This is a genomic window from Streptomyces sp. JHA26 (genome assembly GCF_002005565.1).
In the GTDB taxonomy this organism is placed as follows: domain Bacteria; phylum Actinomycetota; class Actinomycetes; order Streptomycetales; family Streptomycetaceae; genus Streptomyces.
The window spans coordinates 1-57671 of record NZ_BDJC01000017.1 but is presented as its reverse complement, the minus strand read 5'-3'; the positions used below and the strand labels follow the sequence as shown (position 1 = coordinate 57671).

General features: G+C 72.2%; 47 protein-coding genes and 1 tRNA gene. 16 read left to right on the top strand and 32 right to left on the bottom strand.

Features of this window, described 5'->3' with window-relative positions; all coding sequences use genetic code 11:
- Positions 1-116: 116 nt before the first annotated feature.
- From hflX to miaA, 6 genes are all read right to left on the bottom strand, one after another.
- Complete coding sequence (gene hflX, locus JHAT_RS13420; RefSeq protein ID WP_077798363.1) at positions 117-1610, bottom strand: GTPase HflX; 1494 nt, start codon at positions 1608-1610, stop codon at positions 117-119.
- A 149-nt stretch (positions 1611-1759) separates the two neighbouring features.
- On the bottom strand, positions 1760-3283 hold the full coding sequence (locus tag JHAT_RS13415) for a M1 family metallopeptidase (protein ID WP_077798362.1): 1524 nt from the start codon (positions 3281-3283) through the stop codon (positions 1760-1762).
- A gap of 112 nt (positions 3284-3395) precedes the next feature.
- Positions 3396-5579 carry a bifunctional (p)ppGpp synthetase/guanosine-3',5'-bis(diphosphate) 3'-pyrophosphohydrolase gene (locus JHAT_RS13410; RefSeq protein WP_077798402.1) on the bottom strand — a complete coding sequence of 728 codons (2184 nt, stop codon included), beginning with the start codon at positions 5577-5579 and terminating at the stop codon, positions 3396-3398.
- Between the two features lie 216 nt (positions 5580-5795).
- Positions 5796-6665, bottom strand: coding sequence for a diaminopimelate epimerase (dapF, locus tag JHAT_RS13405; protein ID WP_077798361.1), 870 nt, complete (start codon positions 6663-6665; stop codon positions 5796-5798).
- A gap of 129 nt (positions 6666-6794) precedes the next feature.
- The gene (locus tag JHAT_RS13400; protein ID WP_171990881.1) at positions 6795-7295 is read right to left on the bottom strand and encodes a hypothetical protein; all 501 of its coding nucleotides are present in this window, start codon (positions 7293-7295) and stop codon (positions 6795-6797) included.
- Positions 7296-7403: 108 nt separating this feature from the next.
- Complete coding sequence (gene miaA, locus JHAT_RS13395; RefSeq protein WP_077798359.1) at positions 7404-8342, bottom strand: tRNA (adenosine(37)-N6)-dimethylallyltransferase MiaA; 939 nt, start codon at positions 8340-8342, stop codon at positions 7404-7406.
- Positions 8343-8698: 356 nt separating this feature from the next.
- Between miaA and JHAT_RS13390 the strand changes: the two genes are divergently transcribed.
- Positions 8699-9022, top strand: a complete 324-nt coding sequence (locus tag JHAT_RS13390) for an antitoxin (RefSeq protein ID WP_077798358.1) — start codon at positions 8699-8701, stop codon at positions 9020-9022.
- A gap of 187 nt (positions 9023-9209) precedes the next feature.
- On the opposite strand, the gene JHAT_RS13385 is transcribed toward JHAT_RS13390, so the two are convergent.
- From JHAT_RS13385 to JHAT_RS13370, 4 genes are all read right to left on the bottom strand, one after another.
- On the bottom strand, positions 9210-9935 hold the full coding sequence (locus tag JHAT_RS13385; RefSeq protein ID WP_077798357.1) for a class III extradiol dioxygenase subunit B-like domain-containing protein: 726 nt from the start codon (positions 9933-9935) through the stop codon (positions 9210-9212).
- Positions 9936-9985: 50 nt separating this feature from the next.
- Positions 9986-11503: a tRNA (N6-isopentenyl adenosine(37)-C2)-methylthiotransferase MiaB gene (gene miaB, locus JHAT_RS13380; protein WP_077798356.1), complete on the bottom strand. Its 1518-nt coding sequence runs from the start codon at positions 11501-11503 to the stop codon at positions 9986-9988.
- A 77-nt stretch (positions 11504-11580) separates the two neighbouring features.
- Positions 11581-12240 (bottom strand): response regulator transcription factor, encoded by a 660-nt coding sequence (locus JHAT_RS13375; protein ID WP_077798355.1) that lies wholly within the window; start codon positions 12238-12240, stop codon positions 11581-11583.
- Positions 12240-13328, bottom strand: coding sequence for a HAMP domain-containing sensor histidine kinase (locus JHAT_RS13370; RefSeq protein ID WP_253195485.1), 1089 nt, complete (start codon positions 13326-13328; stop codon positions 12240-12242). Before JHAT_RS13370 ends, JHAT_RS13375 begins: the two co-directional genes overlap by 1 nt.
- 209 nt (positions 13329-13537) lie before the next feature.
- Between JHAT_RS13370 and JHAT_RS13365 the strand changes: the two genes are divergently transcribed.
- Both JHAT_RS13365 and JHAT_RS13360 read left to right on the top strand, forming a co-directional pair.
- Positions 13538-14023: a cation:proton antiporter regulatory subunit gene (locus JHAT_RS13365; protein ID WP_077798353.1), complete on the top strand. Its 486-nt coding sequence runs from the start codon at positions 13538-13540 to the stop codon at positions 14021-14023.
- 4 nt (positions 14024-14027) lie between these two features.
- The gene (locus JHAT_RS13360) at positions 14028-15254 is read left to right on the top strand and encodes a cation:proton antiporter (RefSeq protein WP_077798352.1); all 1227 of its coding nucleotides are present in this window, start codon (positions 14028-14030) and stop codon (positions 15252-15254) included.
- Positions 15255-15267: 13 nt separating this feature from the next.
- Here the strand turns inward: JHAT_RS13360 and JHAT_RS13355 are convergent, their stop codons facing one another.
- Positions 15268-15681 (bottom strand): MazG nucleotide pyrophosphohydrolase domain-containing protein, encoded by a 414-nt coding sequence (locus tag JHAT_RS13355; RefSeq protein WP_077798351.1) that lies wholly within the window; start codon positions 15679-15681, stop codon positions 15268-15270.
- A 107-nt stretch (positions 15682-15788) separates the two neighbouring features.
- Here JHAT_RS13355 and JHAT_RS13350 point away from each other — a divergent pair, with 107 nt between their 5' ends.
- Entirely contained in the window at positions 15789-16784 is a 996-nt protein-coding gene (locus JHAT_RS13350; protein ID WP_077798350.1) for a TAXI family TRAP transporter solute-binding subunit, read from the top strand.
- Positions 16785-16794: 10 nt separating this feature from the next.
- Here JHAT_RS13350 and JHAT_RS13345 read toward each other — a convergent pair whose 3' ends face one another.
- The gene (locus tag JHAT_RS13345; protein ID WP_077798349.1) at positions 16795-18210 is read right to left on the bottom strand and encodes a HAMP domain-containing sensor histidine kinase; all 1416 of its coding nucleotides are present in this window, start codon (positions 18208-18210) and stop codon (positions 16795-16797) included.
- A 9-nt stretch (positions 18211-18219) separates the two neighbouring features.
- Positions 18220-18906 (bottom strand): response regulator transcription factor, encoded by a 687-nt coding sequence (locus JHAT_RS13340; protein WP_077798348.1) that lies wholly within the window; start codon positions 18904-18906, stop codon positions 18220-18222.
- Between the two features lie 316 nt (positions 18907-19222).
- On the opposite strand from JHAT_RS13340, the gene JHAT_RS13335 reads away from it, so the two are divergent.
- The 8 genes from JHAT_RS13335 (at position 19223) to JHAT_RS13305 (ending at position 25685) form a co-directional block, all read left to right on the top strand.
- Complete coding sequence (locus tag JHAT_RS13335) at positions 19223-19999, top strand: amino acid ABC transporter ATP-binding protein (RefSeq protein WP_077798347.1); 777 nt, start codon at positions 19223-19225, stop codon at positions 19997-19999.
- A 156-nt stretch (positions 20000-20155) separates the two neighbouring features.
- A complete protein-coding gene (locus JHAT_RS13330; protein WP_077798346.1) occupies positions 20156-20986 on the top strand; it encodes a glutamate ABC transporter substrate-binding protein in 831 nt (276 codons plus the stop codon).
- An 84-nt stretch (positions 20987-21070) separates the two neighbouring features.
- A complete protein-coding gene (locus JHAT_RS13325; protein ID WP_077798345.1) occupies positions 21071-21736 on the top strand; it encodes an amino acid ABC transporter permease in 666 nt (221 codons plus the stop codon).
- Positions 21733-22632 carry an amino acid ABC transporter permease gene (locus JHAT_RS13320; RefSeq protein WP_077798344.1) on the top strand — a complete coding sequence of 300 codons (900 nt, stop codon included), beginning with the start codon at positions 21733-21735 and terminating at the stop codon, positions 22630-22632. The genes JHAT_RS13325 and JHAT_RS13320 overlap by 4 nt, the downstream gene beginning before the upstream one ends.
- Before the next feature lie 175 nt (positions 22633-22807).
- Positions 22808-24427: an FAD-dependent monooxygenase gene (locus JHAT_RS13315; RefSeq protein WP_077798343.1), complete on the top strand. Its 1620-nt coding sequence runs from the start codon at positions 22808-22810 to the stop codon at positions 24425-24427.
- Between the two features lie 146 nt (positions 24428-24573).
- Positions 24574-24660: a putative leader peptide gene (locus JHAT_RS35950; RefSeq protein WP_311605579.1), complete on the top strand. Its 87-nt coding sequence runs from the start codon at positions 24574-24576 to the stop codon at positions 24658-24660.
- A 36-nt stretch (positions 24661-24696) separates the two neighbouring features.
- Positions 24697-25296, top strand: coding sequence for a cysteine dioxygenase (locus tag JHAT_RS13310; protein WP_375603561.1), 600 nt, complete (start codon positions 24697-24699; stop codon positions 25294-25296).
- The gene (locus tag JHAT_RS13305) at positions 25293-25685 is read left to right on the top strand and encodes a rhodanese-like domain-containing protein (protein ID WP_077798341.1); all 393 of its coding nucleotides are present in this window, start codon (positions 25293-25295) and stop codon (positions 25683-25685) included. The genes JHAT_RS13310 and JHAT_RS13305 overlap by 4 nt, the downstream gene beginning before the upstream one ends.
- A 43-nt stretch (positions 25686-25728) precedes the next feature.
- Here JHAT_RS13305 and recX read toward each other — a convergent pair whose 3' ends face one another.
- Positions 25729-26538 carry a recombination regulator RecX gene (gene recX / locus JHAT_RS13300; RefSeq protein ID WP_077798340.1) on the bottom strand — a complete coding sequence of 270 codons (810 nt, stop codon included), beginning with the start codon at positions 26536-26538 and terminating at the stop codon, positions 25729-25731.
- A gap of 3 nt (positions 26539-26541) precedes the next feature.
- The gene (recA, locus tag JHAT_RS13295; protein WP_077798339.1) at positions 26542-27669 is read right to left on the bottom strand and encodes a recombinase RecA; all 1128 of its coding nucleotides are present in this window, start codon (positions 27667-27669) and stop codon (positions 26542-26544) included.
- A 397-nt stretch (positions 27670-28066) separates the two neighbouring features.
- On the opposite strand from recA, the gene JHAT_RS13290 reads away from it, so the two are divergent.
- Entirely contained in the window at positions 28067-28891 is an 825-nt protein-coding gene (locus JHAT_RS13290) for a hypothetical protein (RefSeq protein WP_253195484.1), read from the top strand.
- Between the two features lie 20 nt (positions 28892-28911).
- Here the strand turns inward: JHAT_RS13290 and JHAT_RS13285 are convergent, their stop codons facing one another.
- From JHAT_RS13285 to JHAT_RS13260, 5 genes are all read right to left on the bottom strand, one after another.
- Positions 28912-30183, bottom strand: coding sequence for an AI-2E family transporter (locus tag JHAT_RS13285; protein ID WP_171990880.1), 1272 nt, complete (start codon positions 30181-30183; stop codon positions 28912-28914).
- A 60-nt stretch (positions 30184-30243) separates the two neighbouring features.
- Complete coding sequence (locus tag JHAT_RS13280; RefSeq protein WP_077798337.1) at positions 30244-30438, bottom strand: DUF3046 domain-containing protein; 195 nt, start codon at positions 30436-30438, stop codon at positions 30244-30246.
- A 356-nt stretch (positions 30439-30794) separates the two neighbouring features.
- Entirely contained in the window at positions 30795-31103 is a 309-nt protein-coding gene (locus tag JHAT_RS13270) for an AzlD domain-containing protein (protein ID WP_077798336.1), read from the bottom strand.
- Positions 31100-31879 (bottom strand): AzlC family ABC transporter permease, encoded by a 780-nt coding sequence (locus tag JHAT_RS13265; RefSeq protein ID WP_077798335.1) that lies wholly within the window; start codon positions 31877-31879, stop codon positions 31100-31102. The genes JHAT_RS13270 and JHAT_RS13265 overlap by 4 nt, the downstream gene beginning before the upstream one ends.
- The gene (locus tag JHAT_RS13260; RefSeq protein ID WP_077798334.1) at positions 31876-32742 is read right to left on the bottom strand and encodes an AraC family transcriptional regulator; all 867 of its coding nucleotides are present in this window, start codon (positions 32740-32742) and stop codon (positions 31876-31878) included. Before JHAT_RS13260 ends, JHAT_RS13265 begins: the two co-directional genes overlap by 4 nt.
- 108 nt (positions 32743-32850) lie before the next feature.
- Here JHAT_RS13260 and JHAT_RS13255 point away from each other — a divergent pair, with 108 nt between their 5' ends.
- A complete protein-coding gene (locus tag JHAT_RS13255) occupies positions 32851-37755 on the top strand; it encodes an ATP-dependent helicase (RefSeq protein ID WP_077798333.1) in 4905 nt (1634 codons plus the stop codon).
- An 18-nt stretch (positions 37756-37773) separates the two neighbouring features.
- Positions 37774-38628 (top strand): Fpg/Nei family DNA glycosylase, encoded by an 855-nt coding sequence (locus tag JHAT_RS13250; RefSeq protein WP_077798332.1) that lies wholly within the window; start codon positions 37774-37776, stop codon positions 38626-38628.
- 69 nt (positions 38629-38697) lie between these two features.
- Here JHAT_RS13250 and JHAT_RS35250 read toward each other — a convergent pair whose 3' ends face one another.
- The 10 genes from JHAT_RS35250 to JHAT_RS13200 form a co-directional block, all read right to left on the bottom strand.
- Positions 38698-39027: a hypothetical protein gene (locus tag JHAT_RS35250; RefSeq protein WP_077798331.1), complete on the bottom strand. Its 330-nt coding sequence runs from the start codon at positions 39025-39027 to the stop codon at positions 38698-38700.
- Complete coding sequence (locus JHAT_RS13240) at positions 39024-39494, bottom strand: Dps family protein (RefSeq protein ID WP_077798400.1); 471 nt, start codon at positions 39492-39494, stop codon at positions 39024-39026. The genes JHAT_RS35250 and JHAT_RS13240 overlap by 4 nt, the downstream gene beginning before the upstream one ends.
- A 182-nt stretch (positions 39495-39676) precedes the next feature.
- The gene (locus tag JHAT_RS13235) at positions 39677-40057 is read right to left on the bottom strand and encodes a helix-turn-helix domain-containing protein (protein WP_077798330.1); all 381 of its coding nucleotides are present in this window, start codon (positions 40055-40057) and stop codon (positions 39677-39679) included.
- Positions 40058-40166: 109 nt separating this feature from the next.
- Positions 40167-40712 (bottom strand): CinA family protein, encoded by a 546-nt coding sequence (locus JHAT_RS13230; protein ID WP_077798329.1) that lies wholly within the window; start codon positions 40710-40712, stop codon positions 40167-40169.
- Entirely contained in the window at positions 40709-41482 is a 774-nt protein-coding gene (pgsA, locus tag JHAT_RS13225; RefSeq protein ID WP_077798328.1) for a CDP-diacylglycerol--glycerol-3-phosphate 3-phosphatidyltransferase, read from the bottom strand. The genes JHAT_RS13230 and pgsA overlap by 4 nt, the downstream gene beginning before the upstream one ends.
- On the bottom strand, positions 41479-42948 hold the full coding sequence (gene rimO / locus JHAT_RS13220) for a 30S ribosomal protein S12 methylthiotransferase RimO (protein WP_077798327.1): 1470 nt from the start codon (positions 42946-42948) through the stop codon (positions 41479-41481). The genes pgsA and rimO overlap by 4 nt, the downstream gene beginning before the upstream one ends.
- Positions 42949-43040: 92 nt before the next feature.
- A complete protein-coding gene (locus JHAT_RS13215; RefSeq protein WP_077798326.1) occupies positions 43041-43892 on the bottom strand; it encodes a helix-turn-helix domain-containing protein in 852 nt (283 codons plus the stop codon).
- A gap of 262 nt (positions 43893-44154) precedes the next feature.
- The gene (locus JHAT_RS13210; protein WP_171990879.1) at positions 44155-46899 is read right to left on the bottom strand and encodes a DNA translocase FtsK; all 2745 of its coding nucleotides are present in this window, start codon (positions 46897-46899) and stop codon (positions 44155-44157) included.
- A 141-nt stretch (positions 46900-47040) separates the two neighbouring features.
- Positions 47041-47715: a two-component system response regulator gene (locus JHAT_RS13205; protein ID WP_077798325.1), complete on the bottom strand. Its 675-nt coding sequence runs from the start codon at positions 47713-47715 to the stop codon at positions 47041-47043.
- Positions 47716-48051: 336 nt separating this feature from the next.
- Positions 48052-53523, bottom strand: a complete 5472-nt coding sequence (locus JHAT_RS13200) for a HAMP domain-containing protein (protein ID WP_077798324.1) — start codon at positions 53521-53523, stop codon at positions 48052-48054.
- 391 nt (positions 53524-53914) lie between these two features.
- Here JHAT_RS13200 and JHAT_RS13190 point away from each other — a divergent pair, with 391 nt between their 5' ends.
- On the top strand, positions 53915-56680 hold the full coding sequence (locus JHAT_RS13190; RefSeq protein WP_077798323.1) for a SpoIIE family protein phosphatase: 2766 nt from the start codon (positions 53915-53917) through the stop codon (positions 56678-56680).
- 62 nt (positions 56681-56742) lie between these two features.
- Here the strand turns inward: JHAT_RS13190 and JHAT_RS13185 are convergent.
- A tRNA-Thr gene (locus tag JHAT_RS13185) sits at positions 56743-56815 on the bottom strand.
- A gap of 78 nt (positions 56816-56893) precedes the next feature.
- Positions 56894-57556, bottom strand: a complete 663-nt coding sequence (locus JHAT_RS13180) for a DegT/DnrJ/EryC1/StrS family aminotransferase (protein ID WP_077798322.1) — start codon at positions 57554-57556, stop codon at positions 56894-56896.
- Between the last annotated feature and the right edge of the window lie 115 nt (positions 57557-57671).

Here is a 57671-nt window from a genome sequence, read left to right as displayed (position 1 = left end):
GGAGGCCGAGGCGATGCACCAGGACATGAGCAGGACCTACGGCGGTCGGTGATCCGCACGGGCCGAGGGCCCGCCCCCTGCGTCGGCAGGGGGCGGGCCCTCGGTCGTCATGCTCCTCAGGCGAGCGGCGCCGGAGCGAACGGCGTGAGTTCCGCCGCCAGCTCCTCGTGCACCCGGACCTTGATCAGGGTGCCCTCCGGAGTGTGCTCCTCGGAGATCACCTCGCCCTCGTCGTGGGCGCGGGCCACCAGCTTGCCGTGGGTGTACGGCACGAGCGCCTCGATCTCGACCGAGGGACGCGGCAGCTCGTTGTCGATCAGCGCGAGCAGCTCGTCGATGTTGCGGCCGGTGCGGGCAGAGACCGCGATGGACCGCTTCTCGACGCGCATCAGCCGCTGGAGCGTCAGCGGGTCGGCCAGGTCGGCCTTGTTGATCACGACGATCTCGGGCACGTCGGTGGCGCCGACGTCCCTGATCACCTCGCGCACGGCGGCCAGCTGCTCCTCCGGGGCCGGGTGCGAACCGTCCACCACGTGCAGGATCAGGTCGGAGTCGCCGACCTCCTCCATCGTGGAGCGGAACGCCTCGACCAGGTGGTGCGGCAGGTGCCGGACGAAGCCGACGGTGTCCGCCAGGGTGTACAGGCGGCCGCTCGGGGTCTCGGCGCGGCGCACGGTCGGGTCGAGGGTGGCGAACAGGGCGTTCTCCACCAGCACGCCCGCGCCGGTGAGGCGGTTGAGCAGCGAGGACTTGCCGGCGTTGGTGTAGCCCGCGATGGCCACGGACGGCACCTTGTTGCGCCGGCGCTCCTGGCGCTTGATCTCGCGGCCGGTCTTCATCTCCGCGATCTCCCGGCGCATCTTCGCCATCTTCTCGCGGATCCGGCGCCGGTCCGTCTCGATCTTGGTCTCACCAGGGCCGCGGGTGGCGAGGCCGCCGCCCTTGCCGCCACCCATCTGCCGGGACAGCGACTGACCCCAGCCGCGCAGCCGCGGCAGCATGTACTGCATCTGGGCGAGCGCGACCTGCGCCTTGCCCTCCCGGGACTTCGCGTGCTGGGCGAAGATGTCCAGGATCAGGGCGGTGCGGTCGATGACCTTGACCTTGACGACGTCCTCGAGGTGGATCAGCTGGCCCGGGCTGAGCTCACCGTCGCAGATGACGGTGTCGGCGCCCGTCTCGAGGACGACGTCGCGCAGCTCCTGGGCCTTGCCGGAGCCGATGTAGGTGGCCGCGTCGGGCTTGTCGCGGCGCTGGATCACGCCGTCGAGCACGAGCGCGCCGGCGGTCTCCGCGAGGGCGGCGAGCTCCGCGAGGGAGTTCTCCGCGTCCTGCACGGTGCCCGTGGTCCAGACGCCGACGAGGACGACCCGCTCCAGACGGAGCTGGCGGTACTCGACCTCGGTGACGTCCTCGAGCTCGGTGGACAGGCCCGCCACCCGGCGCAGAGCCGCGCGGTCGGAGCGGTCGAACTGCTCGCCGTCCCACTCCGAGTCGATCTCGTGGCTCCAGGCGACGTCCTCTTCCATCAGGGCATCGGCCCGGAGGCCCTCGGGGTAGGTCTGCGCGAGACGCTTGGTGTCCTGGGAGGGGGAAGAAGAGGAGGTCATTGGATCCTTACGTAGTCGGGAGAGGTGTCGCGCGGCACTGATACCCGCGACACCGGACACAACGCGCGGGCCGCCGGAGACATTCCCGTGCCCGTGCCGCGCCGTCCCGATGATGGTCGCACGGCACGGGTCGTCTCGTCACCGGCTTATTACCCGCGGGCCTTGCCGGGGTCGGCCATCGGGGCTTTGTCGGCCTCCGTCGGCTTCCAGTCCGGGTGGCCGGGCATCGGCGGGGTCTTCGCCCCGTACAGCCAGCCCTGGAAGAAGTCGCCCAGGTCACGGCCCGCGACCTGGGAGGCGAGCCGGACGAAGTCCGCGGTCGTCGCCGTGCGGTCCCGGTACCGGGCGGTCCATTCCCGTTCGAGGCGGTCGAAGGCCGGGGCGCCGATCTCCTGGCGCAGGGCGTAGAGCACGAGCGCTGCCCCGTCGTAGACGTTGGCCCGGAAGATGCCGATCTTGTCGCCCTTCTCCGGCGGCCTGGGCGCGGCCGGGGGCCCGCCCGCCGTGCGCCAGCGGTCGGACGCGCCGTAGGCGGCCTTCATCCTCGCCTCCATGGGCCTGTCCGCCTTCTCCTCGGCGTACAGGGCCTCGTACCAGGTGGCGTGGCCCTCGTTGAGCCAGAGGTCGGACCAGGAGTGCGGGCCGACGCTGTCGCCGAACCACTGGTGGGACAGTTCGTGCACCATGATCGACTCTACGTACCACCGGGGGTAGGCGGGGTCGTCGAACAGCTCCCGCTCGAAGAGGGACAGCGTCTGCGTCTCGAGTTCGAAGCCGGTGGTGGCGTCGGCCATGAGCACGCCGTAGGTCTCGAAGGGGTAGGGCCCGACCTTGCTCTCCATCCAGGCGATCTGGCCGGGGGTCTTCTTCAGCCACGGTTCGAGTGCCGCGCGGTGCTTCGTCGGCACGACGTCGCGTACGGGCAGTCCGTGCGGGCCGGTGCGGTGCAGCACGGTGGAGCGGCCGATGGAGACCTGGGCCAGCTCGGTCGCCATGGGGTGTGCGGTCCGGTACGTCCAGGTGGCCGACCCGCCGGCCCGGTCCACGGCCGTCGGCAGTCCGTTCGCGACCACGGTGAGCCCGTCGGGGGCGGTGACCCGGATGGTGAAGCGCGCTTTGTCGGAGGGGTGGTCGTTGCAGGGGAACACCAGGTGGGCGACGTCGGCCTGGTTGGCCATGGCCAGCCCGTCGGCGGTGCGCACCCAGCCGCCCGGCCGGTCCTCGGGAGACACGGGGTCGCTGCTGTGCCGCACGGTGATCCGCGTCCGCTCGCCCTCGTCGAGCGGCTCCACGGGCGTGACCACGAGGTCCTCGCCGGCCGTGGTGAAGTCGGCGGGCTCGCCGTCGACCTCGACCGACGCGACCTTCCCGTGGGCGAAGTCGAGGTTGATCCGGTCCAGATCCGCCGTCGTGCGGGCGTCGATGGTGGTGGCGGCCTGCAGCGGCTTGCCGTTGTTCCCGGAGTAGGTGAAGGACAGGTCGTACGCGGTCACGTCGTACCCGGGATTGCCCAGGTAGGGGAAGAGCCGGTCGCCGACGCCCAGCGGGGTCGGCGGTGCGCTCGCGGCGACCAGGCATACGGAGACGGCCGAGGCGAGCAGCGCCGCGGCCCTGAGCCGGCGGCGGGTTCGCGTGCGGGGGCGGGAAGCCGGGGGGTGGGGGGTGTGCAGCATCCCCCACGGCTATCAGCGCGCGCGTGCGCCGCGGTGACGGCGCGCGCCCGGAGCACCCGAACGGGTAACGCCCTGCCCGGTCCGCTCCCGGCGGGCCCGGCGCCGCTCCGGCTCAGGCGCTCGCCGGCTGCGGCTGTGCCCTGCTCACGTCGTAGACGCCGGCCACGTCGCGCATCGCGCGCATGAGGGCGGGCAGCCTGGCCGCGTCGGGCAGCAGCACGGTGTAGGTGTGACGGACCCGCTGCCGGTCGGGGGGTTCGACGGTCGCCGAGACGATCTCGGCGCCTTCGAGGGCCATGGCCTCGGTGAGGTCGGCCAGGAGGTGCGGACGACCGAACGATTCGGCGAGCAGCGTGACCCGGCACCCGGTGGACTCGCCCCAGCGCACCCCGATCTCCGGACGCCCCCCGCTCTTCATGCGCGTCACCACGGCGCACTCCGCGCGGTGCACGGTCACCACTCCCCCGCGCACGGCGAAACCGGTGATCTCGTCGGGCGGTACGGGGGTGCAGCAGCGGGCCAGCCGCACGGTCGCGCCGGGCCGGTCGACGAGCACGTCGGCGGGCGCGGGGCGGGTCGCCGGTCCGGCGGCGGCCGGGCGCGGGGCGGGGGCGTCCGCGCCCGGTGCCGGCTCGGCGGGCCGCTCGTAACTCGCGTCCTCGGTGCCGGCGGGCGCCGATGCCGGACGGGCCGCGAGCCGGCGCTGGATGGCGATCCGGGCGGTGGGCGTGCGGGCGTGCTCCAGCCACTCCCGGGAGGGCTCGGACGCGGGGTCCTGCCCCATCAGGAGCTGCACGGTGTCGCCGTCCCGGAGCACCGTGCTCATCGTCGCCAGGCGGCCGTTGACGTAGGCGCCCATGGCCGCGTGCGCGTCCTCGCCGTACTGGGCGTACGCGGCGTCCACGCAGGTCGCGCCCTCGGGCAGGCCGAGGGTGCCGCCGTCGGGACGGAAGACGGTGATCTCCCGGTCCTGGGCGAGGTCCTCGCGCAGGGTGGACCAGAAGGTGTCGGGGTCGGGAGCGCCCCGCTGCCAGTCGAGCAGCCGGGAGAGCCAGCCGGGCCGGGTGGGGTCGACGCGCTCGCCGTCGCCCGTGCCCTGCTCCTCCGCCGGAGTGGCGTAGGGGTTGCCGAGCGCGACGACTCCGGCCTCGGCGACCTTGTGCATCTGATGGGTGCGGATGAGGACCTCGACGACCTGTCCGTCCTGCGCGCGGGCCACGGCGGTGTGCAGCGACTGGTACAGGTTGAACTTGGGTACGGCGATGAAGTCCTTGAACTCCGAGACGACGGGCGCCATGCAGGTGTGCAGTTCACCGAGGACGGCGTAGCAGTCGGCGTCCTCCTGGACGAGGACCAGCAGGCGGCCGAAGTCGACGCCGGAGAGGGGGCCGCGCTTGCGGGAGACGCGGTGCACGGAGACGAAGTGCCGGGGGCGGATGAGCACCTCGGCGGTGATGTCGGCCTCGCGGAGCACCTTGCGCACCTCGTCGGCGACGGCGGCGAGCGGGTCGTCGGCGCGTGCCGCGTTCTCGGCGATCAGCTCGCGCGTGCGCGCGTGCTCCTCGGGGTGCAGCACCGCGAAGACGAGGTCCTCCAGCTCGGACTTGAGCGCCTGGACGCCGAGCCGCTCGGCGAGCGGGATGAGGACGTCCCGCGTGACCTTGGCGATGCGCTCCTGTTTCTCCCGGCGCATGACGCCGAGGGTGCGCATGTTGTGGAGCCGGTCGGCGAGTTTGATCGACATCACGCGGACGTCGTTGCCGGTGGCGACGAGCATCTTGCGGAAGGTCTCGGGCTCGGCGGCGGCGCCGTAGTCGACCTTCTCCAGTTTGGTGACGCCGTCGACGAGGTAGCGGACCTCGGCGCCGAACTCCTCGCCGACCTGGTCCAGCGTCACGTCGGTGTCCTCGACGGTGTCGTGGAGGAGCGAGGCGGTCAGGGTCGTCGTCTCCGCGCCGAGTTCGGCGAGGATCAGGGTCACGGCGAGCGGGTGGGTGATGTACGGCTCGCCGCTCTTGCGCATCTGGCCGCGGTGGGAGGACTCGGCCAGCAGGTAGGCGCGGCGCAGGGGGTCGAGGTCGGCGTCGGGATGGTGGGCCCGGTGGGCCTCGACGACGTGGCCGATCGCGTCGGGCAGCCGGTCGCGCGCGGTGGTGCCGAGGAGCGCGGCACGGCCCAGACGGCGCAGGTCGATCCGGGGGCGTGCCTTCCTGCGCTGCGCCGCCGGGCCGGCGGCGCCGGCGGTCGGTGGCGTCACGGGGCCTGGGCTCGCGGGATTCACGGCCTCCGCATTCATGGGCACCTCCGGCTGCACGGACCGGCGGACGGGGCGCCCCAGGGCGGACACGGCTCAGGGGATGGCATCGATCCCCCGTCCGGGCCGGTGCTTGATGCTATCGAGCCCATCACGTACGGCTGACCGCCTCTCGCCGAGCGTGAAACGGATCACCCATTCGAGCGAAGGCCCGGGGGTTTACGTTTTCGCACTGAGTGTCATGGTCCGGGCTGTGGTTCAGGTCAGGACCTCCTCCAGCCAGGTCGCGTCGATCTCGCCCTCGGCCACGATCACCGCGGGGCCGGTCATCTCGATCCCGCCGTCGGGCCGCTCGGTGATCACCAGGGTGCCGCCGGGCACGTCGACGGTGTACGTCACCGGGGTGCCGGTGACCGCCGGGTCGGCGCCGTCCCTGCGGGCGGCGGCGACGGCGACGGCGCACGCGCCGGTGCCGCACGACCGGGTCTCCCCGGAGCCGCGCTCGTGCACGCGCATCGCCACGTGACGGGGTCCGCGGTCGACGACGAACTCGACGTTCACCCCGTCCGGGTAGGCCGAGGCCGGCCGGTGGGACGGCGGGTCGTACAGGTCGCCCGCGTGCTCCAGGTCGGCGACGAAGGCCACGGCGTGCGGGTTGCCCATGTTCACGTTCCGCGCGGGCCAGCTGCGCCCGCCGACGCTCACCTCGACGTCGCCCTCGGGCAGCAGCGCCCGGCCCATGCCCACCGTGACGTCTCCGTCCTTGGACAGGTGGACCCGCTTCACGCCCCCGCGGGTGGCGACGGCGAGGTCGCCCGCGGTGACGTGGCCGGCGTGCTGGAGGTAGCGCGCGAAGACCCGCACGCCGTTGCCGCACATCTCGGCGACGGAGCCGTCACCGTTGCGGTAGTCCATGAACCACTCGGCCTCGGCCGCCATGTCCTCGGCATCGGGGTGCGCCGCGGACCGCACCACGTGCAGCAGTCCGTCGCCGCCGATGCCCGCGCGGCGGTCGCACAGGGCGGCGACGGCGGCGGGCGGCAGGTCGACGGCGTTCTCGGGGTCCGGGACGATCACGAAGTCGTTCTCGGTGCCGTGACCCTTGAGGAAGGCGATCCGCGTGCTCATTCCTCGATCGTACGGCTTACCCGTGACACGGCGACGAGCGCTCCGGTCCTCGGGACGACAGGGCCCCGCCCGGGGGCGTCCGGCGGCACCGGCGCAGGTCCGCGCCGCGGCCCCGCGGGGTCCGCGGCGTCAGCCGCGCAGGCGGGCCACCCGCCACACGGCCAGGACGACGACGGCGGCGACGGCGAGGACGTACGCGAGGACCACCCGCCAGTCGGCACGGCGTCCCGAACCGCGCTGCGGCAGGCCCGGCCAGGTGTGGCCGACCCGGCGGGCGGCCATCATGCCCCAGCCGGCCGCGCAGGAGCAGATCAGCAGGCCCAGCATCGCGATCACGGCGCCGCTGTCACCGAAGTCGAAGGCGAGCGGGAAGGCGAACATCAGGGAGCCGAGCGAGGCCAGGCACACGATGGGCGCGAGCTGCCAGATCCGCAGCCGTCGCTGCGGACGCAGCTCCACCTCGACCTCGTCCCCGTACATCTCGCCGGGCTCGGGGCCGTCGGCGGCCACACCGCCCGGCGTCTCGTCGGGGCCGTCGGGGCTCAGGCCGGCTCCGTCCGGCTCCGTCCCGCCGTGGTCGGCGGTGCCGTGCTCGGTGCTCGGTGCGGTGTCACGAGGGCCGGCCTCCATCGCCACGCGCCCTCCCCACTTAGGACTCACTCGGTCGATCGAAGCTCGATGATGGCACGGTGCCGGAGGCCGCGATGACGGCCGGGGCGTCCCGATGCCATCACGTGATCAGGCTGTAACCGGTCGTTCGACCAACGACAGCGCAAGCCGCGGAAGTTCCGTGCGGTCCGCCACAGCCCCACTCAACCAGTGCACCCGCGGATCGCGCCTGAACCACGAATCCTGACGGCGCGCGAAGCGCTTGGTGGCACGGACGGTCTCGGCCCGCGCCTCCTCCAGCGTGCACTCTCCGGCGAGCGCCGCGAGCACCTGCTGGTAGCCCAGCGCGCGCGACGCCGTACGCCCCTCGCGCAACCCCTGCGCCTCCAGCGCCCGCACCTCGTCCACCAGCCCGGCCTCCCACATCCGGTCGACCCGGCGGGCGATGCGCTCGTCCAGTTCGGGACGGGCCACGTCGACGCCGATCTGCACGGTGTCGTAGACCGAGTCGTGGCCGGGGAGGTTGGCGGTGAACGGCTTGCCGGTGATCTCGATCACTTCCAGGGCCCGCACGATCCGGCGTCCGTTGCTCGGCAGGATCGCCCGTGCGGCACCGGGGTCGGCGGCGGCCAGCCGTGCGTGCAGCGCCCCCGAGCCGCGGAGCGCGAGCTCCTCCTCCAGCCGGGCCCTGACCTCGGGGTCGGTGCCGGGGAAGTCCAGGTTGTCGACGGCACCGCGGACGTACAGTCCCGAGCCGCCGACCAGGATCGGCCAGCGTCCCTCGGCGAGCAGCGCGTCGATCCGCTCCCGGGCGAGGCGCTGGTACTCGGCGACCGAGGCCGTGACGGTCACGTCCCAGACGTCGAGCAGGTGGTGCGGGACACCGCTGCGCTCCTCGGACGTCAGCTTGGCGGTGCCGATGTCCATGCCCCGGTAGAGCTGCATGGAGTCGGCGTTGACGACCTCGCCTCCGAGCCGCTGGGCCAGGAAGACGCCCAGATCGGACTTTCCGGCCGCGGTGGGACCGACGACGGCGATGACGCGGGGGGCGGGGGGTGCGCTGCTCACCGCCCCAGTGTCCCAAACCCCGCACCCTGCCCTCGAACGAGTTGCACGGCGGTACGAACGGGGCTCGTCGCCCGTCGCGGGGGCTCGCCCCCCGGCCCACCGGGGCGCCGGCCGCGAGCGTGCGAGGGACCGCACCGGATGCCGCGTGATGTCACCCGCGCGAGTACCGTATGGAGGTGATATAGGCGTTCTGTACGGTTTTTTCGGAGGGTGAGGCCCACGGAGGAGGCGCCGGCCGCCGGGCCGCCGGCTCCGGGAGCGCCGGGGTCCCCGGGCGGCGGTCCGCGGGCGACGCCGTCGACGACGAGGCCGGCAGGGGCGCCCGCATCCGACCGCTCCCCGAGGGAGGGCGAACCATGGGTCTGCTGGACAACGTGAAGGCCAGGCTGGGACCGGCGAAGGACAAGGTGTCCGACCTCGCGCAGCAGCACGGGGACAAGATCGACCGCGGTCTCGACAAGGTGGCGAGGACCGTCGACGAGAGGACCAAGGGCAAGTACAGCGACCGGATCCGGACGGGTACGGGCAAGGCCAAGGGCGCCGTGGACCGCCTCGCCCACAAGGACCACGTCGAGGGCACCCCGGGCACCCCGCCCGGAGGCACGCCGCCCGGGGGGACGCCGCCCGGGGGCACGCCTCCGGGCGGGCCACCACCGGCGGGACCACCGCCGACCTCCTGATCCGCCCGCGCGCCCCGGCGCGAACGGGCGGACCGCCGGGACGCCGACGGGCACACCGGCGGGCGGCCGTGGAGCGGACCGGCTCCGCGGCCGCCCGCCGTCCCGTTCCCGGTACACGCGGCGTCCCGTTCCCGGCGCACGCGGCGTGCCGCCGCCGGTCCGCCCGGTCCGGTCCGCCGCCGGCGCCCTACGACCAGGCGGCCGCCACGTAGCCCACCCCGTACGGCGCGTCCTCGTACAGCAGCGCACCGGTGAGGGCCGTGCCCCCGGCCGCGCCCGCCAGGACCTGCCAGGGGGCCCGCCCGGACACCTTCAGCTCACGGGCCAGTCCGGGGTCCAGTGCCGCGAGGGCGGCCACGTCCGCCGCCCCCAGGGCACGTCCGGCCTCCGCGTCGAAGGGCGCCGCCCGCTCGTCCAGGTACCCGGGGGCCTTGAGCGTGCGGCACGCGCTGGCGTCGCCCAGCACCAGCAGCGCCACCCGCGGTGCCCGCGCGGCGACGTCCCGGCCGAGGGCGGCGCACCGCTCGGGCGGGAGGTGCTCGCCGACACCGAGCCCCTCGACGGGGGCGACGGCCCACCCGGTCCGCCACAGCAGCCAGGCGCCCACGGCGAGGCCGTACGGCAGCTCGGTCCCGGGCTGCGGTTCCCCGCCAGGGGCCTCGTCCGTGCCGAGGCACACGTCGAGCTCCACGCCGAAGCCGCGGAACGAACCGCGCGTGCCCGCCGGGTAGGCCCGGGGCCCGGTGTCCGGTGCGGGGCCGACGACCACGAGCCGGTCGGGCCGGGCGGCGGCGAGCACGCCCAGCGCGTCCGTGCACGCGGCGCGCGCGGCGTCCAGCTCGGGTGCGGCACCCGCGGCGACCTCCGGCACGAGGAGCGGCGGGCAGGGGCAGACTGCGGCGGCGACAAGCATGATCGGCAGCGTAACCCCGCGCGCCCGCGGGGAGGCGCCGCGCCCTGCGGTCAGTCGCAGCCGCAGCCGCTCGCCACGGCGGGCTGGGGCTCGGGCACGCCGATCTTCGGCAGGCCCAGCATGACGCCGGCGGGCTTGGCCCGCTCGGCGGCGTTGCGCTTCTCCCAGGCGTCGCCCGCGCGCGTACGGCGCACGTCGAGCACCGCGCCCTCGGCGAGGAGGTGGTGCGGGGCGGCGTAGGTGATCTCGACGGTCACCACGTCGCCGGGGCGGACCTCCTGCTCGGGCTTGGTGAAGTGCACGAGGCGGTTGTCGGGGGCGCGGCCGGAGAGGCGGTGGGTGGTGCCGTCCTTGCGGCCCTCGCCCTCGGCGACCATCAGCTCGACGGTGCGGCCGACCTGCTTCTTGTTCTCCTCCCAGGAGATCTCCTCCTGGAGGGCGACGAGCCGCTCGTACCGCTCCTGCACGACGGTCTTGGGGATCTGGCCGTCCATCTCGGCGGCCGGGGTGCCGGGCCGCTTGGAGTACTGGAAGGTGAAGGCCTGGGCGAACCGGGCCTCGCGCACCACGTGCAGCGTCTGCTGGAAGTCCTCCTCGGTCTCGCCGGGGAAGCCCACGATGATGTCGGTGGTGATCGCCGCGTGCGGGATGGCGGCCCGCACCTTCTCGATGATCCCCAGGAAGCGCTCCTGCCGGTAGGAGCGGCGCATCGCCTTCAGGACCGGGTCCGAGCCGGACTGCAGCGGCATGTGCAGCTGCGGCATCACGTTCGGCGTCTCGGCCATGGCGGCGATGACGTCGTCGGTGAAGTCGCGCGGGTGGGGGGAGGTGAAGCGGACGCGCTCCAGGCCCTCGATGTTCCCGCAGGCGCGCAGCAGCTTGCTGAAGGCCTCGCGGTCGCCGATGTCGGAGCCGTAGGCGTTCACGTTCTGCCCGAGCAGGGTGATCTCGGAGACGCCCTCGGCGACCAGGGCCTCGACCTCGGCGAGGATGTCGCCGGGGCGACGGTCCTTCTCCTTGCCGCGCAGCGCCGGGACGATACAGAAGGTGCAGGTGTTGTTGCAGCCGACGGAGATGGAGACCCACGCCGCGTACGCGCTCTCGCGCCGGGTGGGCAGCGTGGACGGGAACGCCTCCAGGGACTCGGCGATCTCGACCTGCGCCTCCTCCTGCACGCGGGCGCGCTCCAGCAGGACGGGCAGCTTGCCGATGTTGTGGGTGCCGAAGACGACGTCGACCCAGGGGGCGCGCTTGACGATGGTGTCGCGGTCCTTCTGCGCCAGGCAGCCGCCGACCGCGATCTGCATCCCGGGCCGGCTCGCCTTCTTCGGGGCGAGGTGGCCGAGGTTGCCGTACAGCTTGTTGTCGGCGTTCTCCCGCACGGCGCAGGTGTTGAAGACGACGACGTCCGCGTCGCCGTCGGAACCCTCGGGGGCGCGGACGTAGCCCGCGTCCTCCAGCAGCCCGGACAATCGCTCGGAGTCGTGGACGTTCATCTGGCACCCGTAGGTGCGTACTTCGTAGGTGCGCGTGCCGCCCGCTGACTGGCTCCGGTCGATGCTGCTCATGGCACTAAGGGTAGGCGGTCCGCGGCGGTGTCCCGGGCCGCCTGTGGACAACCGGGGTCTCGGCGGGCCGGGGCCGGTCAGGGCTCGATGAGGCCCGCGCGGATCGCGTACCGGGTGAGTTCCAGCCGGTCGCGGACGCCCAGCTTCTGCAGGAGGTTGGCGCGGTGGCGTTCGACGGTCTTGGCGCTGATGAACAGCAGCTCGCCGATCTCCTTGGAGGTGTGGCCCTCGGCGACGAGCTTGAGGATCTCCTCCTCGCGTTCGGTGATGGGCCGCTCGGGCAGGCCGCCGCCCCTGTGCAGGCGGTCCAGGTAGGAGCGGACGAGGGCCCGCTCCGCGCCCGGGTAGATGAACGGCTCGTCGCGCACGGCCGCCCGGCACGCCTCCACCAGGTCGCGGTCGGCGACGGACTTGAGGACGTATCCGCAGGCCCCGGCCTTGAGGGCCTCGAAGAAGTACTGCTCGTTGTCGTACATGGTCAGGATGAGGATGCGCAGCCGTGGCAGGCGGCGGGAGAGTTCACGGGCCGCCTGGAGACCGGTCATGCGGGGCATGGCGACGTCCAGGACGGCGAGGTCGACCTCGGTGGCCCGGGCCGCGGCGACGGCCTCGGCGCCGTCCCCGGCCTCGGCGACGACCGTCAGGTCCGGTTCGCCGTCCAGGATGAGGCGCACTCCGCGGCGGACGAGGGTGTGGTCGTCGGCGAGCAGGACGCGGATCGGGGGCCGTGCGGGCATCAGGTGCGGTCTCCGGTGCGGTCTGTGACGGGGGGAGCGGTCGGGTCCGTGATCCGGCCTGCGGCGGGGGGAGCGGTCGGTCCCGTGATCCGGTCCGCGGTCGATTCGGCGGCTCGGGCCGTGGCCGGGTCCGCGGCGGCGTCCCCGTACCGGGTCGGGGCGGGGACGCGCAGGCGTACGCCGGTGCCCCGGCCGGGGGCGGTTTCGAGGTGGATCTCGGCTCCGATCAGCAGGGCCCGTTCGCGCATCCCGCGGATCCCGGCGCCCTCGGGGGTGTCGCCGAGGCCGGTGCCGTTGTCGCGGACGAGCAGTTCGACGCCGCCGGGCAGGGGGCGCAGGGTGAGGTCGGCGCGGTCGGCGGCGGCGTGACGGGCGGTGTTGGTCAGGCCCTCCTGGGCGACCCGGTAGATCACCAGTTCCGCCTCCGGGGAGAGCCGGGGCAGGTCGCCGGGAACGTGGGGGGTGACGGTGAGCCCGTGCTGCGTGAACTCGGCGGCCAGTGCGCGCAGGGCGCTGGCGAGGCCGAGCTCCTCCAGGACGCCCGGGCGCAGCCGGCGCGCGATGCGGCGGATCTCGTCCAGACCGGCGCGGGTGGCCTCCTGGGCGAGGGACACCTCCTCGCGCAGCTCACCGGGCACCCGGTCGGCGACGCGTTTGAGCTGGAGCAGGACGGCGGTGAGCGTCTGGCCGACCTCGTCGTGCAGCTCGCGGGCGATGCGGTGGCGCTCGCGTTCCTGGGCGTGCAGCGCGCGGCCGGCGCCGGCGGCGCGCTCGGCCTGAAGCCGGTCGAGCATCGTGTTGTACGTCGCGATCAGCTCGGCGGCCTCGGCGGGGCCGGCGACCTCCGGGCGGGTGCCGGGCACCAGCAGATCGGCGGTGCTCATGGCGCGGCCCAGCCGCTGCAGCGGGGTGAGTCCTATGCGCAGGACGACCGCGTTGCCGGCCAGCAGGGCGGTGAGGCCGACCAACAGGACGAGCGCCTCGTGCGGCAGGACGGGCGTCGAGACGGTGACCGGTCCCAGCAGCAGCGCGGTGGCCACGACCAGGCCCGCGGCGTTGAGCGAGAAGATCCGCCAGAACAGCGACACGGTCCGCTTCCCGCCCCTTTCGGCCCTCGTCCGCCACACGGCCGGGACCAGCCTCACCGACCACGACCGGCTCCGTATATCCGTCATGACACCCATACCGCCACCGTACGTGCGGGTGACAGCATGACGGGGCCGCGAGCACGTCACGGACGTGCGGAAACGCGCAGCCGGACAAGCAATGCATGCAGGACGAAAGAGGGGAAGACCTGATGTCCGCTCCACGCCTGAGGGCGACGCCGCTACCGGGCATCGGGGTCCAGTACGACCTGGTGACCCGGGAACACCGCCACCTGTCGGTGGTGGCGCACCGTGACGGCGCCCGCACGGTGAACGTGTACCGGGCCGACGATCCCGATTCCTGCGCCCATTCGCTCCGGCTCACCGGGCAGGAGGCCGACGCGCTGATCGACACGTTGAAGCCGGCCCACCACAGCGCGAGCCTGCTGTACACGACCGACCTGGGGCTGGTCGCCGAGCGGATCGAGGTGTCCGCGACGTCCCGCTGGAACGGGCGGGTGCTGGGCGAGACGCGGATGCGCACCGACACGGGCGCGTCGGTCGTGGCGGTGCTGCGCCGGGCCGAGGCGATCCCGTCGCCTGCACCGGACTTCCGGCTGTCCGGCGGTGACATCCTGATCGTCATCGGCACCCGTGAGGGCGTCGACTCCGCCGCGGCGATACTCGGGCGGGAGTGAGCCTGTGCACTCCGCGGTTCTGCTGATCGAGTTCGGTTCCATCATCCTGGGGCTCGGGCTGCTCGGCCGGTTCGCCGGCCGCTACCGCCTCTCCCCCATCCCCTTGTACCTGCTGGCCGGCCTGGCCTTCGGCGAGGGCGGACTGCTGCCGCTGGGCGCGAGCGAGGAGTTCGTCGCGACGGGCGCCGAGATCGGCGTCATCCTGCTGCTGCTGATGCTCGGCCTGGAGTACACGGCCGGTGACCTGGTCACCAACCTGAAGTCGCACTATCCCGCCGGTCTGGTCGACTGCGCGTTCAACGCGGTACCGGGTGCGGTGGCCGCGCTGCTGCTGGGCTGGGGCCCGGTGGCCGCCGTCGTCCTGGCCGGCGTCACCTGGATCTCGTCGTCCGGTGTCATCGCGAAGGTCCTCGGCGACCTGGGCCGGGTCGGCAACCGGGAGACCCCGGTCATCCTGAGCGTGCTGGTCCTGGAGGACCTGGCGATGGCGGTGTACCTGCCGATCGTCACCGCGCTGGTGGCCGGTGCCGGGCTGATGACCGGCAGCATCACGCTGGCGGTCGCGCTGGCCGCCGCCGGGCTGGTCCTGTTCGTGGCGGTCCGCTACGGCCGACTGATCTCCCGGTTCGTCTCCAGCGACGACCCGGAGAAGCTGCTGCTGGTGGTGCTCGGCCTGACCATCCTGGTCGCGGGCGTCGCCCAGCAGCTCCAGGTGTCGGCCGCGGTCGGGGCGTTCCTGGTGGGCATCGCGCTGTCCGGGGAGGTCGCGGAGGGTGCGCACACGCTGCTGAGTCCGCTGCGGGACCTGTTCGCCGCGGTCTTCTTCGTCTTCTTCGGCCTGCACACCGACCCGGCCAGCATCCCTCCGGTGCTGCTGCCCGCGCTGGCGCTGGCCCTGCTCACCGCCGTGACGAAGATCGCCACCGGGTACTGGGCGGCGCGGCGCGCCGGGATCTCCGTCAAGGGCCGCTGGCGCACGGGCGGTGCGTTGGTGGCGCGCGGCGAGTTCTCCATCGTCATCGCCGGACTGGCGGTGTCGGCCGGCATCGAACCGTCCCTGGGTCCGCTGGCCACGGCCTACGTGCTCATCCTGGTCGTCCTCGGCCCCCTCACCGCCCGCTTCACCGAGCCGCTGGCGCTGCGCCTGTTCCGTCGCCGCGCCAACCCGGACCGACCCGCGGACGTGCCCGACGAGGCGCCTCGGTCCGCGGAGGCGTCGGTGGGCGACTGAACCGGGCCGGGGGTCAGGCGTCCGGCGCCCCGGGCTCCCACCCCTGCCGGCGCAGGACGCCCGCCACGTCCGGGGCCTCGTAGTGGTCGCCCTTGAGCACCTTGCCGTCGGCTCTGCGGCTCACCCGGCCGTCGGGGCCCAGCTTGGTCATGTTGGAGCGGTGGACCTCGGCGATCACCGCGTCGAGGTCGATGCCGTGGACGAGGGCCGTGCCGTAGGCGACGTAGACCACGTCGGCCAGTTCGTGCGCGAGCCGGTCGAGCGGACCGGTCACCGACACCTCGGCGACCTCCGCGGCCTCCTCGGCGAGCAGTGCGCCCCGCTGGGCGGCCAGGGCGGGCGCGACCTCGGTCGGGGTGCTGCGGGCGTCCAGTCCGAAGGCCAGGTGGAAGGCGCGGACCAGGTCGGCGGGCGAGGAGCTGCTCATGCCGACGACTGTAGCGAGCGCCACTGACACCGCCCGTGCGCCCGCGCGGCCCCGCCGGGTGTGCCCGGCCCTGGTCAGCGCCGGGGCGGGCTGGCAGGATCGCACGCATGTCCTCGATGTTCTCCCGTGCCGGCGGGCGCCGTGCCCTCATCGGCGCGGGCGCCGGTGTCGTCGTCCTGGGGCTGCTGCTGTGGTGGCTGCTGCCCCTGGGCGAGAGGCCGCCGAGCGGGACGATCACGTTCAGCACGGGCACGCGCGCCGGGGTCTACCAGAAGTACGGCGAGCTGCTGCGCACCGAGCTGCGCAAGGACATGCCGGGCCTGAAGGTGCGGCTGATGACCAGCGCGGGATCGCAGGAGAACGTCGAGCGGGTGGCGTCCGGGGAGGCCGACTTCACCATCGCCGCGGCCGACGCGGTGGAGACGTACAAGATCGCCGACCGTACCGGCGCCGGCCGGCTGCGCGGTGTCACCCGGCTCTACGACGACTACGTGCAGCTCGTCGTCCCGACCGACTCGGACATCCGGTCCGTCGCCGACCTGCGGGGCAAGCGGGTGGCCGTCGGGCTGCCGAACTCCGGCGTGCGGCTGATCGCCACCCGGCTGCTGCGGGCCGCCGGCATCGATCCGGAGCGTGACATCACGCCCCGGTCCGACGGCATCGACACCGGGCCCGGACGGCTGGGCCACGAGATCGACGCGTTCTTCTGGTCGGGCGGTCTGCCGACGGACGGCCTCAAGGAGATAGCCGAGACCGCCGCCTTCCGGTTCGTGCCGATAGGGGAGGACCTCGTCACCAAGCTGCACGAGTCCGGCGGCGCGACCCGCTACTACCGCACCACCAACATCCCGGAGTCGGCGTACCCCGCCGTCCAGAACGGTGCCGTGGTGCCGACGATGGCGGTGTCCAACCTGCTGATCACGCGCGCGGACATGGATCCGCGGCTCACCGAATGGCTGACCAGGGCGGTCCTGGACAGCCGCGACGGCATCGGGGCGCACGTGCACTCCGCCCAGCTGGTGGACCTGCGGACGGCGATCTACACCGATCCGCTGGAGCTGCACGAGGGCGCCCGGCGGTACTACCGGTCGGTGAAGCCCTAGCAGTGCTTCGTCAGGCCCCTTTGCGGGCTGCCGTTCTCGGCACCGTGACCGTCACGGTCAGTCCGTGCGGTTCGTGGTGGCCGAAGGAGATCGTGCCGTCGCCCGCCGCGAGCAGGGCCCGGCAGATGGACAGGCCGAGGCCCGAACCCTTGATGTTCTGGTGCCGTCCGCTGCGCCAGAAGCGGTCGCCGACCCGGGAGAGCTCCTCGTCGGTCAGGCCGGGCCCGTTGTCGGTGACGACGACGGTGACGGCGTCGCCGGTGGAGGAGACCGTGACGCGGACCCCCTCGCCGGGCGGCGTGAACTTCACCGCGTTGTCGATGACCGCGTCCAGGGCGCTGGAGAGTGCCACCGGGTCGGCCCAGCCCGTGGTCGGCGGGCAGTCACCGTCCAGCCGTACGCCCTTGGCCTCGGCGGTCGGTGTCCAGGCGGCCAGCCGCTCGGCGGCCAGCGCGCCGACGTCGGTGACCTCGAGGTCGGCCCCGGTGTGCTCGGCCAGCGCCAGGCCGAGCAGGTCGTCCAGGACCCGGGCGAGGCGCTTGCCCTCGGCCTGGACGGAGGCGATCTCCTCGTTGCCCTCGGGTAGTTCGAGCGCGAGCAGTTCGATGCGCAGCAGCAGCGCGGACAGGGGGTTGCGCAGCTGGTGCGAGGCGTCGGCGACGAAGGCGCGCTGCTGCTCCAGCACGTCCTCGACGTGGTCCGCCATCTCGTTGAACGACCGGGCCAGGCGCCTGAGTTCCGGTGGCCCTCCGGACGGCGCCACCCGGGACTTCAGCCGCCCGGTGGCGATGTCGTGGGTGGTGGCGTCGAGGACCCGTACCGGCTTGAGCACCCAGCCGGTCAGCCGGAGCGCGGCGCCCACGGCGAGCAGCATGGCGGCGATCTCGCCGGCTCCGATGACGAGCCAGCCGCGCAGGGTCCGGGAACGCATCGCGTCGGTCGGCGAGTCGGTGACGACGACCGCGACGACGTCTCCGTCCCGGATGACCGGCGAGGCGACCACGAGCCGGCCGTCCTCCCACGGCCACACCTGTTGCGGATCGTGGCTGCGGCGGCTGAGCAACGCCTCGCCGAAGGCGTCGCGCACCTCGCCGGTCCGCGGGAGGAACCAGGTCGTCGGCGCGTTGGCCATGGGGATCTGGTTGCGGTAGAAGACACCCGCCCGGATGTCGTAGACCTCGTGGTAGCTGGTGAGTTCGGTCTGCAGGGTCTCCAGGCGCTCGTCCGTCGTGGTCGGGCGGGAGCCGCCCGGCGGGGACTCGGTGACGAACTGGGCGAGCGCGGCGAAGCGCGCCGTGTCGTCGATGCGGTCGACGACGACCCGCTGCTGTTCCGCGCGGGCGACGCTGACGGCGAGCGGCACACCGAGGGCGAGCAGCACGGCCGCCATCAGGACGATGAGCAGCGGGAGCAGGCGTGTGCGCACCCGGCCCCGCTACGCGGTGGGGGCGACGAGGCGGTAGCCGACGCCGCGCACGGTCTCGATGAGCGCGGGCATGCGCAGCTTGGCGCGCAGGGAGGCGACGTGCACCTCCAGGGTGCGCCCGGTCCCCTCCCAGCTGGTGCGCCACACCTCGCTGATGATCTGCTCCCGGCGGAAGACCACACCGGGACGCTGCGCGAGCAGGGCGAGGAGGTCGAACTCCTTGCGGGTGAGCTGGACGGCCGCGCCGTCGACGCTGACCCGGCGCGTCGGCAGTTCGATGAGCACGGCTCCGAGGCGCACCGCGCTCTCGGCGGTGCCCGGGGTGTCCTCGTGGGCGGTGCGCCTGCTGACGGCGTGGATCCGGGCGAGCAGTTCCCCGGTGTCGTACGGCTTGACCACGTAGTCGTCGGCGCCGAGGTTGAGGCCGTGGATGCGGGAGCGGACGTCGGAGCGGGCGGTGACCATGATCACCGGGGTGCTGGTGCGCTTGCGGATCTTGCCGCAGACCTCGTAACCGTCCTGGTCGGGCAGGCCGAGGTCGAGCAGGACGACGCCGAAGCAGTCGCCCTCGGGCACGAGCGCCTGGAGCGCCTCCTCGCCGTTGCGCGCGTGGGTGACGTCGAAGCCGTGCCGGGCAAGGACCGCGGACAGGGCGGCGGCGACGTGGTTGTCGTCCTCGACGAGCAGCAGTCTCATCCGGGCCTCCTTCGGTTCATCGGCCGTACGATCGGGATGCATACAACAGGACGGGTACGACAGGATGGGTGCGCGGCGCAGGGCACGCGCGCGCGTGCCCTGTGAAGTGACGCCGATGGAGGAGGACGGCGTCAAGAGGGTTCCGGTTGCGGCCGCTCGAAGTTATACGGCCGATATGCGCCCTGCTCGCCCGAGCTACGACGTGTGTCCGATTGCTATCGGATCGTGATGCTCAGATTCCCCTCAGATGTGGAGACGCAGCTCGTCAGGCGTTACTACTGTCCTCCCAAAACGAGGAGGACGGAGCCCGAAAGCGATGACCGAAGTATCGGTGGCCAAGGAAGACGTGGCCGCGACCGGCGAACTGGTCGTGCTGAGGAATGTCAACAAGCACTTCGGCGCGTTGCACGTGCTCCAGGACATCGACCTGACGATCACCCGCGGCGAGGTCGTCGTGGTCATCGGGCCCTCCGGGTCCGGCAAGTCCACACTGTGCCGCACCATCAACCGCCTGGAGACCATCGACTCCGGCACGATCTCGATCGACGGCAAGCCGCTGCCCGCCGAGGGCAGGGAACTGGCCCGGCTGCGCGCCGACGTCGGCATGGTCTTCCAGTCCTTCAACCTGTTCGCGCACAAGACCGTGCTCGAGAACGTGACCCTGGGCCAGGTCAAGGTCCGCAAGGTCGACGCCAAGAAGGCCGAGGAGAAGGCCCGGGCCCTGCTCGACCGGGTCGGCGTGGGCGCCCAGGCGGACAAGTACCCGGCCCAGCTCTCCGGCGGTCAGCAGCAGCGTGTCGCCATCGCGCGGGCCTTGGCCATGGACCCGAAGGTCATGCTCTTCGACGAGCCGACGTCGGCTCTCGACCCGGAGATGATCAACGAGGTCCTGGAGGTCATGAGGCAGCTCGCCCAGGACGGCATGACCATGATCGTGGTCACGCACGAGATGGGCTTCGCCCGGTCCGCCGCCAACCGCGTGGTGTTCATGGCGGACGGCCGCATCGTCGAAGAGGCCGCGCCGGAGCAGTTCTTCAGCAATCCGCGCAGCGATCGCGCCAAGGACTTCCTGTCGAAGATCCTCCATCACTGACGCTCCCGGCAGGGCGCCGACGAACCGCACCGCCCGTCGCTTCGTCACCCGTCCCGTCGCCCGGCCTTTCGTCATCCGGCCCTGATGGCCCGCATCTGATCGTTTGATCCGCTGATCGTCCGATCGCAGTTCGATCACAGCCAAAGGATGTTCCCCATGAAGCTCCGCAAGGTCACCGCCGCCTCGGCCACCGTCCTCGCCCTCGCCCTGACCGCCACCGCCTGTGGCGGCGACGGCGACGGCGACGGCTCCGGTGGTGGCAAGAAGATCACCATCGGCATCAAGTTCGACCAGCCGGGCCTCGGCCAGAAGACCCCGGACGGCTACCGGGGCTTCGACGTGGACGTCGCCACCTACGTCGCCAAGAAGCTCGGCTACACCGAGGACCAGATCGAGTGGAAGGAGTCGAAGAGCGCCGACCGCGAGACCATGCTGCAGCGCGGTGACGTCGACTTCATCGCCGCCACCTACTCGATCACCCCGGAGCGCCAGGAGAAGGTCGACTTCGCCGGCCCCTACCTGCTCGCCCACCAGGACGTGCTGCTCCGCGCCGACGACGACAAGATCAAGTCGCCGGAGGACCTCAACAACGCCAAGCTGTGCTCGGTCACCGGCTCGACCTCGGCCCAGAACGTCAAGAAGAAGCTGGCTCCCAAGGCCCAGCTGCAGAACCTCCCGACGTACTCCGCCTGCCTGAACGGCCTTCAGACCGGCACCCTCGACGCGCTGACCACGGACGACTCGATCCTCGCCGGTTACGCCTCGCAGTCGCAGTTCAAGGGCAAGTTCAAGCTCGGCGGCTTCAAGATGACCAACGAGAACTACGGCATCGGCGTCAAGAAGGGCAGCGACCTCAAGGACAAGATCAACAAGGCCCTCGAGGAGATGGTCGCCGACAAGTCCTGGCAGAAGGCCGTGGACACCAACCTCGGCCCGGCCAACTACAAGAACGAGCCCGCGCCGAAGATCGGCGACATCAAGAGCTGAGGCAGCGCCTGACAGGGTGCGCCGTCCGCCGGAAGGGGCGGCGCACCGGGGCGGGCTTCCCTACACGCGAAAGCGCGGGAGATCGTGTTCGACTTTCTTAAGGATTACGACCTGCTGGGAGCCTTCTGGACGACCGTGCAGCTCGCTGTGCTCTCGGCCGTCGGCTCCCTGATCTGGGGCACCGCCCTGGCCGCCATGCGGGTCGGTCCGGTGCCGCTGATGCGCGGCTTCGGGACCGCGTACGTGAACATCGTGCGGAACATTCCCCTGACCGTCATCATCCTGTTCGCGTCACTGGGTCTGTACCAGACCCTGGGCGTCACCCTCGGCTCCGACGACATCGAGACGATCAGCTTCCGGCTCGCCGTCCTCGGTCTGATCCTCTACACCTCGTCCTTCGTCTGCGAGGCGCTGCGCTCCGGCATCAACACGGTGCCGGTCGGTCAGGCGGAGGCGGCGCGGGCGATCGGCCTCAGCTTCGGCCAGGTCCTCCGGCTCGTGGTGCTGCCGCAGGCGTTCCGTTCCTCCGTCGTCCCCCTGGCGAACGTACTGATCGCTCTCATCAAGAACACCACGGTGGCCGCCGCCATCGGTGTCACCGAGGCCGCGCTGCTGATGAAGGAGATGATCGAGAACGAGGCGCAGCTGCTGCTGATCTCCGCGGTCATCGCCGTCGGGTTCGTGATTCTGACGCTGCCGACCGGCCTGATCCTCGGCTGGGTGGGCAAGAAGGTGGCGGTGAAGCGATGAGTTCCGTTCTCTACGACGCCCAGGGTCCGCGCGCCAAGCGGCGCAACATCCTGTTCAACGTCGTCTTCTTCGTCGCTCTCGCGGCGCTGCTGTGGTGGGTGTTCAGCACGCTCGCCGACAAGGGCCAGCTCGAGTGGGCGAAGTGGAAGCCGTTCTTCTCGGGCAGCGAGGCCTGGTCCACGTACATCTGGCCCGCTCTGCAGAACACCCTGAAGGCGGCCTTCGTCGCGGTGGTCATCGCGCTGCCGCTCGGCGCGGTCCTCGGCATCGCCCGCCTGTCGGACCACGTCTGGGTCCGCGTTCCCGCCGCGATCGTCGTCGAGTTCTTCCGGTCCATCCCCGTGCTGGTCCTGATGATCTTCGGCCTCGCCCTGTTCGCCGAGTACACCGACGTCAGTTCGGACGACCGGCCGCTGTACGCGGTGGTCACGGGCCTCGTGCTGTACAACGCCTCGGTCCTCGCCGAGATCGTCCGCTCCGGCATCCTGGCCCTGCCCAAGGGACAGGCCGAGGGCGCGATGGCGATCGGCCTGCGCAAGGGACAGGTCATGCGGCTGATCCTGCTGCCGCAGGCGGTCACCGCGATGCTGCCGGCCATCGTCAGCCAGCTGGTCGTGATCGTGAAGGACACCGCCCTCGGCGGCGCGGTCCTCACCTTCCCCGAGCTGCTCTCGTCCGCCAACACGATGAGTGCCTACTACGGCGCCAACACCATCGCGAGCTTCACCGTGGTGGCCGTCATCTACATCGCGCTCAACTTCGCCCTGACGAGTTTCGCGAGCTGGCTGGAGCGGCGGCTGCGGCGGGCCAAGAAGTCGACCGGTGCGGTGCTCAAGGTGGATGACGCGGGCACGCCCGGAACGCCGGCCGCCGGCACCGGCGTGGCCAAGACCTGACACCCGACCGGAGTGTGCGACCATCACGGAGGCAGTGGCATGATCGCCACTGCCTCCGTCGCTTGACGCAAGCAGCGGCAATGGGTTGCATACGTTCTGTGACCGTGCACCCTGCTCCAACTTCCTGTTCACCCACGTCCCCCGGGACGCCGTCACAGGCAGGGGGCACCGCACCGTGGACCCGGTGATCATCGCCGGAGCGGGGCCCGTCGGGCTCACGCTCGCCCTGGCGCTGGCGCGTCAGGAGGTGCCCTGCGTCGTCCTCGACGAAGGTCCGGGCAAGGACGAACCGCGCCCGGCGCGTACCGTCGTCCTGCGCGAGGACGTCGTCGCCCTCGTCGAGAGACTGGCCGGAACCTCCTTGGACGAGGCGGGTTTCCGTTGGGCCGGATGGCGGGCGATGCGGCGCAAGCAGGTGACGCGCGAGGTCGCGTTCGACGACGCCTGCCCGGCGCCGCTGCACATCGCCCAGCACGTGCTGACCGGTGTCCTGCGCGCCGCCCTGGCCCGCGAACCCCTCGTGAAGGTCGCGATGGACAGCCGTCTGGTCGGCCTCGAACAGGAGACGTCCGGCGTCATCGCCCACACCCGCGGCCCCCAGGGCACCTGGTGGCGCGGCAGTCACCTGGTCGGCTGCGACGGTCCCCGCTCGACCGTGCGCAAGCTCCAGGACATCCGTTTCCCCGGCCGTACGGCGGTGGAACGATACGCCGTCGCCGCACTGCGCACCGAGCTGCCCTGGACCGACGAGGCGCTGCTCCACCGCGCGCCGCCCTGGCGGACGTCCGGTCCGTCGGCCGGCGAGATCGTCGGCCGGCCCCTGCCGGACGGTGTGTGGCGCCTGGACTGGCTGCTGCCGCCGGGCAAGGACCTGATCACGCCCGAACTGCTGGTGAACCGGATCCGGGAGACCCTCACCGGCTGGCGGGCCGGGGCCACCCCGGTGTACGAACTCCTCGACACCGGCGTCCACACGGTCCACCACCGGCTGGCCCGCCGCTGGCGGGTGGGCCGCGTGTTCCTCGCCGGGGACGCGGCGCATCTGCTCGGCGCGCTGGGCACCCAGGGCCTCGACGAGGGGCTGCGGGACGCCGACAACCTGGCCTGGAAACTCGCCCTGGCCTGGCACCACGGGCCCCACGAGGCCCTGCTCGACAGCTACCAGAAGGAGCGGCGCACGGCCGTCGCGGCGCGATTGCGCGCCGCCGACCAGGCACTGCCGCTGCTGCGCGGCGGCGGGGGCCTGCGGTCGTACGTCCCCGGCGCGGCCCGGGGCCACGACGCGCTGCTCGCCGACGGTCACCTGGGGCGCGGGACGCTGGGGGCACCGGGGACGCACGCCGCCTCGCCGCTCATGCCTCCGCGCCTCGACGGCGAGGCGGCCGTCGGCACGGTGCCGGGAGCTCCCGTCACCGACGTGCGGGTCACGGCGGAGGACGGCACGTTCGTGCGGCTGCGGGACCGGCTGGGGCGCGGTGCGCTGCTGGTGGTGCTGATCGCGCCGGGCACGGGGGTGTGGGACCGCAAGCACTGGGTGTCCGCCGGGGTCATGCCCCGGCTGGCGGCGGCGGTGACGGCGCTGCCGCACCGTGCCGAGTTGCTGGTCGCCGAGAGTTACCCCGGGGCCGCGGCGCACACGGTGCTGCTGGTGCGGCCCGACGGCTTTCTGGTCACGGCGCTGAACGGGGTGCGTCCGGCCGACCTGTACACGGCGGCGGAGGCGGCGCTGGGCGGTGCGGAGGAGGCGGCCGCGGAGGCGGAAGCCGAGGCCGGGGCTGCGGCCGGGGCCCGTTGAGCGGTCGCCCGTGGCGTGCTCTCCGCCGGCCGGGGCGGGCGCTGCCCGGACGGGCGGGCGCGCGATCGGCGGCCGCTGTCCGCCGTCGCCGTCCGCGGGGTGACGGTGAGTTGACCGGTTCCTTCCGCCATGGTCTACTCCGGAGCGTGACCGACACCGATGTGCGCCTGTGGCGGAGGGTCCACATGGACCTCGTCCGCTATGCGGGCTGCGTGTGTCGCCCGTCCTGCTGATTTCGCATCGTTTCCCTCCGCGCGCCCCGCCTCGGCATGCCGCCGCGCGCTCCCTCGCGAACTCCCAGGACGGTATCCGTGTCCGTGTCCTCCTCTGCCCCTGCCCCTGTCCCTTCCTCGACGGCCACGAGCGCGCCCGCGCCCGCGCCGACTCAGGCCGACCTCCTCGACTTCGTCCAGCGCGTCGCCGCCGACGCCGAACTGATCGCCTCGCTCCCCCTCGACCCCGAGGGCCGTACCTGGGTGCGGCTGGAAGGGCCCGGCGGCAGTGAGGCCTGGCTGATCGGTTGGCCGCCCGGTACGGGCACCGGCTGGCACGACCACGCCGACTCGGTGGGCGCCTTCGTGACCGCGGCCGGCGAGCTCAAGGAGAACGCGCTCGCCGCCCGGCTGCCCACCGACGGCTGGAAGGTCCTGGAGCTCACCGACGGCGTGGACCGAGAGCGCCGGCTGCCCGCGGGAAAGGGACGCGCCTTCGGACGGCACCACGTCCACGAGGTGCTCAACGAGTCTCCCGGCCGACACGCGATCTCCGTCCACGCCTACTACCCGCCCCTGCCGCGGATCCGTCGTTACAGTCGCAGCGGCCAGGTCCTGCGCCTGGCGGAGGTCGAACGTCCGGAGGACTGGCAGTGAGCGAACCGAACGGGATCGACGCGGTGCTGGAGCGGGTACGCCGGGGCTACGCGCGCATCGAGCCGCGCGCCGCGTACGAAGCCGCCGAGGCGGGGGAGGCCCTGCTGGTCGACATCCGGTACGCCTCCCTGCGCGATACGGACGGCCTCATCCCGGGCGCGCTGGTGGTCGAGCGCAACGAGCTCGAGTGGCGGCTGGACCCGCAGGGCAGCCACCGGCTCCCCGAGGCCACGAGCCACGACCTGCGTGTCGTGGTGGTGTGCAACGAGGGCTACGCCTCCAGCCTCGCCGCGGAGTCGCTGCACCGCCTGGGTCTGCGCCGGGCCACCGATCTGGTCGGCGGGTTCCAGGCGTGGCGGACGGCGGGACTGCCGGTGACCGTGCCGTAGCGCGTTCTGCCCGTCGGCTCGGGCCGGACGCCGCCGTGTCCGGTCAGAAGCCCTCGTCGTCGAGGAACTCCGTGTCCTCGCCCTCCTCTTCCAGCGCCCGGCGGACCACCCGCAGGGCCATGCCCTCGGGGTAGCCCTTGCGGGCCAGCATGCCGGCGAGGCGGCGCAGCCTCTTGTCGCGGTCGAGGCCGCGGGTGGCGCGCAGTTTGCGGGCGACGAGCTCCCGCGCGGTCTCCTCCTCCTGCTCGGAGTCCAGCTGGGACACCGCCGCGTCGATGAGGGTGGAGTCCACGCCCTTGGTCCTCAGTTCCCGGGCGAGAGCGCGCCGGGCCAGTCCGCGGCCGTGGTGCCGGGACTCGACCCAGGCGTCGGCGAAGGCGCTGTCGTTGATCAGGCCCACCTCCTCGAACCTGGACAGCACCTCCTCCGCGGCCTCGTCCGGGATCTCCCGTTTACGCAGTGCGTCGGCGAGTTGCCTGCGGGTGCGCGGGGTCCCGGTGAGCAGGCGCAGGCAGATCGCCCGTGCCTGCTCCACCGGGTCCCGCGGAGGCTCCTCCTTCTCGGCCCTCGACGAGGAAGTGGCACCTCCGTCCTCGCTGAACGGCTCCGCGTCCTCGTGCCGGCGACGCCGGCAGGAGCCGCCCGCCCCACGAGCCCGGCCGCCGCCCCGACGCGAACCGTCACCGCGGTGCGGCTCGCCGGTGTCGTACGGCGCGGGGCCGTCCGTGCCGTCCGCCCCGTAGCCGTCGCCCTCCGCTCCGGCGGAGCCCGCCTCGCCCGGTCTCCGCCGCTCGCGCTCCCGCGCGGCGGCGTCCGGGCAGGCGTACTCGGACCAGTCGGTTCGTCGTGTCACGGGTCAGCTCTTGGCTGCCGCGGCCTTGGACTTGGTGGTCTTGGCCGTCGCGGGGGCGGGCACCGCCGGTACGGCGTCGGCCGGGGCTGCGGAGGCCGCGGCATCCGTGCCCGGCTCGGTGGCCGGCTCCTCGGGACGCACGCCGACGCCCAGCTTCTCCTTGATCTTCTTCTCGATCTCGTTGGCGAGGTCGGGGTTGTCCTTCAGGAAGTTGCGCGCGTTCTCCTTGCCCTGGCCGAGCTGGTCGCCCTCGTACGTGTACCAGGCGCCGGCCTTGCGGACGAAGCCGTGCTCCACGCCCATGTCGATCAGGCCGCCCTCGCGGCTGATGCCCTGGCCGTAGAGGATGTCGAACTCGGCCTGCTTGAAGGGCGGCGCGACCTTGTTCTTGACGACCTTGCAGCGGGTGCGGTTGCCGACCGCCTCCGTGCCGTCCTTCAGCGTCTCGATGCGGCGGATGTCGATGCGCACGGAGGCGTAGAACTTCAGCGCGCGGCCACCGGTCGTGGTCTCCGGGGAGCCGAACATCACGCCGATCTTCTCGCGGAGCTGGTTGATGAAGATCGCGGTGGTCTTGGACTGGTTGAGCGCGCTGGTGATCTTCCGCAGGGCCTGGCTCATCAGCCGGGCCTGGAGACCCACGTGGCTGTCGCCCATCTCGCCCTCGATCTCCGCACGCGGGACGAGCGCGGCGACGGAGTCGATGACGATGAGGTCGAGGGCGCCGGAGCGGACCAGCATGTCCACGATCTCGAGGGCCTGCTCGCCGTTGTCCGGCTGGGAGAGGATCAGGTTGTCGATGTCGACGCCGAGCTTCTTCGCGTACTCGGGGTCGAGGGCGTGCTCCGCGTCCACGAACGCGACCTGGCCGCCGGCCTTCTGCGCGTTCGCCACGGCGTGCAGGGTCAGGGTCGTCTTGCCCGAGGACTCGGGGCCGTAGATCTCCACGACCCGGCCGCGCGGGAGACCGCCGACGCCGAGGGCCACGTCGAGCGCGGTCGAGCCGGTCGGGATGACCTCGATGGGCTCCTGCGACCGCTCGCCCATGCGCATGACCGCGCCCTTGCCGAATTGCCGTTCAATCTGTGCGAGCGCGGCGTCCAGGGCCTTCTCGCGGTCGGTTCCTGCCATGGGTTCCACCCGGTTTGCTTGATTCGATCGCTTCACGTCAAAGACGCTAATGCCTGCCACTGACAATGAGCCTCGGTGCGGGTCCGGCCTGTGGATAACTCGGGCATTTCTCCGTCCAAACCCAGTCGAATCGCCCGTCACGAGCCTCGCCGGAGCCTCCATGAGAATGGATGTTCGATTTTTGTGTCAAGCGCGTCACACGGTGCCTCCGAGCGTACGTCTACGGTGTCGGCGGCCGACGTGCGCGCACGCGGTGCGAGGCGAGGGCCCCGCGGTTCCCGCGTACGGCCGCCTCCCCCGCCGGAGTCCGGGCGGGGTCTCCTGCTCCCCCCGGTGTACGGCGGGTGTCTCCGGCCGGACGACGACCGGGCGGCCGGTCCCGGGCCAGGCTCGTGCCATGCAGAACGAGAGGGCCTCCCGAACCGCCGCCGGCACCGTCCGCGGGGCCGCACCGGACCCGTCGTCCGCGGCCGGCCCGCCGCCCGGCCGGTCCGCGGTGACGCGCGCGTGCCACGCGACCGGCCTTCTCCTGGTCCTCTCCGGCCTCTTCCACCTGGCGGTGTTCGCCGTGGACGGCGGGCCGTGGACCGGGCCCGTCTCCTGGCGCAAGCCGGTGACGTTCGGGCTGTCCTTCGGGGCCACCCTGATCGCCGTCACCTGGATCACCTCGTACCTGCGCGTCCGGCCGGGGCCGCGCGCCGCCCTGCTCGCCGTGTTCGCGGCCGACTGTGTCCTCGAGGTCGCCGGCATCACCCTCCAGGCGTGGCGCAAAGTCCCCTCGCACCTCGACATGGAGACGTCGTTCGACACGGCCGTGTCGATGTCCCTCGCGGTGGGCGGCGGCGTCCTGGTCGTGCTGTTGGGCGCGCTCGCGCTCGTGTCGTTCCGCCACCGGCCCACGGGACCCGTGGGCATGGCCCTCGCCGTGCGCTCCGGGTTCGCGATGCTGCTCGTCGGGCTGGCTTCGGGCGCCGCGATGATCGCGCGGGGTGTGGTCCTCACCCGGACCGGCCACCAGGAGGCGGCCTACCACTCCACGGCCCCGCTCAAGCCGCTGCACGGGGTGAGCCTGCACGCCGTCCTGGTCCTGCCGGTACTGGCCCAACTGCTGTCCCTGACCCCGTGGACCGCGACGGTACGGCGACGGATCGTGGCCGTGGCGGTGGTCTGCTGTGCGGCCGCGGTCGTCGCCGCCGGGGTGTGGGCCGGTCTGACGTACTGACCCGGCCGCCCGGGGGGCGCTCAGGCGGTGCCGTCGCCGGGCCCGTCCTCCCCGGGGAGTGCCGCGTCCGGTCGCCGGGTCCACAGTTTCCGCATGCGCGTGAAGGCCCCTCCCCCCGTCCCACGACGGTCGCGGTGCCCGTGCACGCGTGGATCGTCGGTGACGTCGTAGCGCTTGACGTACGCCCCGAGGAAGGCCTGCAGCGTGGCGACCGCCGGGATGGCGATCAGCGCGCCGACGGCGCCCAGGAGGGCGGTGCCCGCGATGACCGAGCCGAAGGCGACCGCGGGGTGGATGTCCACGGTCTTCGACGTCAGCTTGGGCTGCAGCATGTAGTTCTCGAACTGCTGGTAGACCACCACGAAGCCCAGTACCCACAGCGCGTACCAGGGGTTGACCGTGAAGGCGATCAGCATGGGCAGGGCACCCGCGAGATAGGTGCCGATGGTGGGGATGAACTGCGACACCAGACCCACCCACACCGCGAGCGCGGGCGCGTAGGGCACCCCCAGGATCTCCAGCAGGATGTAGTGCGCGACGCCGGAGACCAATGCCATCAGACCGCGCGAGTACAGGTAGCCGCCGGTCTTGTCCACGGCGATCTCCCACGCGCGCAGGACCTCGGCCTGCCGGGCGGGCGGCAGGACGGAGCAGAGCGCGCGCCGCAGCCGGGGGCCGTCGGCGGCGAAGTAGAACGAGAACAGCACGATCGTCAGCATCTGGAAGAGGCCCCCGAGGACCTGCGCGGACACGTCGAGGACGCCGGTGGCGCTGTTCTGCACGTAGTTGCGCAGCCAGTCGGAACGGAGCAGGCCCTCCTGGACGTCCACTCTCCTCAGCTCGGTGTGGAAGTGGCCGTTGACCCAGTTGATCACGGAGTCGAGGTAGTCGGGGAAGTCCTCGACCATCTTGACGATCTGCCCCGCGAGCATGGAGCCGAGCAGTGTCACGAATCCCGCGGCGGCGATCAGCACGGCGAGGAAGACGATGAAGGTGGCCAGCCCGCGGCGCATGCCGCGCGCGGACATCCAGCTCACCGCCGGCTCGATGGCGAGCGCCAGGAAGAACGCGATGAGGATGTTGATCAGCAGGCCGGTGAGCTGGTGGAAGGCCCAGCTGCCCAGCTGGAACACGGCGATCAGCGAAAGAGCCAGCACCATGGCCCGCGGCAGCCAGCGAGGCATACGGGCGCCTGGCCCCGCGTTGCCGCCGGCCGGGGGCGGGGCGGGCGGCGTCGTGCCGGGCGGAGGGGTGTGCCGGGCCGCCTGCCCGGTCTCGTCAGTGGGTGCCACGGACCAAGTCTCGCCCACGCCACCGACAGCGGACGCACGGTCCGCGATCTTCGTGACCGGTCAGCGCCGTTCCTGTGGCACGCTCATGACGGTGCAGACCACCCGCCACACGTCCTTGGCGTCCCAGCCGGCGTCCAGCGCCTCGTGCACCGTACGACCACCGAGCTCCGTCATCACGTGATCGCGCGCGAAGGTGTCGGCGTACCCCGGACCGAAGTGCTCCGTCATCCGCTCCCAGAAGACCGTCAACCGCATGACCCCAGTATCCCGCCCCTGAGGGTGGGCCCCGAGCCGGGGCCGCGTCCTGGGACCGCTTTCCGCCCCACGGTCTGACACACGGCCGGGAACGGAGCTCCCCCACTCCCCCTACGCCCCGGCCCGCACTCCGCTCGCGCGCGCGTGTGGTTCACGGACGACGAGACGGCCCGCTCCCTCGACTTCCTCGCGGCGGAACAGGACGAGGACGGCGGATGGCCCGTCCGCCGGTACCACTGGGCACCCGCCCCGCGCTGGAGGCACGCCCCTGGTGACGCTCGACGCCCCGCGTACGCTCCGGGCCCGCGGCCGCCCCGCCGGCCGACCGCCCCGCCGGCCGACCGGACCGCCCGCCCTCATCCGCCCATGGCCCGCACACCCGCGGTGACCACGACGGCCGCCGCGACGACCAGGAGGAACGGCGCCCGCAGCACCAGGGCGACGGCGGCCGCGGCGACTCCCGCGGCCCGTGCGTCCAGCACGAGCGCCCGCCCGTCCGCGAAGGTCTGCTGGGCGGTGAGCGCCGCGAGGAGGGCGACGGGCAGCAGGGCGGCGAGACGCCTGACCAACGGCCGCTCCAGGACGCCCGCGGGCACGAGCAGCCCGATGAGTTTGACGGCGTAGCAGCCGAGTGCGGTCACGCCGATCGCGATCCAGACGTTCACCGCTCCCCCTCCCGCCCGGAGCCCTGCACCGGGCTCGGTGCGACATCCTGGGCACCCTCCTGTGCGCCGCCCCTGCGGCGCCCCTCCGCCCACAGGACGGCCGGCGCCGCCAGCGCCGCCACCAGGACGGGCACACCGGCGGGCAGCACGGGCAGCAGACCGAGCCCCAGCAGGACGGCCGCCGCGGCGACCGCGCGCTCGGTGGTGGTCTTCAGCATGGGCGCGAGCAGCGCCAGGAAGACCGCGGGTCCCGCCGCGTCGAGACCCCAGGCGTCGGTGTCCCCGATGGCCTCCGCGCCCAGCGCGCCGAGCAGGGTGGTGAGGTTCCACAGCGCGTACAGGGTGAGGCCGGTGACGGTGAACCCGATCCGGACGCCGCGTCGCGTCGGCTGCGCGAGTGCCACGGCCGTCGTCTCGTCGATGACCCACTGCGCGGCGAACGGCCGCACCGCGCGCGGGAGGGCCAGCAACTGCGACAACCGCAGTCCGTAGAAGGCGTTGCGCACGCCCAGGAAGAAGGCCCCCGCCGCGGCCGTGAGCGGGTTGCCGCCGGCCGCGAGCGCTCCCACGAGCGCGAACTGGGACGCCCCCGTGAAGACCAGGAGGCTGAGCGCGCACGTCTGCAGCAAGGTGAGTCCACTGCCCGCCGAGGTCACCCCGAAGGCGAACCCGGACAACCCGACGGCGACTCCTACCCCGAGGGCGTCCCGTACGACGGCGGCGTCCGGCTTGCCCCCGGCGACGCCCGCGGCGGGAACGACTGTCTGTTCTGTCACGCCTCGGACGGTAGGAGCAGCCCCCGCCGCGCGTCTTGTACGTTCTTGCGCTCCCGCTGGTAGGCGCCGGGCGGTACGCCCACGATCCGTGCGAAGTGCCGGTTCAGGTGCGGCTGGTCGGTGAAGCCCACGGCGACGGCGGCCTCGGCCGGTGCCGCCCCGGCGTCCAGCATCCGCCGCGCCCGGCGCACCCGGGCGTCGGTCAGCCACGTGTGGGGCGGCATGCCGTACGCGTCCCGGAAGGCGCGCAGCAACGCGAAGGGGCTGCTCCCGAGCTCCGCGGCGAGCGTCTCCAGACGGGGCGGGTCGGCCATCCGCTCCTCCAGCACGGCACGCGCGCGTGCCGCGACCCGGGCCCCGGCCGTGCGCACCTGCCGCCGTGGCAGCGGGCCGCCGTTCAGTCGCAACAGCCGGGTCACGGCCACCCGCAGCAGCGTGTCGGCGGCGAGCGCGTTGCCCTCGTCGGCGGCCCGCAGCACCCGGTGGACCAGCTCGGCGGCGTACGGGTCGTCGAACACCGGCCGGACGAACCCCGGCGTGCCGCGCAGGGTGGTCGTCTCCGCCGCGATCGCGGACACCAGCTCGGGTGCCGGGTAGACCGCTCCGTACCGCCAGCCCTCCGGCACGCCGGCCCGTCCCGTGTGCGGGGTGTCGGGGTTGATCAGCGCGAGCGATCCGGCGCCGGCGTACTGGTCGCCGCCGCCGTGGTGGAAGACCTCGACGCCGTCGGCGATGGCGGCGATGACGAAGTGCTCGTGCGTGTGCCTCACGAAGGTCTTCCGTATGTACCGGGCGCGCAGCAGGTCGACGCCGGGCAGTTCGGCGTACTGCCAGTGCCGCGCCCGCTCACCCGATCCCGCCATGGGTCCATTCTCCGGCACCCGGGTCGCCCGGCGTCACCGCCGTGCCCCGCCGGGCGGCCGTTCGCCCAGTTCGAGCCGGTTGTCAGTGCTCGGGTGCACGATGGATCCATGGTCAGCTCCGCACACCGAGCCCTGGACGGCTTCTCCCCCGCGACCCGCGGCTGGTTCACGGGGGCCTTCTCCGCGCCCACCGCGGCCCAGACGGGCGCGTGGCGGGCCATCTCGGAGGGCTCGGACGTGCTGGTGGTCGCGCCCACCGGGTCCGGCAAGACGCTGGCCGCCTTCCTCGCCGCCCTGGACCAGCTGGCCTCCACACCTCCGCCGGCCGATCCGAAGAAGCGCTGCCGGGTGCTCTACGTCTCCCCGCTCAAGGCCCTGGCCGTCGACGTCGAGCGGAACCTGCGCAGCCCGCTGACCGGCATCCGCCAGGAGGCCGTCCGGCTCGGTCTGCCCGAGCCGGAGGTGACGGTCGGCATCCGCTCGGGCGACACCCCGGCCGCCGAGCGCCGGGCCCTGGCCACCCGCCCGCCGGACATCCTGATCACGACCCCGGAGTCCCTGTTCCTGATGCTGACGTCGGCCACGCGCGACGCGCTGACCGGTGTGGAGACGGTGATCCTGGACGAGGTGCACGCGGTGGCGGGCACCAAGCGCGGCGCCCATCTCGCGCTCACCCTGGAGCGGCTGGACGAGCTGCTGCCGAAGCCGGCCCGCCGGATCGGTCTGTCGGCGACGGTCCGCCCGGTGGACGAGGTCGCCCGCTTCCTCGCCCCCCGCGGCAAGGTGGAGATCGTCCAGCCGGACTCGGGCAAGGAGTTCGACCTCTCCGTCGTCGTCCCGGTCGAGGACCTGGGGGAGCTCGGCGGCTCCCCGGCCGCCGACGGCGACGAGGGCGCCGAACGCCCGTCGATCTGGCCGCACGTCGAGGAGCGGATCACCGACCTCGTCCAGTCGCACCGCTCCACCATCGTCTTCGCCAACTCCCGCCGCCTGGCCGAGCGCCTGTGCAACAGGCTCAACGAGATCGCGTACGAGCGGGCGACCGGTGAGCCCCTGGACGAGCACCACTCCCCCGCCGAGCTCATGGGCGGCTCGGGAACGGCCCAGGGCGCCCCGCCCGTGATCGCCCGCGCCCACCACGGCTCGGTCTCCAAGGAACAGCGCGCCCTGGTCGAGGAGGACCTCAAGGCGGGCCGGCTGCCCGCCGTGGTCGCCACTTCCAGCCTGGAGCTGGGCATCGACATGGGCGCCGTCGACCTCGTGGTCCAGGTGGAGTCACCGCCCTCCGTCGCCTCCGGCCTCCAGCGCGTCGGCCGCGCGGGCCACCAGGTCGGCGCGGTCTCCACGGGCGTGGTCTTCCCCAAGTACCGCGGTGACCTGGTGCAGGCCGCCGTGGTCACCGAGCGGATGCGCAGTGGTGCCATCGAGGCCCTGAGGATCCCCGCCAATCCGCTGGACGTGCTGGCCCAGCAGCTGGTCGCGATGACCGCGCTGGACACCTGGCGGGTCGAGGACCTGCTCGCCACCGTCCGCCGTGCCGCTCCCTTCGCCTCCCTGCCCGAGTCGGCCTTCACGGCCGTCCTGGACATGCTCGCGGGCCGTTATCCGTCCGATGCCTTCGCCGAGCTGCGTCCGCGCGTGGTGTGGGACCGGGTCGCGGGGACCGTCACCGGCCGGCCGGGCGCCCAGCGCCTCGCCGTCACCTCCGGGGGGACGATCCCCGACCGCGGGCTCTTCGGCGTCTTCCTCGCCGGCGCCGATCCGAAGAAGGGCGGCGGCCGGGTCGGCGAGCTCGACGAGGAGATGGTGTACGAGTCCCGGGTCGGGGACGTCTTCACGCTCGGTACGAGCTCCTGGCGCATCGAGGACATCACGCGCGACCGGGTGCTGGTCTCCCCCGCCCCGGGCGTGCCGGGCCGGCTGCCGTTCTGGAAGGGCGACCAGCTGGGCCGCCCGCTGGAACTGGGCCGCGCGCTGGGCGCCTTCCTGCGCGAGGTCGGTGCCCTCGGCAAGGAGGACGCCCGGCTGCGCCTGATCACCGCGGGCCTGGACGCCTGGGCGGCGGACAACGTGCTGGCGTACCTCGACGAGCAGCGGGAGGCCTGCGGCCACGTGCCCGACGACCGCACCATCGTCGTGGAGCGCTTCCGGGACGAGCTGGGCGACTGGCGCGTCGTGGTCCACTCGCCCTTCGGTGCCCAGGTGCACGCCCCCTGGGCGCTCGCGCTCGGCGCCCGCCTGTCCGAGCGGTACGGCATGGACGCCCAGGTCATGCACGCCGACGACGGCATCGTGCTGCGCCTGCCGGACGCCGATCTGATGGGCCTGGACCTGCTCGACCAGGAGCCGTCGAGGCCCGGTCCGCAGTACGACGCCGAGCAGGCGCCCGTCGGCGCGGCCGACGTCGTCTTCGACAAGGGCGACGTCGACCGGATCGTCACCGACCAGGTGGGCGGGTCGGCCCTGTTCGCGTCCCGTTTCCGGGAGTGCGCCGCCCGCGCGCTGCTGCTGCCGCGCCGCAGTCCGGGCAAGCGCACCCCCCTGTGGCAGCAGCGCCAGCGCGCCGCGCAGTTGCTCGAGGTGGCGAGCGAGTACGGCTCGTTCCCGATCGTCCTGGAGGCGGTCCGCGAGTGCCTCCAGGACGTCTTCGACGTGCCCGGCCTGGTCGAGCTGATGGGCGACGTGGAGTCCCGCAAGGTGCGCCTGGTCGAGGTCACCACCCCGGAGCCGTCCCCGTTCGCGCGCTCCCTGCTGTTCGGATACGTCGCCCAGTTCCTGTACGAGGGCGACTCGCCGCTCGCCGAGCGCCGGGCCGCCGCCCTGTCGCTGGACTCGCGGCTGCTGGCCGAGCTGCTCGGCCAGGCGGAGCTGCGCGAGCTGCTCGACGCGGACGTGCTGACCGAGCTGGAGCGCGAGCTGCGGTGGCTCACGGAGGACCGGCGCGTCAAGGATCCCGAGGGCGTCGCCGACCTGCTGCGCGTGCTCGGACCGCTCACGGACGCCGAGCTGGCCGAGCGCGGCGCGGAGCCGCAGTGGGCGCCGGAGCTGGCCGCCGCCCGCCGCGCGATCAGGGTGCGCATCGCCGGCACCGACCACTGGGCGGCGATCGAGGACGCGGGCCGACTGCGCGACGCGTTGGGCACGGCGCTGCCCGTGGGCGTGCCCGAGGCCTTCACCGAACCGGTCAAGGACCCGCTCGGCGACCTGCTCGCCCGCCACGCCCGCACCCACGGGCCGTTCACGTCGACCACCGCCGCAGCCCGCTTCGGTCTGGGCGTCGCGGTGACCGAGGGCGCCCTGCAGCGGCTGGCGGCGGCCGGCCGGGTCGTGCAGGGCGAGTTCCATCCGGCCGGGATCGGTCAGGAGTGGTGCGACGCGACGGTACTGCGTCGCTTGCGCCGCCGTTCCCTGGCCGCGCTGCGGCACGAACTGGAACCGGTGCCGCCGGCCGCGCTCGGCCAGTTCCTGCCCCAGTGGCAGCACATCGGCAAGGGGCACGCGCTGCGCGGCGTCGACGGGCTGGTGCGGGCCGTCGAGCAGCTGCAGGGCGCGACCGTGCCCGCGTCCGCGCTGGAGAAGCTCGTCCTGCCGTCCCGGGTGGCGGACTACACGCCGGCGATGCTGGACGAGCTCACGGCCACCGGCGAGGTGGTGTGGGCGGGTGCGGGCTCCCTGCCCGGCAAGGACGGCTGGGTCTCGCTCTACCTGGCGGACGCGGCCCCGCTGCTCCTGCCGCCCGCGCACCCCCTGGAGACGACCGCTCTCCACCAGTCCGTCCTGGACAGCCTCTCCGGCGGTTACGGCCTGTTCTTCCGGCAGATCGCCGACCAGGTCCGCGCCACCACGCACCCGGACGTCACGGACCCCCAACTGGCCGACGCCCTGTGGGACCTGGCCTGGTCCGGACGGCTGACGAACGACACGCTGGCGCCCCTGCGCGCCCTGCTGGGCTCGGGCCGTACCGCGGGCGCCACCGCTCACCGTGCCAGACGCACGGTGCCGCGGGGACGCTACGGCTCGCTGACAGCTGCCTCCCGCACCACGTCCCGCACGGGCCCGCCGACGGTCGCGGGCCGGTGGTCGCTGCTCCCGGCCCGCGAGGCGGACACCACGGTGCGCGCCCACGCCCTGGCCCGTACGCTGCTGGACCGGCACGGCGTGGTGACCCGCGGCGCCGTCGCCGCCGAGGGCGTCGAGGGCGGCTTCTCGGCGGTGTACCGCATCCTGGCCGCTTTCGAGGAGAGCGGTCAGGCCCGGCGCGGCTATGTCGTGGAGGGGCTCGGCGCGGCACAGTTCGCCATGGAGGGGGCGGTGGACCGGTTGCGCGCGGTCGCCAACGCCCGCGAGCGCGGCGACGGTCCTCCCGGCCGGACGGACCTCGGCGACGGCGGCCCCGGGGGGCGCACCTCACCCGACGGCTCCGCGCCGGACGACTGGGCCCGTGCCCTCTCCCCCTTCGACGACTTCACGGCCGGCGGTCACCAGGACGCCGACGTCCCGGACGGTTCCGCCGGCGTCTTCGCACCCGTCCAGCCTCCCCCGTCCTCCCGGGGCGGCCACGGCTCACCCCGCGGCTCGTACGACGCCGGTTTCCCCGGCCGCGGCGCCCGGTCCGCCCCCGTTTCCCGGGCCGTCGTCCTGGCCGCCGCCGATCCGGCGAACGCCTACGGCGCGGCCCTGGGCTGGCCCGATCCCCCGGCCGGTGCCACGCACAAGCCGGGCCGCAAGGCGGGTTCCCTGGTGGTGCTGGTGGAGGGCGATCCGGTGCTGTACATGGAGCGCGGCGGCAAGACCCTGCTGCTGTGGCCCTCCGACCCGGACGGTCCACCGGGCGAGGACCCCGCCCTGCGCGCCGCCACGGAGGCCCTCGCCGCTGCCGCCCGCGCGGGTTCCCTCGGTACGGTCACGGTGGAACGCGTCAACGGCGCCGCGGCCCTGACGTCGCCCTTCGGCGCCCTCCTGGAGGAGGCGGGCTTCATCGCCACCCCGCGCGGCCTGCGCATCCGGGCGTGAGCCTGTCACCCTTGACCCATGCCCGAGGGAGACACGGTCTGGCAGGTCGCGCGGAGGCTGCACGGTGCACTGGCGGGCAGGACTCTGACCCGCAGCGACTTCCGCGTGCCCCGGTACGCGACGGTCGACCTCACCGGCCGTACCGTCCTGGACGTCACTCCGCGCGGCAAACACCTGCTCACCCGCGTCGAGGGCGGCCTGACGGTGCACTCGCACCTGAGGATGGACGGGGCCTGGAAGGTGTTCGCCGCCGGTCAGCGCTGGAGCGGCGGCCCGGCCCACCAGATCCGCGTCGTCCTCGCCACCGCCGACCACACGGCCGTCGGATACCGCCTGCCGGTGCTGGAGGTCCTGCGCACCGCCGACGAGCAGCGCGCCGTCGGCCATCTCGGCCCGGACCTGCTGGGCCCGGACTGGGACCCCGAGCAGGCCCTGGCCAACCTCCGTGAGGATCCGGCCCGCCCCCTCGGCGAGGCCCTGCTCGACCAGTGCAATCTCGCCGGGATCGGCAACGTCTACAAGTGCGAGCTGTGCTTCCTGCTCGGCGTCACCCCGTGGCTCCCGGTGGGCGAATTGCCCGCCGAGAGGGCCGTGAGACTGCCCGTGCTCGCCAAGAGGCTCCTGGAGGCCAACCGCGACCGTCCGGTCCGCCGCACGACGGGCCTGCGCGGACAGAACCTGTTCGTCTACGGCCGCGCGCCCCGCCCGTGCCTGCGCTGCGGCACGTCCGTCCGTCTCGCCGACCAGGGCGACGGCTCCCGCGAGCGCCCCACGTACTGGTGTCCGACCTGTCAGGCGGGCCCCGCCCCGCGACCAGGCGGCTTCACCGGTGCCAGGCGGCGCCGGGGAGCGGGCCCCCTTCCGGGCCGGTGACGGCCGTCGGTCCCGTCCTTCCGCCGGAAGGACGCCCACCGGCGCCGGTGCCCCGGGCGAGCAGGTGGGTCACGCGCTCCGCCCCGCCGTGTCGGACCCGTCGGTGTTGTCGCTCGTCAGCGCCCGACGGCCCGCTTCGCACGCCCCGCCCGGGCCGCGAGAAGGCCGGGGCCCCGGCAACGCCCGCAGGGCCCGGCGACACCACCTCGCCCCGACACCTCCCGCGGCCCGGCTCCGGGGCACGCAGTGAACCGGCAGCACGCTCAGCCCCCATCCGCCGGCCACGACCGCCCCCTCGACCGCACCGGCGCCGGGCACCATCACCAGACGCAGCGCCGCCCAGCACCACAGCGCGCCGAGCCCCAGAGCGGCCGCCCGGCGCACGGTCGCCGGTGTCATCCGTTTTCGGCTTGGAACATCCAATGCTGCTTCTCGAGGTCGGCGGTGATCTGGATGAAGATGTCCTGGCTCACGGGGTCCGGCTCCCCGGTCGCGGTGATCCGTTCCCGCATCCGGGTGATCACCGCGCCCAGCGCGTCCACGATCGTCCCCACCGCGGTGGTGTCGTCCACCCAGCCCTCGGGGGTCACGTCGATACCGCTGCCGACGGCCACCGTCGCGGCCCGCCCGTCCGGTGACACACCGAGCGCCGAGGCACGCTCGGCCACGGTGTCGGAGTGCGTGCGCGCGGTACCGACGACCTCGTCCAGCTGGAGGTGCACGGAGCGGAAACGCGGCCCGACGACGTTCCAGTGGATCTGCTTCGCGACCAGGGCCAGGTCCACCAGGTCGACGAGAGCGCCTTGCAGCGCCTCGGAAACGATCTTGAGGTTCGCGTCGGACAAAGGGCTTTTGACGACGTACATCCGCACCTCCGTCGGTTCTCCCCCGTCCATGTCCTTCCACGATGACCGCGGCGTCACGAACCGGCAAACGGGCGAACGGAACGCCGGCCGACACCCGCCCGGGCACGCAAAAACCCCGACCGCACCCCTCCGGTCTCCCGGAGAGGCCCTGGCCGGGGCCTCGGACGCCGACGCGCGGACACTCAGGCGGCGACGACGTCCACCGCTTCCGCAGGCGCCTTGATGGTCACCCGGTCCGGTGGCACACCGGCCACCGACACCGAACCCAGCATCGGACGAACCGGCGCGGGCACGGACTCGCTCGACGTGGCCGCGGCGGACTGGGCCAGCTCCGCGAGGGCGAGTTCGTCGCTCACTTCCCGCATGAGTTCGGACATCCGTACGTCCAGCGCGTCGCAGATGGCGGACAGCAGCTCGGAGGACGCCTCCTTCTGCCCCCGCTCCACCTCGGAGAGATAGCCGAGTGAGACTCGGGCGGACGAGGAGACTTCGCGCAGAGTACGGCCCTGGCGCTGGCGCTGCCGACGCAGCACGTCACCCAGCAGGCGACGGAGCAGAATCATCGGTGGCTCCCTCCTCGGACCGCGTAGCCGCATCCTTCTCGCCCCACCGTACCGCCTCGCGCCGCGGCCGTGCGGGGAGCGATGTCGTGTTCACTCAGGGCTGCAAACATCAAAACCCCCCGTTCCGTTCCGTATCCTGTGCCCGCTCGTTCCCGGTCTGTTCGCCCGCAAGCTCCCTCAGAAGGAGTGCCAGCACGCTCCGTACACTCTCCATACGAATTTCCGCGCGGTCGCCGTTCAACCGCAGCGCCTCCACTTTTCCGCCAGGGGCGGAACCGTCCCGTGGTGCGGAAGGTCCGTGCACAGCCACGTAGACCGTCCCGACCGGCTGCCCGTCCTGTGGATCGGGGCCCGCGACACCCGTCGTCGCGATGCCCCAGTCGGCTCCCAGCGCCTTGCGCACGCCGGCCGCCATCTCCGCCGCGACCTGCGGGTCCACCGCGCCTCGAGCCGTCAGCAGTTCGGCGTCGACGCCGAGCAGATCACGCTTCAGTTCCGTGGCGTAGGCGGTCACCGAGCCCCGGAAGACCTTCGACGCGCCCGGGACCTCCGTGATCCCGGCCGCCACCAGACCACCGGTCAGCGACTCGGCGATCGCGAGGGTCTCGCCCTTCACCGTGAGTAGTCGCACCACGTCGGCAGCCGTGGAACTCACCCTTCTGTCCCCTTCAACGCCGCCTTGCGCTCGGCGATTCCCCGCCGGCGCAGGACAATGGCCTGCTTCACATAGTCCAGTCCGGTCACCACGGTCAGGACGACCGCCGCCGCCATCACCCAGAACCGCAGGGTGGCCAGGGGCCCCGTCAGGGCCAGGACGTACATGCCGACGGCCACGCCCTGGGTGAGGGTCTTCAGCTTGCCGCCGCGGCTCGCGGGGATGACGCCGTACCGAATGACCAGGAAACGCAGCAGGGTGATCCCGAGTTCCCTGCCCAGGATGACGGCCGTGACCCACCACGGCAGGTCGCCCAGCGCGGAGAGGCAGATCAGCGCCGCTCCCATGATCGCCTTGTCGGCGATGGGGTCGGCGATCTTCCCGAAGTCCGTGACGAGGTTGTAGGTGCGGGCCAGATGGCCGTCGAAGATGTCGGTGAACATGGCGACGGCGAAGGCCGCCCAGGCGAAGGAGCGCCAGGCCGGGTCGTACCCGCCGTTGCCGAGCATCAGCACCACGAAGACCGGCACGAGGACCAGCCGGAACATCGTCAGCAGATTGGCGACGTTCCAGACGCTCGCCTGGTTGACGGCTGCGGCCGCGATCTTGCCGCCGCGCCCGCCGGCACCGCCCTCGGTCGCACCCCGTTCCACGGCGCCCCCCGACGTCTTGCGCTCGGTCGGTTCCTGCGCCGCGCCCGAGGCGCCGCGCGGGCCGGTCCTGCGCGCGCTGGAGGAGCCGCCCGCCGCGGACGCCGGGACTCCGGTCATCCGGCCGCCTCCTCACTCCACGCGGGCGAGCCCGGCAGCGGTTCGGCCACCAGGTCGACACCCTCCGTACCGACCACCTTCGCGTCGACCATACGACCGGCACTCAGACCTTCGCCGCCCGTGAGCAGCACCTGGCCGTCCGTCTCCGGCGCCTGGTGGGCCGCGCGCCCGTACACGCCGTCCTCGTCCACGGACTCCACGAGTACCCGCACGGTCGAGCCCACCCGCTCCTCGGCCCGCTGCGAGACGAGTTCCTCGGCCAGCCGGGACACCCGTGCCAGCCGCTCGGCGACGACGTCCTCGTCGACCTTGTTCTCGTACGTCGCCGCCTCGGTGCCCTCCTCGTCGGAGTAGCCGAAGACGCCGATGGCGTCCAGCCGGGCGTGGTTCAGGAACCGCTCCAGCTCGGCGAGGTCGGCCTCGGACTCGCCGGGGAAGCCGACGATGAAGTTGGACCGCACGCCCGCCTCGGGGGCCTTGCTCCGGATGGTGTCCAGGAGCTCGAGGAAGCGGTCGGTGTCGCCGAAGCGGCGCATCGCCCGCAGCACGTTCGGCGCGGAGTGCTGGAAGGACAGGTCGAAGTAGGGCATGACCTTCGGCGTCGAGGTCAGCACGTCGATCAGGCCGGGGCGCATCTCGGCCGGCTGGAGGTAGCTGACGCGCACCCGCTCGAGGCCGTCGACCTCGGCGAGCTCGGGCAGCAGGGACTCCAGCAGGCGGATGTCACCGAGGTCCTTGCCGTAGGAGGTGTTGTTCTCGGAGACCAGCATGATCTCCTTGACGCCCTGCTCGGCCAGCCACCGCGCTTCGTTCAGCACGTCGCTCGGGCGGCGCGAGATGAAGGAGCCGCGGAAGGACGGGATGGCGCAGAAGGAGCAGCGCCGGTCGCAGCCGGAGGCCAGCTTCACCGAGGCGACCGGGGAGCCGTCCAGGCGGCGGCGCAGGGGCGCGCGGGGCCCGGAGGCGGGGGCGACGCCCTCCGGGAGGTCGGCCGGGCCGTGCCCGGGCAGGGCGACGGCGGCGCCGGCCTCCTGGCGCTCGGCGGGGCTGATGGGCAGCAGCTTGCGCCGGTCGCGCGGGGTGTGCGCGGCGTGGACACCGCCGCTGAGGATGGTCTGCAGCCGGTCGGAGATGTCGGCGTAGTCGTCGAAGCCGAGGACGCCGTCGGCTTCGGGCAGGGCCTCGGCCAGCTCCTTGCCGTACCGCTCGGCCATGCAGCCCACGGCCACCACGGCCTGCGTCCTGCCGTGGCCCTTGAGGTCGTTGGCCTCCAGGAGGGCGTCGACGGAGTCCTTCTTGGCGGCCTCGACGAAGCCGCACGTGTTCACGACGGCGACGTCCGCTTCCTCGGCGTTCTCGACGAGCTTCCAGCCGTCCGCCTCCAGACGGCCTGCGAGCTCCTCCGAGTCCACCTCGTTACGGGCGCAGCCAAGGGTGACGAGTGCGACGGTACGGCTTTCAGGCATGGGCTCAAGACTACTTCGTCCCGCGGACGGCCCACGTCGACGGGGTTGGCCGATCTCGGCCAACCCCGTAGCGACTCGTCCCCTCGGTCCGCCTATCCGACCTGCGGGTCACCCTGCGTGTACGTCAGCCGCTCCACGGCACCCGGCTGGAAGTCGTCCTCGATCTTCTTGCCGTTGACGTACAGCTGGATGGCGCCGGCGTCGCCGAGGACGAGGTCGATCTTGTCGTCGTCCTGGAAGGTCTTGGAGTCGCCCTGCTCGAGGGTGCCGTCGAAGAGTCGCCTGCCGTTGTGGTCCTTGACGGAGATCCAGCTGCGACCCTCGGCGGCGCTGACCTTGACGGTCACCTTGTCCGCGGGCACGGCGGCGATGGCGCTCTCGCTCGGTTCCGGTTGGGGGGCGGTGGGCTTCTTGGGCTTGGCGCTCGGCGAGGCGGACGTACCGGACGACGGCTGGGCGCCCTCGGCGACGCTCGCCTCGTTGCCGCCGCTGTCGCCGCCCTTGACGAAGGTGAAGCCCACGAAACCGATCACCGCGACGATCGCGGCGACCATGGCGGCGGTCCAGTTGGGTCCGCGCCGCTCGGGACGGATGCGTTCCGCCTCGAACAGGGGCGCGGCGGGGGTCGGGGCCGGGCGTCCGCCGTGCTCGGCGTCGTACCGCGCGAGGAGCTCGGCCGGATCGAGCCCCACGGCCTTGGCCAGGGCCCTGATGTGACCGCGGGCGTAGACGTCGCCGCCGCACGGTGTGAAGTCGTCCGCCTCGATGGCGTGCACGATGGCGATGCGGACGCGGGTGGCGCTGCTGATGTCGTCGACGGTCATCCCGGCGGCGATGCGCGCCTGTTGCAGGGCACGGCCGACGGAGGGGCGGGTTTCCTCAGAAACCTCTTCGGACACGCCTTCGATCGGACGCTCGTCTTCAGGGGAGTTGCCGATGGACACGGGGGCGCCTTTCGAGCGGATGGCCGCCTGTGCTGGACGTTCAGTCTAGGGGGGGTACAAACGGGTGAGGCAACCGGACGGTGGGACTTGTACGCCATCGGTATGGGTTCGTGTCCCGATGGCGGAGTACCTCTTTGTCGCTTCCCTCAACTTGACGTAGGCCATGGGGAAACGGTTGCTCAATGATCCCTAACGGGTGAGTCACGATCGGCCGGCCGGCCGTCCCGATCCGCCACGCGAGGTGATCCGCGCGTACCGCTCCCTACCCCTCGGTCTCCCCCCGGATCACCGCGAGCACGCCGTCCAGCTCGTCGGCCTTCACCAGGACGTCACGGGCCTTCGAACCCTCGCTCGGTCCGACGATGCCCCGCGACTCCATCAGGTCCATCAGGCGTCCCGCCTTGGCGAAGCCGACGCGGAGCTTGCGCTGGAGCATGGACGTGGAGCCGAACTGGGTGGAGACGACCAGCTCGGCCGCCTGGCACAGCAGGTCGAGGTCGTCGCCGATGTCCTCGTCGATCTCCTTCTTCTGCTTGGTGCCGACGACGACGTCGTCCCGGAAGACGGGCGCCATCTGGTCCTTGCAGTGCTGGACGATGACCGCGACCTCCTCCTCGGTCACGAACGCGCCCTGCATGCGGGTCGGCTTGTTCGCGCCCATCGGCAGGAAGAGGCCGTCGCCCTTGCCGATCAGCTTCTCCGCGCCGGGCTGGTCGAGGATGACCCGCGAGTCCGCCAGCGAGGAGGTGGCGAAGGCCAGCCGGGAGGGGACGTTCGCCTTGATGAGACCGGTGACGACGTCCACCGACGGCCGCTGCGTGGCGAGCACGAGGTGGATGCCGGCCGCCCGGGCGAGCTGCGTGATCCGCACGATCGCGTCCTCGACGTCCCGCGGCGCCACCATCATCAGGTCGGCCAGCTCGTCCACGATCACCAGCAGGTACGGGTACGGCTGCAGCTCGCGCTCGCTGCCCTCGGGCGGCTTCACCTTGCCCTCGCGCACGGCGCGGTTGAAGTCGTCGATGTGCCGGTAGCCGTAGGCCGCGAGGTCGTCGTAGCGCAGGTCCATCTCGCGCACGACCCACTGGAGCGCCTCGGCGGCCCGCTTCGGGTTGGTGATGATCGGCGTGATCAGGTGCGGGATGCCCTCGTACGCCGTCAGCTCGACGCGCTTGGGGTCGACCAGGATCATCCGGACGTCCTCCGGGGTCGCCCGCATCATGATCGAGGTGATCAGGCAGTTGATGCAGGACGACTTGCCGGAGCCGGTGGCGCCGGCGACCAGCATGTGCGGCATCTTCGCCAGGGAGTGCATGACGTAGCCGCCCTCGACGTCCTTGCCGAAGGCGACCAGCATCGGGTCGTCGTCCTCGGCGGACTCCGCGAGCCGCAGCACGTCGCCGAGGTTGACCATCTCCCGGTCGGTGTTGGGGATCTCGATGCCGACCGCGGACTTGCCGGGGATCGGGCTGATGATCCGCACGTCGGGGCTGGCGACGGCGTACGCGATGTTCTTGGTCAGCGCGGTGATCCGCTCCACCTTCACGGCGGGCCCGAGCTCGACCTCGTACCGCGTGACCGTCGGGCCGCGGGTGAAGCCGGTGACGGCCGCGTCGACCTTGAACTCGGTGAAGACGGTGGTCAGCGAGTGGACGATCGCGTCGTTGGCCGCACTGCGCGACTTGCCGGGGCCACCGCGCGTGAGGAGGTCCAGGGACGGCAGGGCGTACGTGATGTCGCCGGAGAGCTGGAGTTGCTCGGCGCGCGGCGGAAGCTCCCGTTCCTGCGGGGGCGGGGTCTTGGTGAGGTCGGGCACCCCCGTGCCGGCCGGGTTCTTCCGGGGCTTCCCCGGCTGGGGCCGCGCGGCCGGGACCGGCGTGGGCGTCGGTGTCGTCGGCTCGTGCTCCCCCGTGCTCACGCCCTGGGTGAGGTCGGCGACCAGCGGGGACGGCGGCATCCCGTGCAGGACGGCGCCGTCGAGCGCGGCGGCGGCAGCGGCGGCGACGTCCACGGCGTCCATCGGCCGGCTCGCGTCGGGCTGCGGCACGGCGGAGCGGCGGGGCCGGCCGCGGCGCCGGTCGAGCGCCTCCTGCTCGGCGCCGTCGGGGCCGTACGGCTCCGCGGCGGGCGCGCCCCCGCGCCTGCGGGGCCGCGCGGGCAGCGCCTCGCGCCACTGTTCGTCGTACCGCTCGTCGTCGTCGGTGAACCCGTCCGCCTCCGGGTCGTGGACGAGTCCCAGCCGCACCCCGAGCAGCCGCAGCCGCTGCGGGATGGCGTTGACGGGTGTGGCCGTGACGACCAGCAGTCCGAAGACCGTGAGCAGTACGAGCAGCGGCACGGCGAGCACGTCGGTCATCGTGTACGACAGCGGGGTCGCGGCCCCCCAGCCGATCAGACCGCCGGCGTCCCTTATGGCCTGCATGCCGCCGCTGCGGGCCGGTGAGCCGCAGGCGATGTGCACCTGGCCGAGCACGCCGACGACGAGGGCCGACAGGCCGATCACGATCCGGCCGTTGGCCTCGGGTTTCTCCGGGTGCCGGATCAGACGCACGGCGATGGTGCCGAGCAGGATCGGCACGAGCAGGTCGAGTCGGCCGAAGGCTCCCGTCACCAGGATCTCGACGAGGTCGCCGACAGGGCCCTTCAGGTCGGCCCAGGTGCCGGCGGCGACGATCAGCGCCATGCCGAGCAGCAGGAGCCCGACTCCGTCCTTGCGGTGTGCCGGGTCGAGGTTCTTCGCGCCCTGGCCTATGCCGCGGAAGACGGCGCCGACGGCATGCGCGATGCCCAGCCAGAGGGCGCGTACGAGCCGGTAGACGCCGCTGGTCGGACTGGCCACCGGTGCGGGCGCGGGTTTCCTCGCCGCGGCCTTCCTGGCGGGCGCCTTCTTCGCCGGTGCCTTCTTCGCGGGTGCCTTTTTCGCGGCGGCCTTCCTCGCCGGAGCCTTCGCGGGAGCCGCCGCCTTCTTGGCGGGCTGCTTCTTGGCTGCGGAGGGACGTGAGGCCATGGGGGTGAGGTTACCGGTGGAGACGGCGGTCGACACGTGTGCCCACCGCTTCACCCGTTCGTGTCGTCCGCGCGCGCGTCCGGAACTGACGCGGTGGGTACGGACGCTGACGTGCCTTCACCGACCGTCCCACCGACCGCCTCAGTTCACCGCGGCCTGGCCTCCGGAGGAACCCGGTTCGAGGGCGTCCAGGGCCCGGCGCAGGCCCGTGAGCTTGCGCTCCAGATGGGCCGCCGTCGCCACCGCGGCCGCGTCGGCCGATTCGTCGCCCAACTGCTTGGAGAGCGCCTCGGCCTGCTCCTCGACGGCCGCCAGCCGCGCCGACAGCTCGGCGAGCAGCCCCGCCGGCTCCTTGGTCTCGGCTCCTGCGGACCTGCCGCCGCCCTCCAGTTGCAGGCGCAGCAGGGCCGCCTGCTCGCGCAACTGGCAGTTCTTCATGTAGAGCTCGACGAAGACGGAGACCTTCGCGCGCAGCACCCACGGGTCGAACGGCTTGGAGATGTAGTCCACCGCGCCGGCCGCGTACCCACGGAAGGTGTGGTGCGGACCGTGGTTGATCGCGGTGAGGAAGATGATCGGGATGTCCCGGGTCCGCTCCCGCCTCTTGATGTGCGCGGCGGTCTCGAAACCGTCCATGCCCGGCATCTGGACGTCCAGCAGAATGACTGCGAAGTCGTCCGTGAGTAGTGCTTTGAGCGCTTCCTCCCCGGACGATGCCCGCACCAGCGTCTGATCGAGCGCCGAGAGGATCGCCTCCAGCGCCAGCAGATTCTCCGGCCGGTCATCGACCAGGAGGATCTTGGCCTTCTGCACCATGGCCCGCCCTCCTCGCCCCGGCGTGGGGCCTCCCCTGTCCGCAGGACTTGGGACAGCGCCGGTGGGCGCCGCCCCAGGGGACGACTCCCTTGCGTCGCCCGTCCTTGTGCCGGTCATCGTAGCCGCACCCCGCCCGTCACCACACCCTGTCACCGCGATGTCACTGTGTACGTAGCAGAAACGCGGCGGGAGACCAGAAGGTTCCCCGAATCCCGTACTTCTACACGATGTCGAGCACACTGAGTCAGCAACTCCGTGTGAACCCCGAAGCCCCCGCCGCGCTCACGCCCACCACATGCGCACACCGCCCGGACGCGCACCGCCCGGACCCGCCGCTCACTCCTGGCGCATCCACTGCTCCATCACCGTCAGCAGATGGTCGGGGTCGACCGGCTTGGTGACGTAGTCGGAGGCTCCCGACTCGATCGCCTTCTCCCGGTCGCCCTTCATCGCCTTGGCGGTCAGCGCGATGATCGGGAGCCCGGCGAACTGGGGCATCCGACGGATCGCCGTGGTCGTCGCGTACCCGTCCATCTCGGGCATCATGATGTCCATCAGGACGACCGCGACGTCCTCGTGCTGCTCCAGGACCTCGATGCCCTCCCGGCCGTTCTCGGCGTACAGCACGGACAGGCCATGCTGCTCCAGGACGCTGGTGAGCGCGAAGACGTTGCGGATGTCGTCGTCGACGATCAGCACCTTCTCGCCGCCGAACCGGATGCTCCGGTGCGACTGCGGCGCCGTGCCCTGCTCGCCCGCCGGCCGCTGCTCCTGCCCGGCGGCCTGCTCACCGCTCTCCGGCACGGCCCTGCGGCGGCGCCGGAACAGCGAGGCGGCACCGTTCTGCGGGTCCTGGTAGGACGGCGGCTCGGTCGGCGCCTGCGGCAGCTCGGCCCGGTCGGCCGGGGCACCCGTGGTGGCCGGCAGCTCTCCCGCCTCGAGCGTCGGCATGGCCTGCTGGTAACCGTGCGGGGGCAGTTCGCTCGGGTGCAGCGGCAGGTAGAGGGTGAACGTCGAACCGCGGCCCGGCTCGCTCTGGGCGTGGATCTCACCGCCCAGCAGCTGCGCGATCTCCCGCGAGATGGACAGCCCGAGACCCGTGCCGCCGTACTTGCGGCTGGTGGTGCCGTCGGCCTGCTTGAACGCCTCGAAGATCACCCGCATCTTGCTGGCCGCGATCCCGATACCGGTGTCGCTCACGGAGAACGCGATCAGCTCCCCGTCCGGGTCGGTCATCGAACCGGCCTCCAGCAACTGCTCCCGGATGGCCTGCGGCACGTCGCCCCGAGCCGGCCGGATGACCAGCTCGACCGCTCCCGAGTCGGTGAACTTCACCGCGTTGGACAGCAGGTTGCGCAGCACCTGGAGCAACCGCTGCTCGTCGGTGTGCAGGGTGGCGGGCAGCTCCGGCGACACCCGCACCGACAGGTCGAGGCCCTTCTCCGCGGTCAGCGGCCGGAACGTGGCCTCCACGTAGTCCACGAGCTGGACCAGCGCGATGCGCGTCGGGGAGACGTCCATCTTGCCCGCCTCGACCTTCGACAGGTCGAGGATGTCGTTGATGAGCTGGAGCAGGTCGGACCCGGCCCCGTGGATCGTCTCGGCGAACTCGACCTGCTTCGGGGAGAGGTTCCCCTCGGCGTTGTCCGCGAGCAACTTGGCCAGGATCAGCAGCGAGTTGAGCGGCGTACGCAGCTCGTGCGACATGTTGGCCAGGAACTCGCTCTTGTAGCGCATGGAGACCGCGAGCTGCTCGGCCCGCTCCTCCAGGACCTGCCGGGCCTCCTCGATCTCGGTGTTCTTCACCTCGATGTCGCGGTTCTGCTGGGCCAGCAGCTCGGCCTTCTCCTCCAGTTCGGCGTTGGACGACTGCAGAGCCTTCTGCCGCTGCTCCAACTCCTCCGACCGTTCGCGCAGTTGCTCGGTCAGCTCCTGCGACTGCTTCAGCAGCACCTCCGTCTTGGTGTTGACGGAGATGGTGTTGACGCTCGTCGCGATCATCTCGGCGATCTGGTTGAGGAAGTCCTTCTGGATCTGCGTGAACGGGGTGAAGGACGCCAGCTCGATGACGCCGAGCACCTTCCCCTCGAACAGCACCGGCAGAACGATCACCTGCGCGGGCGGGGCTTCCCCGAGCCCGGAGGAGATCTTCAGGTAACCGCTCGGCGCGTTCTCCACCAGGATCGTGCGCTTCTCCTGGGCGGCCGTCCCGACCAGGGCCTCCCCCGGCCGGAAGGAGGTGGGCATCGACCCCATCGAGTAGCCGTACGAGCCGAGCATGCGCAGCTCGTACTCGTCGTCGTCGCCGGCGCCCGGCTCCTGGCCGTCGAGGAGCGGCATGGCGAGGAAGAACGCGCCGTGCTGCGCGGACACGACCGGGGTCAGCTCGCTCATGATCAGCGAGGCCACGTCCTGGAGGTCCCGGCGGCCCTGCATCAGCGCCGAGATGCGGGCGAGATTGCCCTTGAGCCAGTCCTGCTCCTTGTTGGCGATCGTGGTGTCGCGCAGGTTGGCGATCATCTTGTTGATGTAGTCCTGGAGCTCGGAGATCTCTCCCGAGGCGTCCACGTCGATCTTCAGGTTCAGGTCACCGCGGGTCACCGCGGTCGCCACGCGCGCGATGGCACGCACCTGCCGGGTCAAGTTCCCGGCCATCTCGTTCACGGACTCGGTCAGGTCCCGCCAGGTCCCGTCCACGTCCCGCACGCGCGCCTGCCCGCCGAGCTGGCCCTCCGTGCCCACCTCACGGGCCACGCGGGTCACCTCCTCGGCGAAGGAGGACAGCTGGTCGACCATGGTGTTGATCGTGGTCTTCAGCTCGAGGATCTCACCGCGCGCGTCGATGTCGATCTTCTTGGTCAGATCACCCTTGGCGATGGCGGTCGTGACCATGGCGATGTTGCGCACCTGACCGGTCAGGTTGGACGCCATCTGGTTCACCGACTCGGTGAGGTCCTTCCACGTACCGGAGACGCCCGGCACGTGCGCCTGACCGCCGAGGATGCCGTCCGTACCCACCTCACGGGCCACCTTGGTCACCTGGTCCGCGAACGAACTCAGCGTCTTCACCATGGTGTTGAAGGTCTCGGCGAGCTGCGCGACCTCACCGCGCGCCTCGATCGTCACCGTCCGCGTCAGGTCGCCGTTGGCGACGGCGGCGGCGACCTGGGAGATGTTCCTCACCTGGACGGTGAGGTTCTTCGCCATCAGGTTGACGTTGTCGCTGAGGTCCTTCCAGATGCCCACGACACCCGGCACGTGCGCCTGACCGCCGAGGATGCCCTCGGTACCCACCTCGCGCGCCACCCGGGTGACCTGCTCGGCGAAGGACGACAGCTGGTCCACCATCGTGTTGACGGTGGTGACGAGCTCGAGGATCTCGCCCTTGGCGTCGACGGTGATCTTCTTCGACAGGTCGCCCTTGGCCACGGCGGTGGTGACCTCGGCGATGTTGCGGACCTGCATGGTCAGGTTGTTGGCCATGCCGTTCACGGACTGCGTGAGGTCCTTCCAGGTGCCGGAGACGCCCTGCACCTCGGCCTGCCCGCCGAGGATGCCCTCGGTACCGACCTCCCGCGCGACGCGCGTGACCTCCTGGGCGAACGACGACAGCTGGTCCACCATCGTGTTCAGCGTGTTCTTCAGCTCCAGGATCTCCCCGCGCGCGTCCACGGTGATCTTCTGCGACAGATCACCGCGGGCCACCGCCGTCGCGACCTGCGCGATGTTGCGGACCTGCGCGGTGAGGTTGCCGGCCATGCCGTTCACCGAGTCGGTCAGGTCCCGCCACACACCGGCGACCCCGGGCACCTGCGCCTGACCGCCGAGGCGGCCCTCGGTACCCACCTCACGGGCCACGCGCGTGACCTGCTCGGCGAACGACGACAGCTGGTCCACCATCGTGTTGATGGTGTTCTTCAGCTCCAGGATCTCCCCGCGCGCGTCGACGTCGATCTTCTGGGACAGATCACCGCGGGCCACGGCCGTCGTCACCTGCGCGATGTTGCGCACCTGGGAGGTCAGGTTCCCCGCCATCGAGTTGACGGAGTCCGTCAGCTCCTTCCAGGTGCCCGACACTCCGTCCACCCGGGCCTGACCGCCGAGGCGGCCCTCCGTGCCCACGTCCCGCGCCATCCGGGTCACCTGGTCGGCGAAGCTGGAAAGCTGGTCCACCATCGTGTTGACGGTGTTCTTCAGCTGGAGCATCTCGCCGGAGACGTCCACGGTGACCTTCTGCGACAGGTCACCGTTGGCCACCGCCGTCGTCACCTGCGCGATGTTCCTCACCTGACCGGTGAGGTTGCGAAACGCCGTGTTGACGGAGTCGGTGAGGTCCTTCCACGTGCCCGCCGCACCCGGCACCTGCGCCTGGCCGCCCAGCTCCCCTTCGACACCGACCTCCCGGGCCACGCGGGTGACCTCGGCACCGAAGGAGGACAGCTGGTCCACCATCGTGTTGACGGTGTTCTTCAGCTCCAGCATCTCCCCGGCCACGTCGACCGTGACCTTCTGCGACAGGTCGCCGTTGGCCACCGCCGTCGTCACCGCGGCGATGTCGCGCACCTGCGTGGTCAGGTTCCGGAAGACGGTGTTGACGGAGTCGGTCAGGTCCTTCCAGATCCCCGCCGCACCCGGCACGTTCGCCTGGCCGCCGAGCTGCCCCTCGCCGCCGACCTCGTTGGCCACCCGGGTGACCTCGTCCGCGAAGATCCGCAGCGTCTCGGTCATCTGGTTGATCGTCTCGGCGAGCTGCGCGACCTCACCGCGCGCCGGCACGGTCACCTTCCGCGACAGGTCACCGTTGGCGACCGCGGTCGTCACCTCGGAGATCCCGCGCACCTGGGCCGTGAGGTTCCCGGCCATGGTGTTGACGGAGTCGGTGAGCTCCTTCCACACACCCGCCACCCCGGGCACCTGCGCCTGACCGCCCAGGGCGCCCTCGGTACCCACCTCCCGGGCGACGCGCGTCACCTCGGAGGAGAACGCGGAGAGCTGGTCCACCATCGTGTTGACGGTGTTCTTCAGCTCCAGCATCTCGCCGGCCACGTGCACCGTGACCTTCCGCGACAGATCTCCCTTGGCCACCGCCGTCGTCACCAGCGCGATGTCCCGCACCTGCGCGGTCAGCCGGTACGCCATCGTGTTGACGGAGTCCGTGAGGTCCTTCCACGAACCGGACATGCCGCGCACCTGGGCCTGACCGCCCAGCTTGCCCTCGGTACCGACCTCACTGGCCACCCGCGTGACCTCGTCCGTGAACGTCGACAACTGGTCGACCAGGTTGTTCACGGTCCGTCCGACCTTCAGGAACTCACCGCGCAGCGGATGCCCGGCGCCCTCCACGGTCTGCGTCCGCAGCTCCATGCGGGGCGACAGGTCACCGTCCGCCACCGCCGACAGCACCCGGCTGACCTCGGAGACGGGCCGTACCAGGTCGTCCACGAGCGCGTTGGAGTTGTCGATCGCGGTCGCCCAGGACCCTTCGCAGGCCCCCGTCTCCAGCCGCTCCGTGAGCTTCCCCTCACGTCCGACCATCCGGCGCACCCGCGCCAGCTCGCCCGTGAGGTGCAGATTGCGGTCGGCCACCTCGTTGAAGACCGCCGCGATCTCCGACATCACGCCGTCCCCGGACACCGTGAGCCGCTTGCGGAAGTTCCCCTCCCGCATGGCCACGAGGGCCGCGAGCAGCCGGTTCAGCGCCGCCGTGTCGACCGTCGTCGTCCCGCCTCGTGCCTTGCCCTGCCTACTCAGGGACTGTCCGCCCTTCGCGCGCGTCTTCGTGGCCCGCGTCGCTGCGCCAGACTCCACTGTGTCCCTCCCGCAGGGGTCGACCGTTACTGCTGTGCCCGGTGCACCCGCGGTGACCGGTTACTACCCTGTGCTTCCCGTACCGCCGCATGCCCCGGCCCGGCTCACCGAGCCGCTGCCAGGGCTGCTGCCCGTCGAGCCCGTTCGGCATTCGGCCCGCCGGGACGCACGCAAGAAGCCTGCCCAGTGTTTCACCCCGGCCGAACCAGGCCATAACAGTTCGGCAGCTTCGCACATCGTCCGCACACCCTCTGGGCGGAAACACTGCAGACCGGCATCCGCGGGGACGGCGAAGGTAAGTAACCTTGCATGCGGCTGTCCAGCCATGCCGGTTCTGTCCGGCCTGGGCGGTGGCACGAGACGAGCGGGCATCGGAGGGGCGGCCGGAGACATGACCACCGGACTGATCCCGGGGGAGCAGCCCCCGGATCCCGGACCGACGGGCGGCCTGCCGCAGCAGCGGCACGAGCCGGTCGGCCACGAGGCCGTACACGTGCACGTGGACGTGGAGAGAGGGTCGAGGAGTTCTGTGATCACCGCGCGCGCGGCCGCCAGTTTCGAGCCCGTCGGACGATCGGTGGCGAGCGCACGTTCCTTCGTCCGCGACACCCTCCAAGGCTGGGGCCACGCCGACATCGTCGACGACGCCGTGGTGCTCACCAGTGAACTGGTGACCAATGCCGTCGTGCACGCCGGTACCGCCGCCGACGTGGTGTGCCTGCGCAGTGACGACGGCGTACGCATCGAGGTGGCCGACCGCTACCCCGAGCGCGAGGTTCCGATCCAGGGCTCCGCCGTCACCATGGGCAGCCCCGACCGCGAGGGCGGACGCGGCCTCCAGCTCTGCGCGGCCCTCGCCGGTCACTGGGGCGTCGAGTACACGCCCACGCACAAGAACGTCTGGTTCCGGCTGGACCTGCCCGCACGCGCGGTGGGCACCCGCAGCGCGGGCCCGTCCCTCCCGGTCGAGCTGTTGCCGGTCGCCGACGGCCGCGTCCGCGTCGCCGTCGTCCAGATCGACCGCACCGGCGCCATCACCGCCTGGAACGAGGACGCCGAGGAACTCTTCGGCTACCCGGCCGAGCAGGTCACCGGCAAGCCGCTGGCCGACCTGGCCGCCTGGCCGCACACCCCGGGCACCGGCACGGGCATCGTCGAGGCGCTCCAGCTCTCCCGCTGGGAGGGCAGCTACGGCATAAGGGGCGCCGACGGCCGCGTCACCCCGGTCTACGCCTCCCACCTGCGCGTCCGTGACGCCGGCGGCGAGCCCTCCACCGTCTGCCTCCTCGTACGGGACCACGAACGTGCCGTGCTGCAGACACCGCTGCGCGTACCCTCCTCCGACTCCGGCGGCTCCTCCGAGGGCAAGAGCACCGACCCCTTCGAGGTGTTCATCGGCTCCCCCGCCCCGGACGACCTCGACGGCCTCCTGCAGCGCACGGTCGAACGCGCCCGCGACATGCTCGACGCCGACGCCGCCTTCCTGCTCCTCGCCACCGACGACGAGACGGAGCTGGAGGTCCGCGCCTCCACCGGCCTGCCCTCCGCCCGCCAGCGCTTCGCCCGCGTCCCCGTCGAGGCGGGCCCCGGCCGCTACGGCTCCGCGCGCATGCCCGCCGTCCACGACGACCTCACCGCGGTCCCCGGCGCCGTTCCCCTGCTGAACGGCACCGGCATGCGCTCCGTCGTCACCGTCCCCCTCAAGGTCGAGGGCCGCCTCACCGGCTCCCTCGGCGTCGCGGCCGAGGCCGCCGGCCGGTACTCCAACGAGGAGGCGTTGCGGCTCCAGTTCGCCGCCGACCGCATCGCCCTGGCCGTCGAGTCGGCGCGCCTCGGCGAGCTGGAACGGCTGCGCCGCGGCTCGCTCAGCTTCCTCGTCGAGGCCTCCGACCTCCTCGCCGGCACCCTGGACCGTGACCAGACCCTGGCGCTCATGGCCCAGATGACGGTCCCGACCCTGGCCACCTGGTGCGCCGTCTACACCATCGCCGACCAGTCCTCGGACCCGGACCTGTCGTACGTCCTGCACGAGGACGAGGAACTGATCGACGGCATCAAGTCCCTCCTCTCCAAGATCGCCCCGCCCGACCCGGTGCCCACCCCGGGCGCCCGTGTCTGGACGGCCCCCGCCGAGGTCGCCCACCAGGCGGCGCTGCGCAGTTCCATGCGCAGCCTCGGCCTGAGCGGCGGCTCCGCCCAGCAGGTCGGCTCCGGTATCGGCCCGACCCTGGCCACGGCCTCCGCCGTCGGCGGCGAGACCGTGGTCCTCCCCTTGGTCGCCCGCAACCGCGTCATCGGGATGCTGACCCTCGGCAAGCCCACCGACGAGCACTTCCGCCAGGAGATCCTGGAACTCGCCGAGGACCTGTCCCGCCGTGCCGCCCTGGCCCTGGACAACGCCCGCCTGTACTCGGAGCGCACGGCCATCAGCCAGTCCCTCCAGCGCAGCCTCCTGCCGCCGGAGCTCCCCCTGATCGACGGCGTCGAGGTCGAGGTCATCTACCGCGCGGCCGGCGAGGGCAACGAGGTCGGCGGCGACTTCTACGACCTGTTCCCCATCAGCGACGGCGCCTACGGTTTCGCCATCGGCGACGTCTGCGGCACGGGCCCGAACGCGGCGGCCGTCACGGGCCTGGCCCGGCACGCCCTGCGCCTGCTGGCGCGCGAGGGCCTGAGCGGCCCCGCGGTCCTGGAGCGCCTCAACTCCGCCATCCTCGACGAGGGCGCCCGCAGCCGCTTCCTCACCCTCCTCTACGGCGAGATGCGCCCGCAGGAGGACGGCAGCGCCGAGCTGAAGGTCGTCTGCGCCGGCCACCCGCTCCCGCTTCGCCTGCGCCAGGACGGGACGGTCGAGCCCGCCGCCGAGCCGCAGCCCCTCCTCGGCGTCATCGAGGACCTGGAGCTCTACGAGCAGACGGTCACCCTCGATCCGGGCGACGTCCTGCTCTGCGTCACGGACGGCGTCACGGAGCGCCGCGAGGGCACCCGCATGCTGGGGGACGACGGCCTCGCCGACGTCCTGACGACCTGCACGGGACTGACGGCGGGCGCGGTGGCGGCCCGCATCATGCGCGCGGTGGAGCGGTTCGCGTCGGACGCGCCGTCCGACGACATGGCGATCCTGGCGATGCGGGTGCCGGAGCCGCACGCGGACTGACACCGCACCGGATCAGGGCATGCGAAAGGCCCCGCCCGATGGGCGGGGCCTTTCTGCTGCGGAGCCCCCAAACGGAATCGAACCGTTGACCTTCTCCTTACCATGGAGACGCTCTACCGACTGAGCTATAGGGGCCTGTCGCCTTTTCGAGGTTTCCCTCGCGGCAACGGAATAGATCATACCCCGAACAGAGGGGTGCTCCCAACACGGCTTTCAGTGCGCGGGTTGCAGCAGTCCGCCCAGCGCATTGCACGCGGACACGATCCGCTGCATGTCCCGCTTCGTCAACGACGCCTCCACGGGCAGCGCGAGGGTCTCGTCGGCGGCCCGCTCCGTCTCCGGCAAGGACACGCACCGCCGGAAACCGGGCGTCCGGTGCACGGGCGTCTTCACCGGCACCCGGCAGTCGATCCCCCTCTCCCGCACGGCCCGGGCGAACGCGTCCCGGTCGGGCCGGCCGTTGCCCGGCACGCGCACCACGTACTGCTGATAGGTGTGCCCGTCGCCCCCTTGGGGGGTGCGCACGCCCTTCAACTTCCCGTCGAGATAAGCCGCCCGTTCCCTGCGCCGCGCTATCTCGTCGTACGACCCGTCGGTCTCCCCCTGCTCCAGGACGAGCAGCCCGTGCCGCTGCCCGACTCCGTGCAGCCGGGCCATGTCCGCCGGCCGTCCGAAGCGGTGTACGGCGACGACGGCCGCGGTCCGGGGTGTCAGCGCCGCCTCCACGGCGGACGTGTCGAGGCAGTACGTCGCCGGATCTATGTCGGCGAACACCGGCAACGCGCCTACGAGGACCACGGATTCAGCGACCTCCGCGTTTCCGAAGGCGGGCACGACGACCTCGTCGCCGACACCCACACCGGCGGCCCTGAGCATGGCAGCAGTACTCATGTGGACGATGCTGGTTGCGCTACGTGAACGTCAAGTGACGGAAAACAAAAAAGGGTTGGACCCCGAACCGAAGTTCGGGGTCCAACCCTTTTGAATGATT

Coding starts and splice junctions, on each gene's coding strand:
- hflX (WP_077798363.1), bottom strand. CDS start 1,610: ATGACCTCCTCTTCTTCCCCCTCCCAGGACACCAAGCGTCTCGCGCAG.
- JHAT_RS13415 (WP_077798362.1), bottom strand. CDS start 3,283: ATGCTGCACACCCCCCACCCCCCGGCTTCCCGCCCCCGCACGCGAACC.
- JHAT_RS13410 (WP_077798402.1), bottom strand. CDS start 5,579: ATGAATGCGGAGGCCGTGAATCCCGCGAGCCCAGGCCCCGTGACGCCA.
- dapF (WP_077798361.1), bottom strand. CDS start 6,665: ATGAGCACGCGGATCGCCTTCCTCAAGGGTCACGGCACCGAGAACGAC.
- JHAT_RS13400 (WP_171990881.1), bottom strand. CDS start 7,295: ATGGAGGCCGGCCCTCGTGACACCGCACCGAGCACCGAGCACGGCACC.
- JHAT_RS13390 (WP_077798358.1), top strand. CDS start 8,699: ATGGGTCTGCTGGACAACGTGAAGGCCAGGCTGGGACCGGCGAAGGAC.
- JHAT_RS13385 (WP_077798357.1), bottom strand. CDS start 9,935: ATGCTTGTCGCCGCCGCAGTCTGCCCCTGCCCGCCGCTCCTCGTGCCG.
- miaB (WP_077798356.1), bottom strand. CDS start 11,503: ATGAGCAGCATCGACCGGAGCCAGTCAGCGGGCGGCACGCGCACCTAC.
- JHAT_RS13375 (WP_077798355.1), bottom strand. CDS start 12,240: ATGCCCGCACGGCCCCCGATCCGCGTCCTGCTCGCCGACGACCACACC.
- JHAT_RS13365 (WP_077798353.1), top strand. CDS start 13,538: ATGTCCGCTCCACGCCTGAGGGCGACGCCGCTACCGGGCATCGGGGTC.
- JHAT_RS13355 (WP_077798351.1), bottom strand. CDS start 15,681: ATGAGCAGCTCCTCGCCCGCCGACCTGGTCCGCGCCTTCCACCTGGCC.
- JHAT_RS13350 (WP_077798350.1), top strand. CDS start 15,789: ATGTCCTCGATGTTCTCCCGTGCCGGCGGGCGCCGTGCCCTCATCGGC.
- JHAT_RS13340 (WP_077798348.1), bottom strand. CDS start 18,906: ATGAGACTGCTGCTCGTCGAGGACGACAACCACGTCGCCGCCGCCCTG.
- JHAT_RS13335 (WP_077798347.1), top strand. CDS start 19,223: ATGACCGAAGTATCGGTGGCCAAGGAAGACGTGGCCGCGACCGGCGAA.
- JHAT_RS13330 (WP_077798346.1), top strand. CDS start 20,156: ATGAAGCTCCGCAAGGTCACCGCCGCCTCGGCCACCGTCCTCGCCCTC.
- JHAT_RS13320 (WP_077798344.1), top strand. CDS start 21,733: ATGAGTTCCGTTCTCTACGACGCCCAGGGTCCGCGCGCCAAGCGGCGC.
- JHAT_RS13310 (WP_375603561.1), top strand. CDS start 24,697: ATGCCGCCGCGCGCTCCCTCGCGAACTCCCAGGACGGTATCCGTGTCC.
- recA (WP_077798339.1), bottom strand. CDS start 27,669: ATGGCAGGAACCGACCGCGAGAAGGCCCTGGACGCCGCGCTCGCACAG.
- JHAT_RS13290 (WP_253195484.1), top strand. CDS start 28,067: ATGCAGAACGAGAGGGCCTCCCGAACCGCCGCCGGCACCGTCCGCGGG.
- JHAT_RS13280 (WP_077798337.1), bottom strand. CDS start 30,438: ATGCGGTTGACGGTCTTCTGGGAGCGGATGACGGAGCACTTCGGTCCG.
- JHAT_RS13260 (WP_077798334.1), bottom strand. CDS start 32,742: ATGGCGGGATCGGGTGAGCGGGCGCGGCACTGGCAGTACGCCGAACTG.
- JHAT_RS13255 (WP_077798333.1), top strand. CDS start 32,851: ATGGTCAGCTCCGCACACCGAGCCCTGGACGGCTTCTCCCCCGCGACC.
- JHAT_RS13250 (WP_077798332.1), top strand. CDS start 37,774: ATGCCCGAGGGAGACACGGTCTGGCAGGTCGCGCGGAGGCTGCACGGT.
- JHAT_RS35250 (WP_077798331.1), bottom strand. CDS start 39,027: ATGACACCGGCGACCGTGCGCCGGGCGGCCGCTCTGGGGCTCGGCGCG.
- JHAT_RS13240 (WP_077798400.1), bottom strand. CDS start 39,494: ATGTACGTCGTCAAAAGCCCTTTGTCCGACGCGAACCTCAAGATCGTT.
- JHAT_RS13235 (WP_077798330.1), bottom strand. CDS start 40,057: ATGATTCTGCTCCGTCGCCTGCTGGGTGACGTGCTGCGTCGGCAGCGC.
- pgsA (WP_077798328.1), bottom strand. CDS start 41,482: ATGACCGGAGTCCCGGCGTCCGCGGCGGGCGGCTCCTCCAGCGCGCGC.
- rimO (WP_077798327.1), bottom strand. CDS start 42,948: ATGCCTGAAAGCCGTACCGTCGCACTCGTCACCCTTGGCTGCGCCCGT.
- JHAT_RS13210 (WP_171990879.1), bottom strand. CDS start 46,899: ATGGCCTCACGTCCCTCCGCAGCCAAGAAGCAGCCCGCCAAGAAGGCG.
- JHAT_RS13205 (WP_077798325.1), bottom strand. CDS start 47,715: ATGGTGCAGAAGGCCAAGATCCTCCTGGTCGATGACCGGCCGGAGAAT.
- JHAT_RS13190 (WP_077798323.1), top strand. CDS start 53,915: ATGACCACCGGACTGATCCCGGGGGAGCAGCCCCCGGATCCCGGACCG.
- JHAT_RS13180 (WP_077798322.1), bottom strand. CDS start 57,556: ATGCTCAGGGCCGCCGGTGTGGGTGTCGGCGACGAGGTCGTCGTGCCC.